The organism is Salinimicrobium terrae DSM 17865, from assembly GCF_000424665.1.
GTDB classification, from domain to species: domain Bacteria; phylum Bacteroidota; class Bacteroidia; order Flavobacteriales; family Flavobacteriaceae; genus Salinimicrobium; species Salinimicrobium terrae.
In genome coordinates this window covers 576,716-632,056 of record NZ_AUKI01000011.1, presented here as the reverse complement: position 1 = coordinate 632,056, position 55,341 = coordinate 576,716, and the positions used below count along the sequence as shown (strand labels likewise).

The 55,341-nt window shown below is 40.0% G+C and carries 50 protein-coding genes and 1 pseudogene (1 of these 51 running past the window's edge); 20 read left to right on the top strand and 31 right to left on the bottom strand.

Annotation, left to right across the window (positions count from 1 at the left end; genetic code table 11):
• The 4 genes from H148_RS0105350 to H148_RS0105330 all read right to left on the bottom strand — a co-directional run.
• Nucleotides 1–209 (bottom strand): ISAon1 family transposase N-terminal region protein (locus H148_RS0105350; protein ID WP_029033138.1); only part of this gene is annotated, 209 nt, incomplete at its 3' end.
• Between the two features lie 295 nt (nt 210–504).
• Nucleotides 505–1,299, bottom strand: coding sequence for a DUF4249 domain-containing protein (locus H148_RS0105340; RefSeq protein WP_029033885.1), 795 nt, complete (start codon nt 1,297–1,299; stop codon nt 505–507).
• A 2-nt stretch (nt 1,300–1,301) separates the two neighbouring features.
• Entirely contained in the window at nt 1,302–3,665 is a 2,364-nt protein-coding gene (locus H148_RS0105335; RefSeq protein WP_029033884.1) for a TonB-dependent receptor, read from the bottom strand.
• Nucleotides 3,666–3,699: 34 nt separating this feature from the next.
• Nucleotides 3,700–3,921 (bottom strand): DUF6095 family protein, encoded by a 222-nt coding sequence (locus H148_RS0105330; RefSeq protein ID WP_029033883.1) that lies wholly within the window; start codon nt 3,919–3,921, stop codon nt 3,700–3,702.
• 195 nt (nt 3,922–4,116) lie between these two features.
• On the opposite strand from H148_RS0105330, the gene H148_RS0105325 reads away from it, so the two are divergent.
• The 8 genes from H148_RS0105325 to H148_RS0105290 are packed head-to-tail and all read left to right on the top strand — an operon-like array spanning nt 4,117 to nt 11,117.
• Nucleotides 4,117–5,013 carry a MerR family transcriptional regulator gene (locus H148_RS0105325; protein ID WP_029033882.1) on the top strand — a complete coding sequence of 299 codons (897 nt, stop codon included), beginning with the start codon at nt 4,117–4,119 and terminating at the stop codon, nt 5,011–5,013.
• Between the two features lies 1 nt (nt 5,014).
• Nucleotides 5,015–6,511: a phytoene desaturase family protein gene (locus tag H148_RS0105320; protein ID WP_029033881.1), complete on the top strand. Its 1,497-nt coding sequence runs from the start codon at nt 5,015–5,017 to the stop codon at nt 6,509–6,511.
• Nucleotides 6,495–7,331, top strand: coding sequence for a phytoene/squalene synthase family protein (locus H148_RS0105315; protein ID WP_029033880.1), 837 nt, complete (start codon nt 6,495–6,497; stop codon nt 7,329–7,331). Before H148_RS0105320 ends, H148_RS0105315 begins: the two co-directional genes overlap by 17 nt.
• The gene (locus H148_RS0105310) at nt 7,331–7,822 is read left to right on the top strand and encodes a hypothetical protein (RefSeq protein WP_029033879.1); all 492 of its coding nucleotides are present in this window, start codon (nt 7,331–7,333) and stop codon (nt 7,820–7,822) included. Before H148_RS0105315 ends, H148_RS0105310 begins: the two co-directional genes overlap by 1 nt.
• Before the next feature lie 46 nt (nt 7,823–7,868).
• On the top strand, nt 7,869–8,336 hold the full coding sequence (locus H148_RS0105305) for a sterol desaturase family protein (protein ID WP_029033878.1): 468 nt from the start codon (nt 7,869–7,871) through the stop codon (nt 8,334–8,336).
• Nucleotides 8,336–9,058, top strand: coding sequence for a lycopene cyclase domain-containing protein (locus H148_RS0105300; protein ID WP_029033877.1), 723 nt, complete (start codon nt 8,336–8,338; stop codon nt 9,056–9,058). Before H148_RS0105305 ends, H148_RS0105300 begins: the two co-directional genes overlap by 1 nt.
• Nucleotides 9,055–9,822 carry a tryptophan-rich sensory protein gene (locus tag H148_RS0105295; protein ID WP_029033876.1) on the top strand — a complete coding sequence of 256 codons (768 nt, stop codon included), beginning with the start codon at nt 9,055–9,057 and terminating at the stop codon, nt 9,820–9,822. Before H148_RS0105300 ends, H148_RS0105295 begins: the two co-directional genes overlap by 4 nt.
• Nucleotides 9,807–11,117 (top strand): cryptochrome/photolyase family protein, encoded by a 1,311-nt coding sequence (locus tag H148_RS0105290; RefSeq protein WP_342663237.1) that lies wholly within the window; start codon nt 9,807–9,809, stop codon nt 11,115–11,117. The genes H148_RS0105295 and H148_RS0105290 overlap by 16 nt, the downstream gene beginning before the upstream one ends.
• Nucleotides 11,118–11,312: 195 nt before the next feature.
• Here H148_RS0105290 and H148_RS0105285 read toward each other — a convergent pair whose 3' ends face one another.
• From H148_RS0105285 to H148_RS0105260, 6 genes are read right to left on the bottom strand one after another with little or no spacing between them, the layout of a single operon-like run.
• Nucleotides 11,313–12,641 carry a DUF58 domain-containing protein gene (locus tag H148_RS0105285; RefSeq protein WP_029033874.1) on the bottom strand — a complete coding sequence of 443 codons (1,329 nt, stop codon included), beginning with the start codon at nt 12,639–12,641 and terminating at the stop codon, nt 11,313–11,315.
• Between the two features lie 3 nt (nt 12,642–12,644).
• Entirely contained in the window at nt 12,645–13,643 is a 999-nt protein-coding gene (locus tag H148_RS0105280; protein WP_029033873.1) for an AAA family ATPase, read from the bottom strand.
• Entirely contained in the window at nt 13,644–14,843 is a 1,200-nt protein-coding gene (locus H148_RS0105275) for a DUF4350 domain-containing protein (protein ID WP_029033872.1), read from the bottom strand.
• Nucleotides 14,827–15,573, bottom strand: coding sequence for a DUF4129 domain-containing protein (locus H148_RS0105270; protein ID WP_037324619.1), 747 nt, complete (start codon nt 15,571–15,573; stop codon nt 14,827–14,829). The genes H148_RS0105275 and H148_RS0105270 overlap by 17 nt, the downstream gene beginning before the upstream one ends.
• 2 nt (nt 15,574–15,575) lie before the next feature.
• Nucleotides 15,576–16,439 (bottom strand): hypothetical protein, encoded by an 864-nt coding sequence (locus tag H148_RS0105265; RefSeq protein ID WP_029033870.1) that lies wholly within the window; start codon nt 16,437–16,439, stop codon nt 15,576–15,578.
• Complete coding sequence (locus tag H148_RS0105260; RefSeq protein ID WP_029033869.1) at nt 16,405–17,394, bottom strand: stage II sporulation protein M; 990 nt, start codon at nt 17,392–17,394, stop codon at nt 16,405–16,407. Before H148_RS0105260 ends, H148_RS0105265 begins: the two co-directional genes overlap by 35 nt.
• A 33-nt stretch (nt 17,395–17,427) precedes the next feature.
• Here H148_RS0105260 and H148_RS0105255 point away from each other — a divergent pair, with 33 nt between their 5' ends.
• Nucleotides 17,428–18,141 carry an RDD family protein gene (locus H148_RS0105255; protein WP_029033868.1) on the top strand — a complete coding sequence of 238 codons (714 nt, stop codon included), beginning with the start codon at nt 17,428–17,430 and terminating at the stop codon, nt 18,139–18,141.
• On the opposite strand, the gene H148_RS0105250 is transcribed toward H148_RS0105255, so the two are convergent.
• On the bottom strand, nt 18,142–18,885 hold the full coding sequence (locus H148_RS0105250; protein ID WP_029033867.1) for a peptidylprolyl isomerase: 744 nt from the start codon (nt 18,883–18,885) through the stop codon (nt 18,142–18,144). It abuts the gene before it with no gap.
• Nucleotides 18,886–18,970: 85 nt separating this feature from the next.
• Between H148_RS0105250 and H148_RS0105245 the strand changes: the two genes are divergently transcribed.
• Together H148_RS0105245 and H148_RS0105240 are read left to right on the top strand one after the other, a co-directional pair.
• Entirely contained in the window at nt 18,971–19,525 is a 555-nt protein-coding gene (locus H148_RS0105245) for an NUDIX hydrolase (protein WP_342663236.1), read from the top strand.
• A gap of 47 nt (nt 19,526–19,572) precedes the next feature.
• Nucleotides 19,573–20,376: a lysophospholipid acyltransferase family protein gene (locus H148_RS0105240; protein ID WP_029033865.1), complete on the top strand. Its 804-nt coding sequence runs from the start codon at nt 19,573–19,575 to the stop codon at nt 20,374–20,376.
• Between the two features lie 159 nt (nt 20,377–20,535).
• On the opposite strand, the gene H148_RS0105235 is transcribed toward H148_RS0105240, so the two are convergent.
• From H148_RS0105235 to H148_RS0105225, 3 genes are read right to left on the bottom strand one after another with little or no spacing between them, the layout of a single operon-like run.
• A complete protein-coding gene (locus H148_RS0105235) occupies nt 20,536–20,982 on the bottom strand; it encodes a hypothetical protein (RefSeq protein ID WP_029033864.1) in 447 nt (148 codons plus the stop codon).
• 3 nt (nt 20,983–20,985) lie between these two features.
• Nucleotides 20,986–21,624: a membrane protein gene (locus tag H148_RS0105230; RefSeq protein WP_029033863.1), complete on the bottom strand. Its 639-nt coding sequence runs from the start codon at nt 21,622–21,624 to the stop codon at nt 20,986–20,988.
• A gap of 10 nt (nt 21,625–21,634) precedes the next feature.
• Nucleotides 21,635–22,129, bottom strand: coding sequence for an RNA polymerase sigma factor (locus H148_RS0105225; protein WP_029033862.1), 495 nt, complete (start codon nt 22,127–22,129; stop codon nt 21,635–21,637).
• Between the two features lie 119 nt (nt 22,130–22,248).
• On the opposite strand from H148_RS0105225, the gene H148_RS0105220 reads away from it, so the two are divergent.
• Nucleotides 22,249–23,559 carry an NAD(P)/FAD-dependent oxidoreductase gene (locus H148_RS0105220; RefSeq protein WP_029033861.1) on the top strand — a complete coding sequence of 437 codons (1,311 nt, stop codon included), beginning with the start codon at nt 22,249–22,251 and terminating at the stop codon, nt 23,557–23,559.
• A gap of 63 nt (nt 23,560–23,622) precedes the next feature.
• On the opposite strand, the gene H148_RS0105215 is transcribed toward H148_RS0105220, so the two are convergent.
• Nucleotides 23,623–24,393 carry a carbonic anhydrase family protein gene (locus H148_RS0105215; RefSeq protein ID WP_029033860.1) on the bottom strand — a complete coding sequence of 257 codons (771 nt, stop codon included), beginning with the start codon at nt 24,391–24,393 and terminating at the stop codon, nt 23,623–23,625.
• 142 nt (nt 24,394–24,535) lie between these two features.
• The gene (locus H148_RS0105210) at nt 24,536–25,141 is read right to left on the bottom strand and encodes a superoxide dismutase family protein (protein ID WP_029033859.1); all 606 of its coding nucleotides are present in this window, start codon (nt 25,139–25,141) and stop codon (nt 24,536–24,538) included.
• A gap of 173 nt (nt 25,142–25,314) precedes the next feature.
• On the opposite strand from H148_RS0105210, the gene H148_RS0105205 reads away from it, so the two are divergent.
• On the top strand, nt 25,315–26,409 hold the full coding sequence (locus H148_RS0105205; protein WP_029033858.1) for an AI-2E family transporter: 1,095 nt from the start codon (nt 25,315–25,317) through the stop codon (nt 26,407–26,409).
• Nucleotides 26,410–26,418: 9 nt separating this feature from the next.
• Here the strand turns inward: H148_RS0105205 and H148_RS0105200 are convergent, their stop codons facing one another.
• From H148_RS0105200 to H148_RS0105185, 4 genes are all read right to left on the bottom strand, one after another.
• Nucleotides 26,419–27,645 (bottom strand): bifunctional alpha/beta hydrolase/OsmC family protein, encoded by a 1,227-nt coding sequence (locus H148_RS0105200; protein ID WP_029033857.1) that lies wholly within the window; start codon nt 27,643–27,645, stop codon nt 26,419–26,421.
• A 149-nt stretch (nt 27,646–27,794) separates the two neighbouring features.
• On the bottom strand, nt 27,795–28,481 hold the full coding sequence (locus H148_RS17285; protein ID WP_211222975.1) for a photosystem reaction center subunit H: 687 nt from the start codon (nt 28,479–28,481) through the stop codon (nt 27,795–27,797).
• A 16-nt stretch (nt 28,482–28,497) separates the two neighbouring features.
• Nucleotides 28,498–29,115 carry a hypothetical protein gene (locus H148_RS0105190; protein ID WP_029033856.1) on the bottom strand — a complete coding sequence of 206 codons (618 nt, stop codon included), beginning with the start codon at nt 29,113–29,115 and terminating at the stop codon, nt 28,498–28,500.
• Nucleotides 29,116–29,267: 152 nt separating this feature from the next.
• On the bottom strand, nt 29,268–30,143 hold the full coding sequence (locus H148_RS0105185; protein WP_029033855.1) for a diacylglycerol/lipid kinase family protein: 876 nt from the start codon (nt 30,141–30,143) through the stop codon (nt 29,268–29,270).
• A gap of 64 nt (nt 30,144–30,207) precedes the next feature.
• Here H148_RS0105185 and H148_RS0105180 point away from each other — a divergent pair, with 64 nt between their 5' ends.
• Entirely contained in the window at nt 30,208–31,170 is a 963-nt protein-coding gene (locus H148_RS0105180) for an App1 family protein phosphatidate phosphatase (protein WP_029033854.1), read from the top strand.
• Nucleotides 31,171–31,200: 30 nt separating this feature from the next.
• Here the strand turns inward: H148_RS0105180 and H148_RS0105175 are convergent, their stop codons facing one another.
• The 3 genes from H148_RS0105175 to H148_RS0105165 all read right to left on the bottom strand — a co-directional run bounded on the left by H148_RS0105175 (nt 31,201) and on the right by H148_RS0105165 (nt 35,286).
• On the bottom strand, nt 31,201–32,562 hold the full coding sequence (locus tag H148_RS0105175) for a M28 family peptidase (protein WP_037324617.1): 1,362 nt from the start codon (nt 32,560–32,562) through the stop codon (nt 31,201–31,203).
• Between the two features lie 94 nt (nt 32,563–32,656).
• Nucleotides 32,657–32,923, bottom strand: coding sequence for a YtxH domain-containing protein (locus H148_RS17280; RefSeq protein ID WP_051286199.1), 267 nt, complete (start codon nt 32,921–32,923; stop codon nt 32,657–32,659).
• Between the two features lie 146 nt (nt 32,924–33,069).
• Nucleotides 33,070–35,286 carry a bifunctional alpha,alpha-trehalose-phosphate synthase (UDP-forming)/trehalose-phosphatase gene (locus H148_RS0105165; RefSeq protein ID WP_029033852.1) on the bottom strand — a complete coding sequence of 739 codons (2,217 nt, stop codon included), beginning with the start codon at nt 35,284–35,286 and terminating at the stop codon, nt 33,070–33,072.
• Between the two features lie 95 nt (nt 35,287–35,381).
• Between H148_RS0105165 and H148_RS0105160 the strand changes: the two genes are divergently transcribed.
• A complete protein-coding gene (locus H148_RS0105160) occupies nt 35,382–37,199 on the top strand; it encodes a glycoside hydrolase family 15 protein (RefSeq protein ID WP_029033851.1) in 1,818 nt (605 codons plus the stop codon).
• On the opposite strand, the gene H148_RS0105155 is transcribed toward H148_RS0105160, so the two are convergent.
• The 8 genes and pseudogenes from H148_RS0105155 to H148_RS0105120 form a co-directional block, all read right to left on the bottom strand.
• Nucleotides 37,147–38,214 (bottom strand): mechanosensitive ion channel family protein, encoded by a 1,068-nt coding sequence (locus tag H148_RS0105155; protein WP_029033850.1) that lies wholly within the window; start codon nt 38,212–38,214, stop codon nt 37,147–37,149. The genes H148_RS0105160 and H148_RS0105155 overlap by 53 nt on opposite strands.
• A gap of 116 nt (nt 38,215–38,330) precedes the next feature.
• Nucleotides 38,331–40,151, bottom strand: a complete 1,821-nt coding sequence (locus H148_RS0105150) for an acyl-CoA dehydrogenase family protein (protein ID WP_029033849.1) — start codon at nt 40,149–40,151, stop codon at nt 38,331–38,333.
• Between the two features lie 107 nt (nt 40,152–40,258).
• Nucleotides 40,259–41,449, bottom strand: coding sequence for an acetyl-CoA C-acyltransferase (locus tag H148_RS0105145; RefSeq protein ID WP_029033848.1), 1,191 nt, complete (start codon nt 41,447–41,449; stop codon nt 40,259–40,261).
• 41 nt (nt 41,450–41,490) lie between these two features.
• Nucleotides 41,491–41,844 (bottom strand): annotated as a pseudogene (locus H148_RS17275) (four helix bundle protein).
• A gap of 50 nt (nt 41,845–41,894) precedes the next feature.
• On the bottom strand, nt 41,895–44,300 hold the full coding sequence (locus H148_RS0105135; protein WP_029033847.1) for a 3-hydroxyacyl-CoA dehydrogenase/enoyl-CoA hydratase family protein: 2,406 nt from the start codon (nt 44,298–44,300) through the stop codon (nt 41,895–41,897).
• 38 nt (nt 44,301–44,338) lie between these two features.
• Nucleotides 44,339–44,776 (bottom strand): MarR family winged helix-turn-helix transcriptional regulator, encoded by a 438-nt coding sequence (locus H148_RS0105130; RefSeq protein ID WP_029033846.1) that lies wholly within the window; start codon nt 44,774–44,776, stop codon nt 44,339–44,341.
• Between the two features lie 158 nt (nt 44,777–44,934).
• The gene (locus H148_RS17270; RefSeq protein ID WP_169578545.1) at nt 44,935–45,687 is read right to left on the bottom strand and encodes a carboxypeptidase-like regulatory domain-containing protein; all 753 of its coding nucleotides are present in this window, start codon (nt 45,685–45,687) and stop codon (nt 44,935–44,937) included.
• Between the two features lie 82 nt (nt 45,688–45,769).
• On the bottom strand, nt 45,770–46,459 hold the full coding sequence (locus H148_RS0105120) for an NUDIX hydrolase (protein WP_029033845.1): 690 nt from the start codon (nt 46,457–46,459) through the stop codon (nt 45,770–45,772).
• A 350-nt stretch (nt 46,460–46,809) separates the two neighbouring features.
• Here H148_RS0105120 and H148_RS0105115 point away from each other — a divergent pair, with 350 nt between their 5' ends.
• The 5 genes in view from H148_RS0105115 to H148_RS0105095 are tightly spaced (at most 27 nt apart) and all read left to right on the top strand, a layout consistent with a single transcriptional unit that may run on beyond the window.
• Nucleotides 46,810–48,744, top strand: a complete 1,935-nt coding sequence (locus H148_RS0105115) for a glycoside hydrolase family 97 protein (RefSeq protein ID WP_029033844.1) — start codon at nt 46,810–46,812, stop codon at nt 48,742–48,744.
• A gap of 27 nt (nt 48,745–48,771) precedes the next feature.
• Nucleotides 48,772–50,319 carry a glycoside hydrolase family 43 protein gene (locus tag H148_RS0105110; RefSeq protein WP_029033843.1) on the top strand — a complete coding sequence of 516 codons (1,548 nt, stop codon included), beginning with the start codon at nt 48,772–48,774 and terminating at the stop codon, nt 50,317–50,319.
• Nucleotides 50,320–50,331: 12 nt separating this feature from the next.
• Nucleotides 50,332–51,702 (top strand): family 43 glycosylhydrolase, encoded by a 1,371-nt coding sequence (locus H148_RS0105105; protein WP_083961576.1) that lies wholly within the window; start codon nt 50,332–50,334, stop codon nt 51,700–51,702.
• A 6-nt stretch (nt 51,703–51,708) separates the two neighbouring features.
• Nucleotides 51,709–54,225 carry a glycoside hydrolase family 95 protein gene (locus H148_RS17265; RefSeq protein ID WP_083961575.1) on the top strand — a complete coding sequence of 839 codons (2,517 nt, stop codon included), beginning with the start codon at nt 51,709–51,711 and terminating at the stop codon, nt 54,223–54,225.
• A gap of 22 nt (nt 54,226–54,247) precedes the next feature.
• On the top strand, nt 54,248–55,341 hold the 5' end (the start) of the coding sequence (locus H148_RS0105095; RefSeq protein ID WP_029033841.1) for an alpha/beta hydrolase-fold protein. It continues 1,594 nt past the right edge of the window; the window shows 1,094 of its 2,688 coding nt (coding positions 1–1,094); it begins with the start codon at nt 54,248–54,250; its stop codon lies beyond the right edge, outside the window.

Sequence of the window (55,341 nt, the reverse complement as noted above, 5' to 3'; positions counted from 1 at the left end):
TTACCTCGCAAGGGAAAATCCTGAATAGTAACTTCTTTATGGAATCCTTTAGACACTAAAAGTTTTGAGGAATGTTCCTGAGGAGGAGTATTGCGTTCCTCAAAGTAAAGGTGAAGTACTTCTTTTTCTTTTCTACTTCTTATCAAATCAAAATGCTCTACAAGGAATTGCGGCAATACAAGCTTAAGTAAATCCAGGTAATTATCCACCTCTAGTTTTTCTGCAAATATCTAGCTTTACTTCAATTCCTCCACAACTTTTGAGATTGATCCCCTCCTTGTAAAGGAGGGGAACTTCTAAACTGAGAAATAAAAATTGGAAACGACTGCCAGCTTCCCTCCCTGCAAGGGAGGGGAAGTCCGCCAAATGGCGGACGGGGAGGGTCTTCTTTCTAACAAATTTTCTTCAGTAACCTGGACATTAGGGTCTTCTAACAACAACACTTACTGCTACAACTTATATAGTAACTTTTTTAACCCCTGTAATACCCAATTAGTTCAGAAACTACTCCACCTCATATGCCAAAACATCTACTTCAGAAAGCCTGAAATACCCAAATGGAAAATTATCCGGATTGGTTTGATTTACAATGTTTCCCCTTACAATACTGGGTTGTGTTTGAAATGGGCCGCCGTTGGCGTTTCCGGCTTGTGAACGTAAGATGAACATATATTCATAAAACTGCTGAGAAATCCCCTGAACTTCAAATATTACAAGGTCTCCCGGGGTTGCATCTTCATCGCTGAAGAAAGCAAATGTTTGGTTACCATTGGTAAATTCATCATTATAAATCTGGAGGTAGTAACGTTCGTTGAGATATCTAAAAAGGTAAAAATTCGCTCTTTCTGCGGGATCTTCATAATACACTTTGAACTCATATTCATCATCTGAAAACCCTCCAAGCTCCTGTTCTACAAATTGAAGCGTCGGGGTGAGCACGAATTGTTCTGTAGCAGTATAAAGCTCGTTCTGGTATACTATTTCCAAATGGTAATCAATATCCTGCACGGCCACTATCTCATCATTCTGGTATAATCCATCACTTACCTCTCTAAACAAGTACTCTTCCCCGGTTTCTGTTATAATTTTAACCGAGGCTCCGGTAGCCGGTGATATTTCCTCATTAAAGTAAGGAGCTGTCGAAGAAAGTTTAATAAACTGTAAGTTCTCTTCTCTTTCTTCATCCCATAGCAAAGAAGCTTCTATTACAAGTCTTGGTTCAGACTCTTTTAATTCCACATCTACTACCTCTTCGCAAGAGATGAAAACAATAATAAATATCAAAAATATCTTCTTCATCCTTAAAAACTAAAGTTGTAAGTCACAGAGGGTACGATCCCAAAAAGAGACAGTCGTACCGCCTCATTTCTTGAAGTTTCCTCATTCTCTCTAAAGCTTAAAGAGACTGCATTTTTGCGTGCATAAACATTATAGATTCCAAAATTCCAGGAGGAACTGTAACTTCTTCCCAGTTTTATTTTTGGGGTATATGTAGCCGAAAGGTCGAGCCTGTGATAATCTGGCAGCCGATTACTGTTACGCGGACCGTAAACCGGAATAGTCATGTTCTCAAAAGTATACTGGCCTGTTGGATAGGTCGTGGGTAATCCTGTTTGATAAACAAAATTGGCGTTGAAATCCCATTTTTGGCTTATTTCGTAAGTAGCAGTTATTGACAGGTCTTGAGGTTTGTCGTAGGCTGTGGCATACCATTTTGAATTGTTGATCCCCGGCTCTGCGTCAGTTCTTCCGGGTGTACGTTGCTCCGATTTGGAAAGTGTATAGGCAAACCAGCCGGTGAATTTTCCTTTATTTTTTTTCAGCAACAATTCTACACCATAGGCCCTTGCTTCCCCTGGCAAAATTACCTGTTCAATAGCATCATTGGCAATAAGGTTAGCACCGTCAATATAATCAATCCGGTTTCTAAGGGTTTTATAATAACTCTCAACCTCAAGGGAAAATTCTTCATTTGAAAAATTCCGGTAATATCCTGCAGCTACCTGGTCCAGAGACTGGGGCTCAATGTACTTACCGCTGGGGGCCCACACATCGAGTGGGGTGGGAGAGCTGGTATTAGTAATAAGGTGCAGGTACTGGGTCATTCGATTATAACTAAGCTTGAAACTTTGATCTTCTGTAAATGCATAGGCAAGAGCCAGGCGCGGTTCAAAATTTCCGAAGGATCGCTCGACTTTATTATTATCCAATTTCTTGATATCTACCGGGTCTCCCGTTTCATAGATTCCAAATCTCTCATTATAGACCACAGGTTCACCCGAATATAGATTTAATTCTTCCTGTCCCATTCTTAAGAAACTACTATACCTGACGCCGTATTCTGCTGAAAGCTTTTCTGAAATTGTATGCTCTACTGATAAATAAAGAGCCGTCTCCAAAGCATATTTCTTTATAAGTTCCCTTGCAATAATACCGGAAGAAGAAGAGCTGGGTTCTATTTCCCCCGGATTGAATTCGTACCAGGTGGAATGAAGACCGTAATCCAGATTTAAATCTCTATTGAGATAATGATCAAGGTCGTACTTAAAATTCAAATTTTTGATTCCGCTATTCCAGTTAAATCCTACAAAATCAAGAGTTAGACCATAGTAATAATCACTATAAATGAGCGAAAGGTTACTGAAGATATTTTCCCTTAGAACGTGATTCCATCGCAGGTTAAAAACAGAATTTCCGTAGATATTATTAAAACTTTCACTAATGTTAAACACATCTCTTCCAAAATAACCGGAGAACAAAATGGTGTTTTTAGGATCAAGCCGGAAGGTCAATTTCGTATTTAGGTCGTAGAAATAAGCTGAATTTTCATTATCTGTTAGTTTTAAAAAAAGGTGAGCATACGAACTTCGACCGCCTATTAAAAAAGAACTTTTTTCTTTTTGTATAGGCCCCTGGGCCAGGAGTCGGCTGGAGATCAAACCAATTCCGCCATTAGCCTCAAATTTACGGCTATTTCCATCCTTTTGGTAAATATCAAGTACAGAGGACACCCTTCCGCCGTAATTTGCAGGTATACCACCTTTATAGAGCTTCAGGTTCTTTATAGCATCGGGGTTGAACACAGAGAATAGACCAAAAAGATGGCTGGCATTATAGATAGTTGCTTCATCCAGGAGGATAAGATTTTGATCGGCTGCACCGCCGCGTACATTAAAACCCGAAGAAGCTTCCCCGGCATTGGAAACCCCCGGGAGCAGGAGCAGGGATTTAATGACATCTACTTCTCCAAAAACTACGGGCAGCTTTTGTATTGTAGATATTTCCAGTTTATTTACACTCATTTCGGGCTTACTGATATACAGTCGTTCACTGTCATCGGTAATAACAACTTCGGCTAAATCCTGGGCTGCAGTATTGAGCTGAAAATTCAGGTTCAGATCCTTACTTACATCTACCATTTTAGATATAGATTCATATCCTAAATAGGAGACTGCCATCCTGTGATTGCCCGCCGGAACTTTTAATGAATAGAAGCCATATTCATTAGTGACCGCACCTGTTTGAAGTTCAGGGAAAGTTATGTTGACACCAGAGAGGGTTTCATTATTTTCGGCATCTTTTACTATCCCGTTAATTACAAAGCTTTCCTGCGCACAAAATGAAAGAGAGGACAGGAGTAAGCAAAAGAGAATTATGTTTTTCAAAAAGGATATGTTTTAAAAATGCCATTTTTGACATCTAATCAAATATGGATTTCATTATGGTATTAATTCCTTTAAACATAAGGTAGATCGCTGCGGCCATAGCCGTCAAAGCGAAAAGGAGGACCGGAATGAACCATGCGTTTTCCTGATTCTTAAAAGCACTAAAAAGTACAACAGGTCCAATAAAAGAAAGAGGCATTGCGCCGGCGAGAAATTTAAGCCCTTTTAACAGTAGCTCTTTATTCGTGTGTTTCATACCTTTCAAAGATAAATATTCCTTTGCAAAATAACTCTTGATCTATTGCCTCTTTTAAAGCCCTTATTTTCATATATTTAGAACAATAAATTTATTTGGGAAAACAGGAGATATTATTAATTCCGGTAAAATTAAACCAGAATTAACACTTATCAAAGCTTTTTATGTTTAATTTTGGATTTAATAATTTAAACAATGGACCAATTCTCCATCAGTCAGCTTTCTCAGTTTTCCGGTGTTAAACCTCATACGATACGAATTTGGGAAAAGCGTTACAATGCTCTTAAACCTAATCGATCTGAAGGGAATACGCGGTATTATGATGGAACGCAACTCCGTCGTCTGCTCAACATTGTAGGATTGTCGGAAACAGGAATTAAGATCTCCAGACTTTGCGCCATGAGCGATGAAGAGCTGTTTAAAATGAAACTGGACTATGAAAATGATGCTGGTTTAAAGAACGATTACCAGTACTTCATCAATCAGTTAATTGCTGCCGGAATGAACTACGACGAAGCTAATTTTGAAAAAGCTTTTTCCCATTGTCTCTTGAGATTTGGTCTTGAAAAAACTTATGTCGAAATTATTTATCCGTTGCTGGATAGAATAGGGCTTATGTGGTCTGTCGATAATTTTCCTCCTTCACAGGAACACTATATTTCCAATCTTGTGAGACAAAAAATGTTTACAGCCATTGATTCTATGCCACCAGTTACCAAAACTGATGAAAACTGGTTGCTTTTTTTACCCGAAGATGAATTTCATGAATTGGGACTTTTGTTCACAAATTATTATTTAAGGAGCAGGGGTAAAAATGTAATTTACTTAGGTCCTAATGTACCACTTTCTGCAGTGAAGCATACCCTTGATCAAATCGAAATAGAAAATGTATTGCTTTTTATGGTTCACCATGACCTGCCGGAGAAGATTGAATTATATTTAAAGGATCTTCGGGAATTAACGGAGGAACGAAAGGTCTTAATTGCCGGCGGAGGGGTAGATACCCAAAGTATAAAAGAAGATAAAAATTTAGTAATACTTTCGACGGTTGAAGACCTGGAGCGGGAGGTAAAACAAAATAAAGTAGCCTAAAATGTCAAAAATAGCAGTAATAGGAGCAGGTTTTTCTGGTTTGAGTGCGGCTGCATATCTTGGAGCTGCAGGTCATGAAGTGCATGTTTTTGAGAAGAACAGCAGTGCGGGTGGAAGAGCCAGACAATTTAAGACTTCTGGCGGTTACATATTTGACATGGGACCAAGTTGGTACTGGATGCCCAACGTTTTTGAAAAGTTCTTCGGAGATTTTGGCTACGGGGTAGCAGACCTTTATCAGCTTGATCTTTTAGATCCCTCATTTGAGGTTGTCTTTCCGCATAGTGAAAAAATGAGCATTCCCGATAATTATGAAAAGTTAAGAGAACTTTTTGAAAGCATTGAAAAAGGTGGTGCTGAGAAGCTGGATAATTTCATGGAAGAAGCACAATATAAATATGAGGAGGGTATGGAGAGACTGGTTTACATGCCCGGCATTTCCCTCACCGAATTTATAGACCTTGATCTCATTAAAGGAGCTATGCGCCTGCAGGTGTTTTCTTCCTTTAGCAAGCATGTGCGTAAATACTTTAAAGATCCAAAATTGATCTCCTTAATGGAATTCCCTGTCTTGTTCCTGGGAGCCATGCCGCAGGATACGCCTGCACTTTACAGTCTTATGAATTACGCCGGACTCAAACTTGGCACCTGGTATCCACAAGGTGGCTTCGGAAGTGTAATAGATGCCATGGTAAAAGTAGCCAAAGCCCAGGGTATTCAGATGTATTATGATTCGCCCGTTGAGCAGATCATTTCAGCTGAAAGCCATGTAACAGGTTTAAGGGTTCATGGAGAAGAAATGCAGTTTGATGCTGTTGTAGCAGCGGCCGATTATCAACATGTGGAAGAAAAACTGCTTCCGAAGAAATTCCAGAATTACAGTGAAAAATATTGGAGAAATAAAACATTTGCACCTTCCTGTCTAATCTACTACCTGGGAATTTCGGAAAGAATTCCCGAATTAGAGCATCACACTTTGTTCTTTGATGAAGATCTTTTTGAACATTCCGTAGAGATATATAAAGATCCTAAATGGCCCACTAAGCCTTTATTTTATGTTTGCTGTCCTTCAAAAACAGATAATTCTGTAGCGCCTGAAGGTCACGAAAACTTATTTCTCCTTATGCCTTTAGCTCCGGGGTTAAAAGATGAAGAAGCTATACGGGAAAAGTTTTTCCAGATCATGATCAAAAGGCTTGAAAAGCAAATTGGGCGAAGCATTTGCGGTAAAATTGATTATAAAAAGAGCTACTGTGTTTCAGATTTTATCACAGATTATAATTCTTACAAGGGCAATGCTTATGGATTAGCCAATACACTTCAACAAACGGCAGTTCTGAAACCCAAAATAAGAAACAAAAAACTATCTAACCTGTTCTACGCTGGGCAGCTCACAGTTCCCGGGCCGGGAGTACCGCCCTCCCTCATTTCTGGAAAGATCGCTGCAGAACAAGTTATAAAAGAATTAAAAAAAGACAAATATGAAGTCATTGTTTGATGATCTGTCGGTTCAGGTAAGCCGGCTCACTACGCGCTCTTATAGCACGAGTTTTTCGCTGGGGATCTATTTCCTGCACGACCGGTTAAGAGATCCTATTTATTCCATTTATGGATTTGTGAGGGTTGCCGATGAGATCGTGGACAGCTTTGAAGGATTCGATCAGGAATACCTGCTAAAGAAATTCAGGGAAGATACTTATGAAGCTCTGGAACAGAAGATATCTGCAAATCCTATTTTAAATTCTTTCCAGGAAGTGGTACATGAATTTGACATTGACAGGGAACTTATAAATACTTTTTTAAAGAGTATGGAAATGGATCTTCAAAAAGTGGATTATACAGATGAAAAATATCAACAGTACATCCTGGGTTCGGCTGAAGTGGTGGGACTTATGTGTCTGCATGTATTTACCGAAGGCGATAAAAAAATGTTCGAAGAGCTAAAGCCGTATGCCATGAAACTTGGAGCTGCCTTTCAGAAGGTGAATTTCCTGAGAGACCTTAAAGATGATTATCACGTGTTGGGCAGAACTTATTTCCCGGGGGTAGATATGGAAAATTTCTCACCGGAGGCCAAGCAACAAATTGAAAAAGAGATAGAAGAAGATTTTAATATTGCGCTGCAGGGAATTAAAATGTTGCCGGCTTCCTCAAAAGGCGGAGTTTATCTTGCCTATGTTTATTATCAGTCTTTATTTAAAAAGATCAAAAGGTTACCGGCAACACGAATCCTTTCGGGCAGGATAAGGATTAATAATGGGCGGAAAGTTGGTTTAATGATCAATAGTTTATTAGAATGTAAAATGAGGATAATTTGATGAAGTATTTAGTGATTTTCTTTTTTGGATTGGTGGGGATGGTGAATCAACAATCAGATATTTCAGAAGTAAGAAAGCTTTATTATAAAGCGGCCGATAATGAAAATGCGGCGAGAAGTTTATTAGAACTATCAGAAAAAAGAGATATTAAAGATCCTGTGGTGCTGGGCTATAAAGGTGCCGGACATATGATTATGGCTAAGCACGTGGGAAATCCATTTAAAAAGATGTCTCATTTTAATAAAGGGAAGGATATTTTTAGCACTGCGATAGCATCCGATAACCAAAGCCTGGAATTAAGATTTTTAAGATTTGCCGTGCAGGCCGAAGCTCCTGCTTTTCTTGGTTACCGGGATAATCTGGAAGAAGATAAAGCTTTACTCATTGGAGGAGTTGATACCCTGCAGGATAAAGAGCTTCAAAAAATGATTCTGAATTATCTCAAAACATCCAAAGGTTTGACTGCGGCGGAAAAAGAAAAATTAAATTAAAAAATTGAAATTCAGTATATTATACTGAAAATTAAAAAACAATAGAATGGAAACGATTGCAATAAATTTTCTCATAGTGCTGGCATCTTTTCTTGCCATGGAAGGCGTTGCGTGGTTCACCCATAAATATATTATGCATGGGTTGTTGTGGACTTTACATAAAGACCACCACAAGAAAGAATCCAAAGGATTTTTTGAACATAATGATTTTTTCTTCTTAATCTTCGCAATACCCGGAATCATCTCTCTTTATTTTGGAATGGAAGCCGGGTATAATTTTCTTTTTTGGATAGGCTTGGGAATCACTCTTTACGGAATGGCTTATTTCTTTGTGCATGATATCTTTATTCATCAGCGGTTTAAGGTGCTGCGCAAAGCAGATAATTCATATTTTAAAGCTATACGTCGCGCCCATAAAATGCATCATAAGCACATAGGTAAGGAAGAGGGAGAGTGCTTCGGAATGCTTTGGGTTCCAATGAAATATTTTAGAGAACAAAGAAAAACTGCCTGATGGAGTACACCTATCTTCTGGTTAACTTCTTTACCATTATCATTCCCTTCTTGTTTTCCTTTCATCCTAAATTGGAATTCCATAAGACCTGGAGTGCCTTCTTTCCTGCTGTTTTTCTCACGGGACTAATTTTTGTCCTTTGGGATATGTTATTTACTAAAATGGGTGTGTGGGGTTTCAATGAACGTTACCTCACTGGAATAGAAATAGGGAATCTCCCTATGGAAGAAGTGCTGTTTTTCTTTTGCATTCCTTATGCCTGTGTCTTCACATTTCACTGTTTAGATCTTTTTATTGGTCAAATTGGAGGACCAAAAATGCAAAAATTCCTCACTCTTTTTCTGGTGGCTTTTTTGTTGATCTTCGGAACAATTCATTTCACTAAAGTCTATACTGCGACTACTTTTATAAGTTTTGCGCTTCTGCTTCTATATGCACAATTTATTCTGAAGGTAAACTGGCTTACCCGCTTTTACGCAATTTATGCGGTGCTGCTGATTCCTTTTTTCATAGTAAACGGAATTCTCACCGGAAGCTGGATTGAAGAGCAGGTGGTATGGTACAATGCTGAAGAGTTCATGAATTTCAGGGTTGGGACAATTCCAGTTGAAGATGCTTTTTATGGAGCCGAATTAATTCTAATGAACCTGCTTATCTATAAATATCTTTTAAACCGGAAGAAAACTGACGTAGCGGCAAGAATAAAAACCAGTGCATTATGAAAAAGAGCTTGAGAATTTCAAATATTATAGCTTTTCTTTTAATGGTAACCGTTAATTATTTCTCGAACACTGGTGCTATTAACGGCGAGACTATGGCTTCAGTTTCTGCGGAATATGAGAACCTGTTTACTCCGGCGGGATATGCTTTTTCAATCTGGGGACTTATTTATCTTGGTCTTGCAGGCTTTATGATCTTTCAGGCGGCCAGTTCCCGCGGCAAGAAAACAGCTGAAAGGGTTGGCTGGTGGTTTGTGATCACGTGTGCTCTTAATATTAGTTGGATCTTTGCGTGGCTTAATTATCTTACAGGTCTTTCTGTAATTCTAATGGTTTTGCTGCTGCTTTCCCTTATCATGATAATTTTCAAGACCCGGATGGAACTTGATGACGAGCCACTAAAGGTAATAGCCTTTGTGTGGTGGCCTTTTTCTTTTTACTCAGGTTGGATAAATGTTGCTTTAATTGCCAATACTGCTGCTTATCTCACTTCCATCGGCTGGGACGGCTTCGGAATGTCTGAAGTTACCTGGACTATAATTTTGATCATTATAGCTGCTCTAATAAATCTTATTATTACCTGGACACGCAACATGAGGGAATTTGCTTTGGTAGGAGCCTGGGGATTGGTTGCTGTCGGGATTGCCAATAGAGGTGAGAATGAAGTAATCTTTTTAACAGCTTTGATCGCTGCAGGAATTTTAGTAATCAGCAGCGGAATCCATGGCTATAAGAACAGGGAATATTCTCCATGGAAAAAAGTATAGAACAGAGAATTGCTATTTTTTGGCTCCGAAGGGATCTCCGGCTGTTCGACAATACCGGTCTTTACTACGCTCTCAACAGCGGACTTCCGGTACAGGTCATCTTTATCTTTGATCCTGAAATTTTAAACACTCTTCCTAACAAAGAGGATCGGCGGGTGGCTTTTATTCATCAGGAGCTAGAGAAGATAAACTTGAAGCTCAAAGAATTTGATGCCTCTCTTTTAGTTCTGCATGAGGTTCCAAAAAAGGCTTTTGAAAAGCTCATTTTTGAGTATCCTGTGCGGGAAGTTTTCCTTAACCATGATTATGAACCGTATGCCCGCAAGAGGGATAAAGAGGTGAAGGATCTTCTGAATAAGAATAATGTTGGGTTCAGTAGTTACAAGGATCAGGTGATATTTGAGAAGTTGGAAGTTATGAAACCTGATGGTACTCCATATACAGTTTTCACGCCCTATTCCAAAAAATGGAAGCATGAAATACACCGGCAATCTGTTCCTGAATTTCCTTCTGAAACTCTTCTATCTAACTTGCTGAAAAAGGCAAATAAACCAATACTTTCTCTTGAAGAAATTGGTTTTAAAAATGTGGATCCCGATGTTCCTGAAGCAGACCTTTCTGAAGGATTAATAAAGGATTACGATAAAAAACGAGATCTTCCATACGTGGAAGGGACCAGCAGGGCCGGTATTCATTTGCGGTTCGGAACTGTGAGCGTGCGCCAGCTTGTAAAGCAGGCATTGCAGCAGAATGAAACCTGGCTGAATGAACTCATTTGGCGGGAGTTTTTCATGATGATCTTATATCATTTTCCACATGTGGAGCATCAAAACTTTAGGAGAAAGTATGATCGTATCCCGTGGCGCAACAATGAACGGGAGTTTGAATTATGGTGCAGGGGAGAAACCGGTTATCCTTTGGTTGATGCAGGCATGCGACAGCTTAATGAAACAGGATGGATGCATAACCGAGTCCGGATGGTGGTTGCAGGTTTCCTGTGTAAACATTTACTAATCGACTGGCGCTGGGGAGAGGCTTACTTTGCTGAAAAACTCTTGGATTATGAACTTGCTTCGAACAACGGGAACTGGCAATGGGCCGCGGGTACAGGATGTGACTCGGCGCCATACTTCAGGATCTTTAATCCTGAATCCCAGTTAAAGAAATTCGATTCCGAATTGGAATACGTTAAAACCTGGATCAAGGATTTCAGGGCGGGCTATATTGAGCCTATAGTCGAGCACAAATTTGGACGGGCGAGGGCATTAGAAACGTATAAAAAAGCTCTGAATTAAAAATTGAGCACCAAAAAATCAGGAATTACTACTTTTCTGAAAAATAGGAGACATATGTCATTCAGAGCGCAGCTTTTGTGGAGCGAAGAATCTCTTGCGTTCTGAAAAGATTCCTCCCTCGTCGGAATGACAATTATAAAGTATAGAATTTTTTGGAATTAGTCCTGACTCTTGAAGCTTGTAAATTTTCAATTGCTATAATATCCCTCTCTTTTTGATCTCCAGGTATTTATTGATCGTTTTCACCGTAAGGTCTTCGGGTCGCGTCAGGATGGTTTGTATTCCGTGTTTTTGGAGTTCCTTTGCCATTAATCGCTTGTCGTAACTAAATTGTTCAGCAATGGTTTGGTTGAAGATTTCCGGAACTTTTTCAGCTTTTGTATGAATGAAACTTTCTAATTCGGTGTTTTCAAAAAAGATGACTACAAGCAGATGTTTTTTCGCCAGAGCCAGTAAATAAGGCATTTGCCGGTGAAGTGCACCCAGATGTTCAAAGTTGGTGTACAACAACAGCAGGCTCCGTTGTGGTAAGCTGCGATTTATATGCGTATATAAAAGTCCAAAATCTGAATCTCTAAAACGTGTACCCACATTGTAAAGCGATTCCAAAAGCAGGTTCAAATGAGCTTTTTTGGAACTTGCAGGGAGCATCTTTTCCATCTTATTTGAAAAAGTGATCAATCCTGCTTTGTCTTTTTTCTTCAGTGCAATATTGGAAAATGCCAGAGTACTATTTACAGCGTAATCCAGTAACTTAAGGTGGTTGAACGGCATTTTCATGGTTCGCCCCGTATCAATTACAGAATAGACGGGCTGAGATCGTTCATCCTGGAATTGGTTCACCATGAGAGCTCCCTGTTTGGCAGTGGCTTTCCAGTTTATGCTGCGCACATCATCTCCTGCTACATAATCTTTGATCTGCTCGAATTCCATGGTGTGACCAATCTTCCTGATCTTCTTTAGCCCCGGCTGTGAGATCTTGCGATCTATGGCCATAAAATCGTACTGCTTCATTTGTATAAAGGAAGGATAGACCTTTACCATTTGTTCCTTTCCAAATTTCTTCCGTCGTTTTGCCAGCTTCAGGGGAGTGGAGGCGAAGACATTCAGGTTTCCGAAGAAATATTCTCCGCGTTCAACCGGCCGCAAAGAATAACTAAAAGATGACGAAACCCCGGCAGGAACTTTTAACAGGTGCGAAAAATCTCTTTTTTGGAACTGCACCGGGATCTCATCTATAATCTCAAGCCGGGTTTTAAAACCGTAGCTGTTCCGCAGTAAAACTTCGACCGGATTCTCATCACTGTTCGAAAATTTATCGGGTAGGATCCTTTCCGCAGTTATTCCGCCGCTTTTGTATAGAGCAACCACGTCTGCAAGAAATATTAACAGGAAAACCACTGTAAGGATCCACAGAACGGGGTAGAGCCACTCAAGCCAATAGGAGAACAGGAAGCCTGCCGCCAGGACGAAGACGGTCACAAAGAAACGTTGGTGCAGGTATAATGACTTGAAGAAGTGTATCAATTATCGCGGGATTTCTACAGAATGGGTGATCATATCAATTACACTCGCCGTGCTACTGCCTTCCATTTCACGTTCGGGAGACAAAATTATGCGGTGGCCCAGCACCGGCTCCAGTACTTTTTTAATATCCTCGGGAATTACAAAATCCCGGCCATCTACAGCCGCAACTGCTTTTGAAGCATTCATCACCGCAATCGAGGCACGGGGAGAGGCACCCAAATACAAATGCGGGTGATTCCTGGTTTTACTTACTATTTGGGCAATGTAGGTGAGCAGTTTATTTTCAATTCGTACGCCCTGAATTTGAGAACGCAGCACCTGAAGTCTTTCAGGATCCAATACCGCTTCCACCTGATTTTGAGGTGCAGATCCCTGCCGTTCGTGGTGAGTTTGAAGAATTCTCACTTCCTCCTCCATTGCTGGATAATCAACATTGATCTTGAAGAGGAACCTGTCCAGCTGTGCTTCCGGAAGGGCGTAAGTTCCTTCCTGCTCGATAGGGTTCTGGGTGGCAATTACCATAAAAGGAGGGGGCATACTGTGCTCCTTTCCGTCAATGGTAATCTGTCGTTCTTCCATCACCTCAAAAAGAGCAGCCTGTGTCTTTGCCGGTGCCCTGTTGATCTCATCGATAAGTACGATATTTGAAAAAATAGGCCCCGGTTTGAATTCAAAGTCGGAAGTTTTCGCGTTAAGTACCGAGGTTCCCAAAACGTCACTCGGCATAAGATCCGGAGTGAACTGGATTCTGCTAAAATTCGTTTTTAAAGTTTTGGCAAACAATTTCGCAGTAATTGTTTTTGCTACACCGGGAACTCCTTCAATAAGTACATGACCGTCGGCCAGCAGGCCAATGATCAAGAGTTCGATAAACTTTTCCTGTCCAATGATGATATTTGAAAGCTGAGCTTTTAGATTTTCTACGGCCGACTTTAATTCCTCCAGCGGAATGCGGTTCTCAAAGGTGATCTCGTCGTTCTTGACTTCTTCGTTTTCCATTTATTTATTTTTAAAAGCCTCTATGGCTTTGTTAAGCTGTAGCAACTCCTGTTTTGATACAGATTTTTGATTTTCTAGTTTCGTTATGAGCTGCCATAGACTTTTTACTTCGGTTGTGCTGTTCTCACTTACTGTAGCCAGCCGATCATAGAAATTTTCATTTACATTTTCGGTCGAAATGCGATAATGCGAACGAACATATTCCAAAAATAAAGTAATCTTTTTTGATGCAATACTACTATAGTCTTCACGGTCCAGGTATAAACCTGCAATTGTTCGGGTGAAATCGAGAGTTTGGTTGCGTAGCGGCCTGATAACGGGAATGCTGCGTTGCTTGCGTTTCCCTTCAAAAATGATAAATACTACGCTGCCAATGATCAGGAAATAATAGGCCCAGCGCAAAGATTTACTGTTAAGGATAATGAATAGCGGGGAGGTATAAAAGGTTTTTCCGGTTTTATAATAGTGATCCCAGTAAATTGTTTCTTCAGCAGGAAGATATGCCAGAACCTTTTCAACATACTTTGCATTTTCGTTCTGCAGCATAAAATAATTGCTGAAAGCTTTAGGAGTAGAATGTAAATATACCATTCCTTTCCCCACAGTATCTCTCAAAAAATTGATTTTTGGAGCAGTAATTTCAGCTGAATCTTTCTGAAGCTGAGTAATTCCAAGAATGTCCTTAGGCAAAGAATCCGGTACTATAAAAATATCCTGGTAAGTTTCTTTGTCAAAAAGAAAAGGTTGAGGACTTTTTAGAGCGGGATCTTTTAGGTTCAGTAATGGTTTTGAGGAAATACCTTCGCGGGGAATAAGAGTTTCCATCTTCAGGTTTAATGTGTCCAGAAGATTCTGACTAAAATCTTCAGCTATAAAAAAGGCATTATTTCCCTCTGCAACCCAGCTAAAAATCTTTTTTAGTTCATGCTGATCGAATCCAAGACCGTTGTTCAGAAAGAAATAAGTGCCTGCGACCGTGGTGTCTTCAAGAAATTCAAAAGGCGGAACATTTACTTCCCGTAGGTCGAGGTTTTGTTCTTTCAGATTTTCAAACAGAACTTTTGTCCCCAGCGGGATTTTATCCAATGCTGCATAACTGGGGCTCCAGTTTATTTCCTGCGGTTCATTCGCTTCAAGCCAGGTAAGGAAGACCAGCAGCAAAACGAGCAGGGCAAGAGTTATTTTATAAGCTTTGCTCATGTTGCGGCTGAATTAATTCTTCGGTTTTGACGAATTCATTTTTGATCTTTTCATAATCTGAAGCCGTTGTGGTGAAATTCCCATACCACACAAAATCATAAATACGGTTTAATCTTTTAAAACGGTTTTGAAGTTCGGGATCTTTTATTTCCTGCACGTATTCCTCATCGGTCTTGGCCGCATCATAGATTACGAGCTCCTGCCGCGATAATTGCTGAAGGATATAAAGGAAATGATACCGAACAGCCAGGCGATAATCTTCGGCCGCTACAGCCTTCTCTATAAGCTTCTTGATATCACTTGTCTTTATGATCTTTTCTTCCTCATTAAAATGAAGTTCTGCCCTGGATGGGGTGCCAAAAAGGTGATTTCCGGGGTTCATTTTTCCGAAGAGATAAAGAATGAGAGCGAGTAACAATCCAATTAAAAGGTAAGGCAGGATATCAAGAAAAATAGCCAACAGTAACGGAGCTTCATAATCCCCGAACATCCAGTTAAGGGATCGCTGCCATTGAAGTCTTAAGTAGCGTTTGAATTTGGTCCACCAGCTGTCATCGACCGTTGCTTCAGAATAATCATAATCTGGATCTTGTTTAAACTCTTCAATGGTTTCTTCAGAGAAATCCAAAGGCACCAATTCTTCTTCCGCAGTTTGTATTGGCATCACCAGGACCCTGGCAGAATCCGAAAGACCGAATGCAAAGTAAAAAAAGAAGAAGAATTTTGCCATTTTTAAGATCCCAGGTTTGAGATACGTTCATAAGTACCTGTGGCATTTTTCTTTTCGTCCAGGTGGTAATATATAAAAGCCGAAGCCACTACTCCAATAACCGAAAGCAGGTACTGGAAAAGAGAGGAGAGTACATTAAAAAATACATAAACCCAATCCACCATATCGGCAAGATTTGCCACGCTGCCCTCTTGAGACATAGTTAATCCTTTAATGAACATATAGATCATAAGCGGAAATTGAAAGATGAAGCTTATGACATAAATTAGCAGGGTAATTACAAAAAGTGTAAAAAATGTGTTCCACCAGTTGTCTTTAATGAGGCTGAAAGAATAGCTTATGGAATCCAGGACTGAGGTACGGGCAAAGATGAGCATAGCGGGAGCAAGAGAAAGCGGCACCCAAACATATATTGCCGGGAGAACACATAAAAAGAAAGCAAAAATGGTAATTAACCCTACCAGAAGAACAAGACCCAGCATCTTTCCAAAGTCATTTTTTACTCCCCGGGAAACTTCGGTATGATCTACCTCTCCCAAATTTTCAATGTAACTTTTAATGTAATGCAGCACAGTGTTATAAAGCAGTACATAAAATGCCACAAGGGAAGAAAAGAGAATAAAAACAGAAATGATAAACATTTCAATGTTAATTTCAGAATTATCATTTAAAAATGGATTAGAGAAAATATCCATTCCCAAATATGAATAATACCCTATAGCAAGGGTAAGGATTACGAAAACAGGTCCGGTGATCTTGAAAATATTTTTAAATAATGGTTTGAAATTTTGTCGGAGAAACTTAAAGGTATCGGTGATGATATCTCCCAGCTCACGTTGTTTTCGGAATTCGATTGATTGAGACATTGTTGGTTTTTCTATGTAAATAAATAGGATAAAAAACGTAGTAAAATAAAACAAGTGCCAGGGAGGAGGCTATGATTAGAATTGCCAGCCAGTCGGGCATTTGAGTTTGCCGTGTTACAAAGCCTTCAAAAAAACCTGCAACTACAAAAAAAGGAATGGTGCTAATTACTATTTTTAGCCCTGATTTTATTCCGTTCACGAAGGATGTGAGTCGGGAATAGGTGCCGGGAAAAAGAATTCCTTTTCCCACAACAAGACCTGCACAAGCAGCAACAATGATCACAAAAATCTCAATGGTGCCGTGAATCCAGATCGTCCTTACCGATTCCCAAAGAAGACCTTTTTCATAGAAGAAGTACTGGAAAGAGCCGAGCATAATGGCATTCTGCATAATTATGTAAAGAGTTCCCACTCCCGCAAAAATGCCAAAAACAAAAGCCATTAAAGCCACCCTCACGTTATTGATGGTGATCCCGAGAAACATTTCCATCTCCCCCATTTTTTTATAAACGGCCATAGGATCATTATTTGCAATGTTATCTAGCGTCATATTCACATAAGCATCTCCCAGGATGGAGCGAACAAATGCGCCATCACTTGCGGCAGAGAAACTTCCCGCTGCCACAAAAAGAGCAAATACCAGAAACGCCAATAACAATTGCTTCTGATATTGGTAAAATTCCCGCGGAAATTCTTCGGTGAAAAAGGTGATGAACCTGTTTTTTGATTCCTTTTTGTTGCGGTAAATTTTTTGATGAGCTCTTGAGGCCAGGCTATTGAGGTAATGAAGGGTATTGCTACCGGGATAGAAAGTCTGCGCGTAACTCAGGTGATCTGTCACCTCAAGATACAGGTTTGATAATTCACCGGGAGACTCGAGCGCATTATTTTGTAGTGCACTTTCAAATCTTTGCCAATTATCCTTATTTTGCTTCACGAAAGTGGCCTCGCGCATTCTTTGCTAATTTGTCTCAAAGAAACATATTAAATGGATAATTTTCAAATTGAAACTGCCCAAAATATAAGCATCACTCAGAATGTTGCCGGGGTAGGGGAACGAATACTCGCATACCTTATAGACGGGCTCATCATGCTGGCTTATATTATAGTCGCAGTTATGCTCATGGGAGGTCTTGATGCCAACCAGGGACAGGAATGGCTTTTCATGAGTGTGGTAATGTTGCCATTGCTGCTGTATTTTCTTTTATGGGAGAGTTTGTGGAACGGGCAATCGCCGGGTAAAGCGGCTTTAGACCTTAGAGTTGTGAATTTAGATGGCTCAAGACCGGCATTTTCTAATTTTCTTGTGCGCTGGCTTTTAAGAATTGTAGATATAACCTTAACAAGCGGGAGTGTAGCTGTCGTCACAATTTTAATGAATGGAAAAGGTCAGCGACTGGGGGATTTAGCGGCAGGTACAACTGTAATTTCAGAAAGAGTGAGGACCGGATTGGACAAAACCCTACTGGTAAATGTTCCTGAAGATTACCGGCCGGTTTATCCGCAGGTGACCATGCTTTCAGATCGGGATTTGCAGGAGATAAAGGAGATCTATAAAAATTCCCTTCAGAACTCTAATTATAGAGTAATTGGCAGACTCTCAAAAAAAGTATCAGATTTGCTTCAGGTAACACCCGAAGAAAAACCGGTACAGTTCATAAAAACCGTGCTTAAAGATTACACTTATTATACGCAGCAGTAACTAATCAAGTACTTCCATTTCGATGTGGATGTTCCGCAACGGCCATTCGCTATCATCTGTAGGGAGTTTGTTGATTTCATCTACAACGTCCATTCCCGAAACAACCCTGCCAAAAACCGTATGGTCATTATTAAGATGTGGTGCGCCGCCGGGATCCTGCACTATGTAGAATTCATAGGGAGAGGAGGCTTTACTTACGTTTTGTTCAGAGTATTTTGCTGCTGCAAGAGCTCCCCTCACATGCCGGTGACCCGCATCGAATTCACTGGGGATCAGGAAATCGCCAATCCGATGACGTTTTCGATTGGTGTCGGGATTATCTGAGTTTCCTCCCTGAATCACAAAACCCTCTGAAACACGGTGAAAGAAAGTACCATCATAATAATCATTCTTAACCATGTAAAGGAAGTTGGCACGGTGAAGAGGCGTATCCTCGAATAATTCCACATCAATATCACCAAACCGTGTTTTAATACGCACTCTGTTTTCATCATGTTTTTTGCCGTACTCCATGAGGAATGGGATCAATTCTTCCTGTACAAGAAGCGGGCCCTCCCTCTTTTCACGCTTTACTTCGGCTTCAACAACCTCTTCTACCTTAGTATTGTCTAATCTGGTACTATCTGGTTGAATAGGTTCTTCGAGCATATTTTCCACCTCGTTTTGTGTTGAAGATTTTTTATCTTCACAGCTTGCAGAAACTGCAATAGCCAAAATCAATATCAGGAAAAATTTCGATCTCATGGATTTTCAGAATTTTCTAAGTCTAAGCCCGAATTTAAGGAAAATTACACTTCCAGGCGAGGAGGCGCACTTTAAATTGGCACCCATGCTGAGAATGAGGGAACTGGAAAATTTGGATATCAATTCACAAAAACCTAAACAGGCGGCAGTTCTTTCAGTTTTTTATCCCGGAAAGAGCGGTGAGACTCGCTTTGTATTAATTCTCAGAAAAACATACAGAGGCGTTCATTCCAATCAGGTTGGATTTCCTGGAGGTAGAGTGGAGTTAGATGACCGGGACCTGGCGCATACGGCCCTTCGGGAAACAGAAGAAGAAGTTGGTATTCCCCAGCATGAAGTTGAAATTATGAGGGAGATGACACGCTTGTATATTCCTCCCAGCAATTTCTGGGTTCATCCTTTTATGGGTGTTATGAAGAAGACGCCAAGGTTGATACCGCAAGAGGAGGAGGTGGAGTCTGTGCTGGAAATAACACTGGAGGAGTTTATGAGCGAATCCTGTTTAGTCAAAGAAACTCTTAGTACATCTTATGCTAAAGAAATAGAGGTGCCTGCTTTTTTGTTAAATGGCCATGTGGTGTGGGGAGCTACTGCTATGATGTTGAGTGAAATGAAGGAAATTTTGAAGCAGCTCCTGTAAGTTAGAATTAAGTATATTTGTGTTTCTTTAAAAATGTAGAGGATCAAATGGGGATATTGAAAAAGAATCCTTTTGGACATTATCTTTTCTTCAAAAAATGGTTGATCCGCATCTTCGGATTGCTTTCGCACAGACGATACCGTGGATTTAATGAACTTAAGATCGAAGGATCTGAAATTATTAAAAATCTGCCCGACAACAACGTTCTTTTCGTCTCCAATCATCAAACTTATTTTGCTGATGTTACGGCCATGTTTCATGTGTTTAACGCGGCTTTAAGCGGGAGAGTTGATTCTATTAAAAATGTAGGTTATTTGTGGCAGCCAAAGCTCAATATATATTACGTGGCTGCCAAAGAAACGATGAACGCCGGGTTTCTTACAAGGATGATGGCTTTTGCCGGAGCAGTTTCAGTCGAGAGAACGTGGCGGGAAAAGGGCAAAGAAGTGCAGCGGGAGGTAAACCCCGAAGATCACAAAAATATAGGGACCGCACTTGAAGATGGATGGGTAATCACTTTCCCACAGGGAACAACGAAGCCTTTTAAACCAATTAGAAAAGGTACGGCTCATATTATCAAACAGTACAAACCAATTGTTATTCCAATTGTCATTGACGGTTTTAGACGTTCTTTTGATAAAAAAGGCCTAAGAGTAAGGAAAAAAGGAATCCTTCAAAGTTTCCAAATTAAAGAGCCACTTGTGATAGATTATGAAAATGAAACCGTAGAGGAGATTGTGGAAAAATTAGAATATGCAATTGAACAACATCCTTCTTTCTTAAAGGTGATTCCGAGAGAGGAACTTGAAGCCATGGAAGATTTGAACAAAACAAGACAATGGGAGTATTGATTTAGTGGTCAGTGCTCAGTCATCAGTGTGCAGAAAAATTATAATTTTTCTTCGGAATTGCTTCACCTTAAAAAGTAAATAATTGTAATAACAGGGGCTTCAAAAATGGCATTTTTGGAAGATATTTTCCTGGACTCAACAGTACAGTGGAACTTTCAGTCACTTCCGAGTATAGTTCAAAACCCGACCTTCTCTTTCTGCTTTTTTATCCAGGCTTGCTCCGTAGAAGCTTCCAATTCCAATTCCAATAGGTAAACCAACCCCTATAAAAGCTACATTCCCGGTGATAATCGATATAAGAGCACCAATGGGTAAACCAAAAGCGCTCATACCAAGGGGAAGCCATAAGGTGGCGTAGTGGTTTCTTGATACAAGGCCATGCTTTTTTTCAAGATGGTTTAGAATACAGCTTCTGGCAGCATTTATTTGTTTGCGAGATTTTCCTGTATCCAGGGATGAATTATTTATTTCCCCGATTTTTTTGTTTACCAGAGTAACAGTATCTTCAGACAGTTCCCGGTCGCAAAGTTCTTTCAGGAGAAGTTCCAGCTCTACAGCCGCCCCTTCTTTTTTAATGACTTCAGAATTTAATTGCAAAAGTTCCATCTTCTACATTTCCAGTTTTTTCAGTTCCCGGTAATTTCTTTTCAGTCTGCGCAGAAATATACCGTAGATCAACCTGTAAAACATCCATAGGGCCAGGAGAAAAATAGCGAGAATAATACAACCAGCTACAGTGAATTTTATCCAATCCATAGCGTCAAATGTATATTTTGAAGTATCCTCCACCTGCTGTACCAGCTGGTGATTCTGTATAGTGAAATATGCTACTACTACAGAGTATATTCCTGTGGATATTAAGACATATGCAATATAAGTTCGTACGGTTCTACGTGTTTTCAGGATGTTGTGCATAAGGGTGGCAGCATCATCTGTGCTGGAAATCCTCCTGTAGTTTCTATAGAAACAATAAATAAAGTAGAAGGTAATAAGATAGCTTATTATATATACAAAAATCGTCGCCTGTTTAAGATGGATTTCTTCCATTTGATCCCAGTAATTGGCATCGGCCATAAAAACTGTGAGTAGTGTAGAAAGCAGCAACTCTATTATACTAATGACAAAAATCCACTTCACAATGGAAGATGATTTCTTCCAGATCATTTTGTAAATTTCATCATAGGAAAGACTGGGAAGATTCTCCTCCTGCTTTTTCCAGTTTTGTTTTAAAAATTCTAATTCATCCATATGGTAGGTACTACGGATTTAAAATATTTTTTAATGTTTTTTTGATCCTGTTCATTTTCACGCGTGCATTCACTTCAGATATTCCCAACATTTCCGAAATTTCTCTATAGGATTGGTCTTCGAGGTATAAAAAAACCAGTGCCTTATCGATGTCATTTAATTCTTTGACGGCTTTGTACATTAATTGTAGCTGCTTCTCAATCTCGTCGTTATATGCCTCTGATTTTATCTTGAAGCTTACCTCATCATAATTCTGGGTGCGCAGTTCTTTTTTTGATTTTCTATATAAGGTAATAGCAGTATTAAGTGCCACCCTGTACATCCAGGTACTAAATTTAGAGTCACCTCTAAATTTGGGGTAAGCATTCCAAAGCTGAATAGTAATTTCCTGGAACAGGTCGTTATGAGATTCCTGGTCATTCGTGTACATGCGACATATCTTGTGCACAATATTCTGGTGCTTTTCAAGATTGCTTACAAATTCATGTTCCAGTTTTTTCTTCACAAGGCTGTTTAGACTCTTATTAGTAGCGAAAGTAGGATTCTTGTTACAATTCCCTTAAGGTTTATTTATCTTCTTTTTTCTATATGAAAGCTCTAACTTTGGCAGAAAGGCTTTAAAGGATGAATATTCCAATTTCTGAATTCCCTCGTGTCGTCATTGTTGGTGGTGGTTTTGCAGGAATTTCTATTGCAAAACATTTATTAAAAGAGAAAATACAGGTGGTCCTGCTGGATCGTCACAATTACCATACTTTTCAACCTTTATTGTACCAGGTATCAACTTCAGGTCTTGAGCCAGATTCCATTGCTTATCCCCTTCGGAAGATAACACGTCACAGCACCGACGGGTATTTTAGACTTACTGAGGTGCAACGGATTATTCCTGAAGAAAACAAGATCAAAACTTCTATTGGGGAACTGGCATACGATTATCTTGTACTGGCTACGGGTTCACGCACTAATTCTTTCGGAAATAAAAGTATACAGGAGAATGCTATGTGGATGAAGACAATTCCGCAGGCTTTAAATATTCGCAGTTTGATCCTTGAAAATCTGGAACAGGCAGTAATCACCGAAGATTCCGCAAAACGAAAGGCACTCCTTAATTTCGTAGTGGCGGGGGCAGGGCCAACCGGCGTTGAGCTTTGTGGTGCCATAGCCGAGGTGCGCAACCACATCGTGCCACGGGACTTTAGAGACCTTGATCCCGCCGAGATGAAGATTCATCTCATTGAAGGCCTGGATAGGGTGCTGCCTCCCATGAGTGCGCAAGCTTCTAAGAAGGCTGAAAAATTTCTCAAAGAACTCGGGGTTGAAATACATCTTAATGTAATGGTGCAGGAGTATGATGGTCAAAAAGTGAGTACCAATAAAGAAAATCTTTCATTTCATACTTCAACCTTTATTTGGGCGGCAGGAGTATCGGGTGCTCCGGTAGAAGGTCTCAATGCATCTGCTCTGGTTGAAAAAGCCGATCGCTATGAAGTTAATGTATTTAATCAGATTAAAGGTTATGAGAATATTTTTGCCATTGGAGATATAGCCCTGATGAGCAATGAAGATTATCCAAGAGGTCATCCTATGGTTGCACAGCCCGCAATTCAACAGGGAAAAAATTTGGCAAAAAATTTAAAGCATATTTTAAGAGGGGAAAAAATGCAGCCATTTGAATATTACGATAAAGGGACAATGGCTACCGTGGGAAGAAATAAGGCTGTAGTAGATCTAGGGAAACTCAAATTTGGCGGCTTTTTTGCCTGGTTCATCTGGATGTTCATACACCTTTATTTTCTTGTAGGTTTTAGGAACAGGCTTATCACGTTTTTTAACTGGGTATATAACTATGTGAATTTTGATAAAGCTGCCCGATTGATCATCAGGCCTTTTAAGAGCAACAAAGACAATCTTGAGGTTGACCAAAAGAAGGTATAAAAAAACCGGCTCAAAAATGTCATTTTTTTGAGCCGGTCTGGGCTTTTTAGCTTGTAGAATTGATTATTCCAACCACTCTACAGCTCCGGTATCAACATCATAATATGCCCCTACAATTTTTATTTCTTCGTCTTCTACCATTTCAGCAAGTATAGGACTATCTTCCTTGATCTCGTCAATGGTATGAAGAACATTATTTTTAATAACGGCTAATACATATTCTTCATTATCTACAGATCTGAGATCTTCAGAAAAATTCTCATCTGTCATTTCAATTGCCGGTTCTATGTGATCCAACATGCCAGTAATGTTACCTAATTCTACTCCTGCAATTGCAGATTTTACGGCACCACAACTTTCATGTCCCATTACCACAAGAACTTTAGATCCTGCCACTTTCATTGCGAATTCCATACTACCAAGCATTCCTTCATCTGCGAAATTACCTGCAATACGACCAACAAATATGTCCCCAAGACCCTGGTCAAAAATTTCTTCTACTGGTACCCTGCTGTCAATACAGGAAAGTACCATTCCTGTAGGATATTGGGCAGAACCTGTTGCTTCTCGTCTCGCCTGGCGGTTTCTGGGAGTTAGACTGTCATTTATAAAGCGAAGGTTTCCGCCTTGAAATTCTGCGACAACATCAGCCGGCATGAGAGCATCACGTTCGGCCTGGGTTAAGGTAACATCGTCATCCCATTCAGCCTGTTGGTCAGTCATTTCCGTATCTTCTGTGATATCTATGGTTTCATTTTTTTCTTCGGCTTCTCCGCAAGAGATAAAAAGGAGAGTGGTTAAAAAAAGAAAACTCAAATAATTCAACTTTTTCATTGTTGTGTTTTTATAGTTTAACAATGGAGCGAATATACTAAATACTAAAGGTGAACTCTGTTTAATCTGTGTGAAAACCCCCTTAAACATCAATAAAAAAAGCGGCTTTAAGCCGCTTTTTGTTAATTTTTCTTATAAAAAGTTATTCTGTGATCTCAGCGCAACCTATTCGGGTTCCTGCGGCACCACTGGGTTGAGAAGTGTAGTCATCAACCCCCTCGTGAACAATAACAGATTTACCTATGATGTTTTTTGTTTCGTCTTCACAACCTATACACCATTGATCTGTTGTAAAGGTAATGCTTCCTTCCCCGTTTGAATTTACATCAAAATTACCTATATCTCCTTTATGATATCCATCTACATCTCCCCATTCTCCATGATCTTCAAAAGTAGGGTTCCAGTGGCCTCCCGCTGAAGTTCCATCCTCGGCAGAACAGTCGGCATTTTCATGAATGTGAATAGCATGCATTCCTTCAGACAAACCAGAAAGATCTGCTGTCATGGTAACTTCCCCGTTCACTTCGGTAAAAGTAACTGTGCCAGACACATCGCTTCCGCTTCTGGGCTCCATATCAAGAATGAGCTCCTGGTCTTCAATATAAGTATCACCGGGTCCTGCTTCTTCTAATCCTTTAGTAAGATTAGTATGCTCGTCTACCCTTTCCTCTGCCGTTGTATTTTCATTCTTGCAGCTTGTTATAACAAGGGTGACAGAAAAAATTAATGACAATCCTATTCTTTTCATATTCTGGTTAGTTTTAATATTAACAATTAACTAAAATAGAGCATCCTGTTTCTTTAGCCAAAAATTTAAGGAGAGCTTAACAATGAGCAGAAGCCTTATCATCTAAAAAATTATAAGATATTACCGGGAATTCCTTAACTTTTCCATTATTCTACAACCAACCAACCAAGTAAATGCAATTTGAAAAAATAAAAAAGACTAATCAAATTTTCATTTTTGCAGCCTTGTTATTTGCCGGTTTATATTACGGTGCTTCTTTACTTGTACCTTTCACCTTTGCTGTATTTTTTGCTGCTCTAATTTTACCTGTGGTGCAATGGCTCGAACGTAATACGAGATCAGCAAAGCTTTTGTCCTCTTTTGTAGGAACCTTTTTAATATTTTTAGGGGTCGGAATTCTTATTTTCTTCTTCATTCAACAATTGGGTGTATTTTTACAGGACATTATTGAAAGTCAGGAACAGATTCTTACCTACCTCCGCTCTGCTCAGGTAAAAGCTGCCGAAATAACCGGATTTTCTCTAAAACAGCAGGATAAGCTGCTTGAGGAGAGCGTCATGCAGATCCTGAATGTGACACAATCATATGTTTCTGGATTCCTGACCGGTGTTACCGGACTCTTGCTAAATTTTCTTCTGGTATTGATCCTGATGTTTTTGGTATTGCTGAATAGAACTAAATTCGAGAAATTCCTCATGATGTATGTGAAGCCTGAAAGGCAGGAAGAAACTCAGAATATCATCACAGAAGCGGGGAAAGTAGCTTATAAATATCTTTGGGGAAGACTGCAGGTCATGACCATTCTTTCCATTATGTACCTCATCCTGTTTTTAGCCTACGATCTAAAACATACAGGTCTTCTAATTCTTTTTGGAGCCCTTATCACTATAATACCCTATATAGGACCTTTCATTAGTGGAACTCTTCCAATCCTGTTCCTGATTATTTTTGGAGGGAGTTCCGGAGAGATCATTTCCTTTACCATCATAATTGCCATTATTCAATTAATAGAAAGTTATGTTCTAGAGCCGGTCATTATTGGTTCTGAAGTGGAGCAGAGCCCTTTATTTATTATTCTGGCCATTATTTTGGGGGGAATTCTTTGGGGTCCCGCGGGTTTCATCCTTTTTGTACCTATTTTTTCAATTATTAAAATCCTTTTTGATCATACAAAAGGACTGGAGCCCGTAGGTTATCTTTTAGGAAATGAACGACCTAATTCTAAAAGGAACATATTTACAAAGCTTCAAAAGAAGTTCAGAAAATAAGTGGTATTACTATTTTGAACCTTCAATTTTTTTTAGATGTGTAGTAATTTTGACTTTGTTCGACAGGGTTCGGTGAACAGGACACTTATCGGCTATTTCCAATAACTTCTGTTGTTGTTGTTCATCCAAATTTCCTTCAAGGACTATTTCCCTCTCAAAAATGTCAATTTTAGCAGTGTTTCTTTCGCAGTTTTCACAGTCCTCAGCATGACTTTTTTTATGATCCACATGAGTTTCTACATTTTGAAGAGGCCATTTTTTTCTACGGGAGTACATTTGGATTGTCATTGAAGTGCAGGCCGCGAGTCCTGCCGAGAGAAGTTCGTAGGGGGAAGGACCAAAATCGTCGCCACCAAAAGATTTAGGTTCATCGGCTGTGAAGTAGTGCCTCCCGGCTCTCATATGGGTAGTAAAGCCGTTTTTCCCCAAATTGGCCACCACCTGGTGTTCGGTAAGCAACTCTTTTTCTTCAGGGATCTGTAGATACCGCGAAGCCCAGGAGGCGATCACGCTACCTGCATATTCCGAGTCTCTGTTGTTGGTTAATAAATGATCTGCACCATCAAGTGACACAAAACTCTTAGGATGCCTCACGCTTTTATATAAAGCCTCTGCATTGCTAATCTCCACTACCTTATCTTGTGGGGAGTGCATAATTAAAAAGGCCTTATTCAGATCTTTGGCAAATTGATTTAGGTCGTGAATGGTGATGTCATCAAGAAAATTCTTTTTAATAGTGAAGTTCCTGCCGCCCACATTTACTTCAGCCACACCTTTCTGCACAATCTCTTCAAGATTTGATTTAAGCAAGTGTTTTACATGTACGGGAGAAGATGGAGCAGCAATAGTTACTACACTCTTTACAGAAGGTAATTTATCTGCAGCAAATATAACTGCTGCCCCTCCTAGGGAATGGCCTATCAACATTTCCGGTGCTTTATACTCCGACTTCAGGAATTCTGCAGCCGCCAGTAAATCTTCTACATTACCTGAAAAAGTTGTATCTGCGAATTCCCCATCGCTTTCTCCCAGTCCCGAAAAATCAAATCGCAGGACGCCATAACCTTTTGCTGAAAGGGCGCGGGCAATGTTTTTTACTGCAAAATAATTTTTGTTACAGGTAAAGCAGTGAGCAAAAAGTACAAAACTGTGTGGGTGCCTGTTCAAAGGAAGTTCAAGATAGCCGGAAAGTTCAAGTCCTTCTGAATTAGTGAATTTTATCTTTTTATAGTTCATAAGCCATGATTAAATTATAAAAAAGGCCTTTAAAAAGTACCTTTAATCCCATTTCTACATCGAAGATACGCGGTATGGTCTCTTCAGTGATTTCCAGAATGGAAAAAAAATACTCTTTAAAAGCCTTGGTCTATACAGGTAAAAACCTGTTATCTTCGATACTTTGTTTGGTCGAATTCTCCTCTATCATAGAAAGAGTCATCTTCCGGAATAGTTCCGCTGTTGCGACGATCGGAATATTTCCCGGATTCGTTTCCGGTGAGAGGATCACGGTCGCGATCTACAGCTCCACGATCTCTATCTGTTAAAGTCCGGTCGCGGTCAGAAGTACTTCTTTCCTTGTCGGTATCTTTTACTACCCTTCTTTCCTCATCGCGGTCCTGGCGATCGTCCCTGTTGTAGGATTCTAAAACAACCACTTCATATTCGCGATCTACGTCATAGCCTTTTTCTACTCTTTTAGTTTCGGCAAAGGTGCGGTGGTCAATTTTGTCTGTATAAACAAACTTGTCGTCTACATTTAATCTCGCCAATCCTACTGGAAGAATTAGATGATTCTCTCCTTCCTTATTTATAAATTCGTGTACATCGCCCGATGCCGGTTTACCGTAAGGATCATGATTTGCATCAATTATAGATTTGTCTACTTCTATATCGAGATATACAACTCTCTTTTTTTCTTTACTTACCAACAGGTTGTCTACCTTTCCAACAACTTTATTGTCGACATCTTTAACCGACCATCCTCTTACATCGGGATCATCGCTATCTACTTTAAAGTCGGAAAGCTCATGCAGGTAAAACAAATGTTTTCTATTTTCTTTTCTATCTGACATATTTTTCTTTTTAAGTTTAGCTCATTTTTCTCAGGACCTCACCAGCCTCATCAAAAAATTCTTTAATCTGATCTTTTTGGTCCAGGGTTGGGGTAGAAGCATCGATGTTTTGTGCTGCAGTTTTAACTTCCTCTACATCACTGGCAAGATTGGGAAACTCTTCCTGTTGCATCCTTTCCAAAATATTGGCCAGCTTTGTTCCTGCATCTTTAATCGTGTTTGCATGATTCAGGGACATAGGATCTGTTTCAATTTGTTGTGCATCCTGACGTACAGATTGCATATCGGCACTAATGTCATAATTCATTTCATCGGCTTTTGCCTGAACAGCATTTATAAGCTCGAGTATAGCATTATTAGTGTATTCATGGTCAATACCCATTTTCTCATTATCTGAGATGTAGGTTAAATAACCTTCAACTCCCTCACCGGTGTCCCATTCCTCATCGTCCCAGTTAGTGGTTTCGACTTCATCCTCCTCCCAGACTTCTTCTACCTGTTCAGTTTCTATCTCATCAAGAACCTCCTCGTCATCGTCGGCAAATACTAAAAAGTATAATATTGCCAGAATTACCAGAACCAGGATGATCCATGGCCAAATTGGTTTTTTCTTTTCGATTTTGATCTCTGCCATAATTGTTTTATTTATTAGTTAGTTTTGAATCTAAATTACTCAATTCAATGCCTAAATTGATTAATGGCAGCCTAAAATATTGTTAATTAAGCATTAAAAAGCCTAATTATTTGAGGGAATGCTAGCATAGTCAAAGATGTAGAGAATTTTTTTTAAGGAACTGCAATTTTAATTTTCACAGGGGAAATTCGGGCGGTGACATCATGAATGTCTCCACGATATTCACCGTCTATTTGAAATGGAATATTTTTTTCGCTGCAGATACGCGCTTCTTTGGCAGAAATGATTTCAATAAAATCCTCGTCCAGTTCCACATTTTCCCGAAAAGTCTTAAGGATCTGGGGAATATTAAACTCTTTGAAGATGAGGATTTCAAATTTGCCGTCATCATACCTGCCATTGGGATTGATATTGGCTCCTGTACCATATTTCTTCGCGTTTGCAATAGCTAGAAGTACTGCACTACGCGAAATTTTTTTTCCATCCACTTCAATGTCGAACTGAAAAGGAAAATCACTCTTAATAAGAGTAGGAATAGAATTTAAAATGTATCCTAGTTTTCCGCGGATGTTCCCGTCCTGGTAATTTTTAATTAATTCAGCATTTAACCCTATATCGCTAATGTGGAGACATAGCTCATTATTTATTAAAATAGAATCCAGTTTTTTAAAATTACCTCCCAAAGCTATACCTGTTAGATAATCGTCACTTCCATGGAGGTTCAGATTTTCAGCGAGGCCATTTGCTGAACCGGCCGGAAAAATACCGATCGGCACAGAATCATCCTTAAGAAGTTCAGCTATTAATTTTATAGTTCCATCTCCACCTACAGAAAGAATACGGTGAGGAGCATAAGACTCTATTTGAGAAAAGAGGGCTTCTTTATCATCTTTTCCGTTGGTATAATAAATTTCCAGGTCGAGATCCTTTTCCTTTACCTGTTTCTTTACTTCTTCAATGATGTCTGATTTATCTATTCCACCAGAAATAGGGTTGACTACCATTAAAACCCTGCTAAAATCGGCCATATTGTTGAGCTTCTGCCCAAAATTAACTATTTTGGAAGGGATAGGCAGTTAAAAAAAAATAAATATGCGGTTAGACATTAAACTCTATAGAGGTTATGTAAATGATCTGGAATTAGTCGTTTTTGGACATGTATTTAAATCCTGGGCACCAGATAAATATGAGATTGACCGAAGGGGTTACCGACATGCAAAATCGGTTTATAAGATGTTTACTATTAGCCCCATTAACAATGCCACCGTAAAACTCCGGTTTAAAGACCTGGAAGTGGTAACCAAAACTACTAAAGATGGTTATTTTCGTTTCAATCTGCCTTATAATAAATTTCTTGAAAGTGGATGGCACGAGTACAAAGTGATTTGTGAAATAGGAGACAAAGGCATTGTAGAAATAGGAGAGCTGCTGAAGCCATTTAAAGGTAAACTCGGAATTATCTCCGATATTGATGATACATTCTTAATATCACATACCGAGAATTTTTTTAAAAAACTCTATGTGATTCTTACGCAAAATATTGATAATCGTAAGGTATTTGATGATGTAGTGCCCCACTACCGGGCTCTAAGCAGAGCGGGACAGGAGGAGGGACAGTTTAATTCTTTCTTTTATGTATCGAGCAGTGAATGGAATCTCTACGAGTTTATTCTGCAATTTGCCCGTAAGCATAAATTGCCCAAGGCTGTCATCAAACTTAAAGATATTAAAACAGGTCTTGGTGATTTTCTGTTGACCGGCAGGGGAGGCCATGACCATAAATTTATCAAGATTAAAGATATTATTTCTTTCTATCCACAACTTCAATATGTGCTCATGGGGGATGATTCTCAACATGATCCATATTTATATGAGCGAATTGTAAAAATGTTTCCCATGAACATCAGGGCAATTTATATTCGTCAGACTTCCAGGAAACAGAAGGAGAAAGTTAAAAAAGTTTTGGAAAATATCGAAGATCTTGGAGTGGCAACCTGCTACTTTCAGGATAGCGGAAAAGCCATTGGTCACTCTAAAAAAATAGGGATCGTTTGATCCCTATTTTTAACTTTAAATTTATTTTTTTTAGTCTCTGAACGTGGTAGAAGGAAAAACCACTACACTTTCATTTCCGTTTTTTCCGACAGTTGATACTCCAAAAAAGAAATTATCAATTACTATGCCTTCAAGAGTGAAATTATCTACATCACCAACATATCTGGAATGTTCCCATTGCGGTGCCGTGGTTTCTCTCCAATAGACCTTATAACCGGCCACGTTGTCCCCGGAAACTTTTTCCCACTTTAATTTAGCTGAAGGTTCTACTATCCCTCCAATAGCAACTTCTTTAGGGGCAGGAGGCGCCCAGGCAAGACTGGCCATTGTTATTGCATTCACAGCAGTAAGTTTTGCGGCATAGTCAAAATTCACATGTTCGACCACATCTCCATATTCAATCCCGTCTTCTGTGCGTATGTCCTGGTGCTGCTGAGTGTAATTTTCATGGGCTTCCATTATTCTTATTCCGGCAAAACCAAGATCGTTAAAAGGCCGGTGATGTCCACCACGTCCAAATCTGTCGAGCCTGTAGATCATCATCGGGTTCATTTCGGGCATGTAGGTTTCAGTAGTACGATGAACATAGCGGGCTAACTGCCGTGAAATGCCATCTACTTCCCCGCCATAATATCTCCTCATGTTTCTTTCATTTTCTGTTTCGGTAGGAGGAACGGGTTCAGAAAAGATTCTGAAGGCCCGGTTATCAATAACTCCATCAACTCCCTCAATATTGCCAATCATATCGTTATTAAGAACTCCAATAATTTCCCAGCCCTCATCCTTGGCCATTTGCGCAAAACCTTGGCCGCCAAAAAGTCCCTGTTCTTCTCCGGAGAGACCGAGATAAACTATGCTGTTCTCAAATTCGTAGTTTGACAGAACCCGTGCTGCTTCCATTACGCCGGCCATTCCGCTCGCATTGTCATTAGCTCCGGGAGCATCTGTAGTAAAATCCATAGTGTTACTAGCACGAGAATCGATGTCCCCGCTCATAATAATATAACGATTTGGATATTTCGTACCTTTTTGAACGGCTACAACATTTACAACCCACGCATCTTTTGGTACGCGATTGTTACCTTCCTTGGTAACAAAGTCTTTTTGATAGAAAACATCCAAACAGCCATTACAGTCATTGGAAATTTTTTCCAGGTCGGCTTTTATGAATCTTCGGGCAGCTCCAATTCCGCGAGTGTCGGAGACAGTATCGCTAAAAGTGTTTCGGGTACCAAACCCTGCGAGGCGACGAATATCGGCTTCAATTTCGTCGGCAGAGACGGCTTCAATGATATCATATATTCGAAGGTCTACCTGTGGTGGTGCTACCTCTTGTGAATAATTATTAAGACCGAACAATAAAAGGGTGGCAAAAATGGCATTTTTAAGCATAATTATTTTTTGATTTCTTTGTGGGCAAAATAATAAAAAAAGACATAAAAAAAGCTGCATTTCCATGCAGCTTTGCTTTATACTTCAGGAAGTCTTAGTAAATGATCTTGTCATCTCCGTCCATTTCTGTTTGAAGTTTTTTAGACTTTCCCTTAATCTTTGATCTTACAGAGTCATACCTGTGAGAAAGATTATCACTAAGATCATTGTACTTGCTTTTGGCACCGTACATATATTCGTTGCCTTTATCAGCAATATTTTTACGTGTTTCAGATCCTCTTTTTGGTGCAAATAATAAGCCTGCTATAGCACCAACAGCGGCTCCTGAAAGTATTCCTGCTAAAATTTTACCTGTTTTCATATTCTTTCGTTTCTAAAAATTGATTATGGTTAAAATCGAAATGCTAATTTACTTTATTCCAATGATTCGTAGGGAAATACGTAGTTAAGGTTGCATTAAAATATTTGTTTGTTTTTGCTCCTTTTTAACAGTTTTTGGACTCCGAATTATCTGGTTAAACTAACAAACTGCCACAATAACTCACGTACTTCATCTACATCATCAATACAGTACTTAGCTTCAGTCTTGTTTCTTCCCACTTTCACAGTTACGGTTTGATCTGGTAATTCTGTGAACAGGTATTCATCTGTCCAGTCATCTCCTACGGCAAAAATAAAATCGTATTTCTCTACCAGCAATTTATTGGCTGCTTTACCCTTATTAACTCCGCTATTCTTAATTTCCAGAACCTTATTTCCCTGTAATACAGTGAGCCCATGGTTGGAAATCATGTCTTTGAGAACTGCCGAAAGTTCATTTGCCCTTACTTCTCCTAGTTCAGGGTTAGCTTTCCTATAATGCCAGGCAAGGGAGAAGTTTTTTTCCTCAATAAAAGTTCCGGGAGTGCGATCTACATAGGTTTCTAATACAGGACGAACGGAAGCCATCCAGTTATTGTTAAGGTTCTCTGTTAATTGCCAGTTTTCATTCACGGGTCTGTTCCAAACTCCGTGTTCAGAAATTAATTCTATAGGGATGTTTTTCCACCAGGTTCCCAGGGTCTCTTTATCTCTTCCACTTATTAATACAACACGGGTATTCTTTTGTTCTCCCAGCCTGGTAACCAATTGCAAAAGGTCGGGATCTGGCATGGCTTCATCAGGTTTATCGACAAATTTCCGAAGAGTGCCGTCATAATCAAGGAACAAAATGCGCCGCTGTGCTGCACTATACTTATCAAAAAGGTCCTTTTTGACATTCTCTGAAAGCTGAATCGCTCTAAAAGCTTTTCGGGATTCCCTGGTTTCCCGCAGGCTTTTCATAAAATCTTTGGCCCATTTTTCTACGTTGTATCGTTTAAGTCGTTTTTGGAGGATTTTATTGCGGCGTACCTGCTCTTCCTCGGGCATTTCCAGAGCCAATTTTATGGTGTCAACTATTTGTTCAAAATTGTTCGGGTTAATGATAAGCGCCTCATTTAACTCGTGTGCCGCCCCGGCCATTTCACTTAGTATAAGCACGCCGGTTTGATCTGTCCTCGTGGCTACGTATTCCTTTGCGACCAGGTTCATGCCATCACGAGTAGGAGTAATGAGGGCAACATCACTAGAGGTGTAAAGGTCAATAAGGTTCTCAAAAGGCATGGAACGGTAAAAATACCATATAGGCGTCCAGTTTATAGTGGCAAATTGACCATTGATTCTTCCAACCAGCTCATCTATTTCCTTTTTCAATAACTGGTATTGCGGAACGTTTGTCCGGGAAGGTACGGCCAGCATAATAAGTCTTACTTTCTCCTGATACTCCGGATACTTTTCCAGAAAATAACCAAACGCCCTTATCCTGTTGGCAATTCCCTTTGTATAGTCCAGGCGGTCTATGGAAAGTATTAATTTGGTATTACGAGTGACATATTTGTGGTAATCCAGCTTTTTTTGAATGTCTGAATTTTCACTTCTGGGTTGATCGAAATGTTCTTTTGCAGCATTGTGAAACTTCTTGTAATCAATTCCCATTGGAAAAGAATCTGATCTCACAATACGGCTGCCAATATTTACGCTGTTAAAGTTTATATCATACCGTAAAATGCGGTTCACAGATCGTAGAAAATGTCTTTCATAGTCATAGGTATGAAAACCAATTAGATCTGCTCCTAACATACCCTTTAGTACTTCTTCTCTCCATGGAAGGGTTCTGAAAACTTCTGAAGACGGGAAAGGTATGTGGTTGAAAAATCCAATTGTTACTTTCGAATTTTTCTTTCGGATGTATTCGGGTAACAATAATAATTGGTAATCATGTACCCAAACTACATCGTCATCATCAAGACGTTCTACAACTGCCTGTGCATATTTTTCATTAACCTGTTTATATGCTTCCCAATGATCTGGTTGAAATTCTGTGTATTCCATAAAATAATGGAACAGGGGCCAAATGGTTCGATTACTAAAACCGTAATAGAATTTTTCTATTTCCTCAGTTGTTAGAGACACCGGCACACATCCTTGTTTTTTGGCTTCAGATCTTACTTCGTCTTCCATACCGTCGGGAATATCTTCAGAAGCAAGACCGGTCCATCCAATCCATATACTATCCCCTTCCTGATGAAAACTCTTAAGTCCTGTGGCGAGTCCTCCAACACTGGGTGTAACTTCTAATTTTTCATCTTCGGTAATGTTTATCTGTAAGGGTAGGCGATTGGAAATAATTATTGTTTTGCCCATAGTTAAATTTATGCGGGTTGTATCTTATTCATTTTGCTTAAATTTCCGAAAATTAAAATAAGCACCCTACCATTTTAAAAGAACTTTAAGACCAAATGAATACATTAGATTACGGATTAATTGGCAATTGCAAAAGTGCTGCTCTAATTGACAAATCTGGCTCTCTGGATTGGTGTTGTTTGCCTAATTTTAATTCAGCTTCAGTCTTTGCGAAGTTGCTTGACAAGAATAAAGGTGGACATTTTTCTTTTGAAGTGTCGCCAGATTATAATATTTCACAAAAATATCTTCAAAAAACTAATATTCTGTGCACCACCTTTGCTTCGGAAGAAGCAGCTTTCCAGGTGATTGATTTCATGCCTCGATATAGAGAGGATGACGGGGATTTTTATACCCCGCCCGATGTAGTGCGATATGTTCATCTTCTAAAAGGTTCTCCTAAGTTTAAAGTAAGTTATCAACCCAAATTAAACTATGCCCGGGAAGAAACTTTCACCGAGAATCACCGCTATTATCTTAAGAGCTTTACTAAAGAAGGCACATATGATTCCCTTTATCTCTACACTGGCCTGGATCTCGACCAGGTATTGAACGGGGAGGAGATAACTCTGGAGGGAAATACATATTTTTTAATGGGTTATCATGAAAAATTAAGAGAACAGAATCTGGAAAGGGCATATCTAAAGTTTCAGCGAACCAAAACATATTGGATGAACTGGAGTGAATCTACCACCAAATTCCCCCATTATGATGAGGCTATAAACCGAAGTGCGCTGGTTTTAAAGGCTATGAGTTACCAAAAAACGGGAGCAGTCCTTGCCGCTGTAACCACCTCCCTTCCAGAAACCATCGGTGAAGTGCGGAATTGGGATTACCGTTTTTGCTGGATTCGAGATGCCTCAATGGTAATAAAAGTAATGACCAGTTTAGGACACCGCGAATCGGCAGAAAGCTTCCTGCAGTTCATTATTGATCTTATTCCCAATAAAGATGAAAAGTTGCAGATTATGTACGGGATCAATGGTGAAAAAGAATTGACCGAAAATATCCTCACTCACCTGGAGGGTTATGAGGGATCGAAACCCGTTCGCGTTGGTAATGCAGCATATATTCAAAAGCAAAATGACATCTATGGGATTCTCATGGAAGTTATTTATCAGCAATTTTTAAGGTTTGAGACCACTCTGGAAAACAGCGAAGAGCTCTGGACAATTGTGCGGGGTATCGTGCGCATCGTTGAAGAACATTGGAAACAGCCAGACAAAGGGATTTGGGAATTCAGGACCGAGGAGCGGCATTTCACTTTTTCAAAGTTGTTGTGCTGGGTAGCAATAGACAGAGCTGTAAAGATAGGCGAAATCTTAAGGAACGGGATCAATGACAAGAAGTGGAAAAACCTGCGACAGGAGATCTACGATGATATTTATCATCGCGGTTGGAATGAAGAGGTCCAGGCTTATACCCAGTCCTATGGTTCCAGTGATCTTGATGCATCAACATTGTTGATGGAAAATTATGGATTTATAAAGGCTAAGGATCCACGTTATGTTAGTACAGTGAAGGCTACAGAAAGGGAACTTTGTTATAACGGACTTTTATTCAGGTATAAAAACAAAGATGATTTTGGTACACCTTCTTCATCATTCACTATTTGTACCTTTTGGTTTATCAACAGCTTATATAAAATAGGAGAGAAGAAGAAAGCAATGAAGATGTTTGATAAATTGCTTTCCTACAGTAACCACCTGGGCTTGTTTAGTGAAGATCTGGATTTCGAGACGAAGCGCCTATTGGGAAATTTCCCACAGGCGTATTCACACCTCGCATTGATTGAAACTGCAATGAATTTTTCACAAAATATTACTTCTGAAGCCCGGTTGAAGATTCTTCTTGGCGAGGAAGACCTTCTTTAATTTCAAGACGTGTACGTGGTAAACTGCCGGGGTAATTGTCTTTAATGAACTTAAGAAGATTTTCCCTGGCATAAACCCGTAGATCCCATGCTGTAGGTGCATCCTTAGCACTCATTAGAGCCCGGAGTTCCATAGTTTTTTCAGTGAGGTCGGTGACCTGGATAACATTTACTTTCCGGTCCCACAAATCTGTGGCATTGAGCAGCCGGGTAAGCTCCTCTCTTAGCTTGTCAATAGGCACATCAAAATCGGTATAAATGTAGACGGTACCCAGAATATCGGAAGAATTTCTCGTCCAGTTCTGGAAAGGCTCCTCAATAAAGTAGGTGGTTGGCAGAACTAATCGTCGCTGGTCCCAAATCTTAACAACCACATAAGTCAATTTTATTTCTTCAATTCGACCCCATTCCCCTTCAACAATAACCACATCATCTATGCGTATAGGTTGTGCAATTGCAATTTGTATCCCGGCGAAAATAGTCCCAAAAACTTTTTGAGCCGAAAGCCCCAGAACTATCCCTGCTATTCCGGCAGAGGTGAGGATACTTACCCCAATTTCCTCCACCCCGTCAAAGGTGAGGAGGGCAATTCCTAATCCAAAAATCACTACCACGAAAATCGCTATCCTTTCAATAATGTTGAACTGAGTGTAAAATTTACGGGCACGCAAATTATTTGCAGTAGTGACATCAAACCGCTTTAAAAATTGATTTTTAGCAATTCTTATTGCAATTATTATAAACCAGGTAAAACTAAAAATTAGAAAAATGGAACGAATTTGCTGAAAGAAATTAACCTGGTCTTCATCGGTTATAATTTCCCGGTTGATAAGCCCTGCCTGTATAGCAACTGCAATGAAAAGAATAATTAGGGGGAATTTTAGTCGGCTGGCAATATTATGGGGAAGTATGTTCCGGGGATCCCTCCCAAGTTTTTTTAATAAAAAATGTAATATAAAATACAGTACCAGTAAGGCTGCTAAGAAAATTAAAATGTATCTGGTAGTATCTCCCATAATATGATTTTCCCCAAACTAAAAAACGCAATCCACATAGGCTGTTAAAAAAATAACAAAAGAAAAAGGCCGCCAGTGGCGACCTTAATCAGGATTTAATTGATGCAAATTATAAATTAAAATGGATAATGGTTTTCAGAAATCACTTTTTCGGCAATTGTATTTCTTAGTTGAACTACATTTGGATGGTTCTCATATTTCGTAAATCTTTTCAAGCCCATTAACATCATTCTTTGTTCATCTCCTTCAGCGAAAGAGATTATGCCTTCCCTGGCTTTGCTGTTTATGATATCAACAGCATGGTACAGGTACAATTTTGCCATGGCTATTTGCTCTTTTTGAGTATCGGCGCCGTAGCGGTTTACATTTTTTTCGGTTCTTAGTATAGCAGATTCTGCCATGTAGATCTCGATAAGAATATCGGCTGACGCGAGCAACAGTTGTTGATGATCTTCAAGTTGCGGTCCAAATTTTTGAACTGCACTACCGGAAACCATCAAGAATACTTTTTTCAACTTTTTGACCATTTCCTTTTCTTCAGCGAAGAGTTCAGAAAAATCGGGCTTTTCAAATGAAGGAATTCCGGTAAGTTCTTCTCCTACTCTTGTGGCAGGACCTAACAAGTCAACATGCCCTTTCATGGCTTTCTTTACGAGCATTCCCACGCAAAGCATACGGTTAATTTCATTCGTGCCTTCATATATTCTGGTAATTCTCGCATCCCTCCAGGCAGATTCCATTGGAGCATCGGCCGAGAAGCCCATTCCACCAAAGATTTGGATACCTTCGTCGGTACAATTCTGAAGATCTTCAGAAGCTGCCACTTTTAAGATGGAACATTCAATGGCGTATTCTTCTACACCTTTTAACTCAGCTTCCTGATGAGAGTTCCCTTCTTCCTGACGAATGCTAATTCTGTCTTCAATATCTTTTGCAGCACGATATGAAGCCGATTCTCCTGCATAAGCCGAAGTAGCCATCTCTGCAATTTTAGACTGTATAGCACCGAATTGAGAAATAGGTGTTTTGAACTGCACCCGGTCATTAGCATATTTTACTGCCGCATCTATTGTTCTTCGTTGTGCATCTAAACAAGCTCCTGCCAATTTAATACGGCCCACATTCAAAGCATTCATTGCGATCTTGAAGCCGTTCCCTCTTTCTGAAAGCATGTTCTCCACAGGCACTTTAGTATCATTGAAGAATACCTGACGGGTAGAGGAGGAGTGGATTCCCAATTTCTTTTCCTCTTCCCCCAAAGAGATTCCATTAGGATTCTCCGAATCATACTCCACAATAAAACCGGTAATGTTTTTGTCATCTTCGATTCGGGCGAAAACGATCATCATATTACAGAAACCTGCATTGGATATCCACATTTTTTGTCCGGTGATGTTGTAATATTTGCCGTCTTCAGAAAGGACTGCTTTCGTCTTTCCTGAATTGGCATCACTACCTGCTCCGGGTTCTGTTAAAGCATAGGCACCAAACCATTCTCCTGTGGCAAGCTTAGGAAGGTATTTTTTCTTCTGTTCTTCATTTCCATAAAGCGTGATAGGTAAAGTACCTATTCCTGAATGTGCTCCAAAAGCCGTTGAGAAAGATCCTGTAGCTCCCGATATATAATCTACCACCAGCATAGTCGTGACAAATCCCATTCCAAGTCCGTCATATTCCTCCGGAACAGAGACGCCTAAAAAGCCCATTTCCCCGGCTTTTCTCATTAGTTCTTCGGTGAGCTCATAATTCTTCTTTTCGAATTCTTCCCTTTTGGGCATGATCTCACGATTCACAAATTCCTGAACCGACTCCCGCATCATTTTTTGCTCATCGGAGAAATCTTCCGGTGTGAAAACATCCTCTGCATTGGTTTCCTTTACCAGAAACTGCCCTCCGCGAAGAAGGTCTTTTTTGTTGCTATCTGTTTGTGTGCTCATTTATTTATAGATATTAGACTTGAGATATTAGATTTTAGAATCTTCCCAAGCTCATTATTTTTATTTCTTTTTTTATCTGAAATCTCAGATCTCATATCTCGAATCTTTTAAGAAAGGAACTCAAAAACTCCCGCTGCTCCCTGTCCTGTTCCCACACACATGGTGACCATGCCGTATTTGTTCTGGAGGTTGCGTTTTCTCATTTCATCAAGTAGTTGAACAGTTAATTTTCCTCCTGTACATCCCAGAGGGTGACCCATAGAAATTGCTCCACCGTTTGGGTTCATCCTGTCCATATCCAGCCCCAGTTCGTTAATTACTGCTATGGATTGGGAAGCAAAAGCTTCGTTCAATTCGATTAGCTCCAAATCATTTATTGCAATTCCGGCTTGTTTTGCAGCTTTCGGAATCGCATAAACAGGTCCTATTCCCATGATCCTGGGCTCTACACCAACTGCGGCATAGCTCACCAATCGGGCAACAGGCTCCAGGTTCAATTCCTTCACCATTTCTTCGCTCATTACCATCACAAAAGCAGCTCCGTCACTCATTTGAGAAGAATTTCCTGCAGTTACACTACCACCTTCTTCAAATACCGGACGCAGTTTTGCCAATACTTCTTTTGAAGTATCTGCCCGGGGACCTTCATCTTTATTGACTGTATAAGATTTTGTTTGTTTCTTTCCGTTCTCATCTACGTAAGTTTGATCTACCTTAATAGGTACGATCTGGTCCTGAAAGCGATCCTCTTTTTGGGCTTTTAAAGACTTCTGGTGAGAGTTATATGCAAACTCATCCTGAGCTTCTCTTGAAACCTTGTATTTTTTTGCAACTGCTTCCGCGGTTAATCCCATTCCCCAGTAATAATCTTCCCGGCCTGCTTTGGCGAGTTCGTAATTAGGTACAGGTTTATAACCTCCCATGGGAATATAACTCATGCTTTCTGCTCCCCCTGCAATAATACAGTTAGCCATCCCACTCTGGATCTTGGCTGTTGCGATGGAAATAGTTTCTAGTCCCGACGCACAATAACGGTTAACAGTCATTCCCGGAACATCCTCAGTGTTCAGTCCCATCAGCGATATGAAACGTCCCACGTTAAGTCCTTGTTCTGCTTCGGGCATTGCGTTCCCGACAATCACGTCATCAATTCGTTTTTTATCGAATTCGGGCAGCTTATCCATCATGAATTTGATAGTTTCTGCCGCCAATTCATCTGGTCTTTTAAATCTGAATACCCCCCGCGGTGCTTTTCCCACTGCAGTTCGGTATCCTTTTACGATGTAAGCTGTTTTCATTTTTCTAGATATTAGATATTAGATTTGAGATATGAGATTCTTCATTTCGTGAATTTCTTTATGAAAGTGTAATTCATTTTTTGAACCTCGATCAAATCCATTATTAGATGTTTTATTTTATCTTCAGAAATTAGGTTTAGACGGTGAGAAAGTATGAGTTGAGTGAATAATTCGTTGGAAGAACCATTGGCAATTCCTCAAAAATTGCAAAACTCTCCATCGGTATTTCTACCTGCTCCTTCTGCAATGTTCGATGGAATTGAAACTGCACTTCTTCTGATCTGACTCGTCAGTCCATACTTCTCTTCCTTCGGAAATTCAGAAGAAATTAAATATGTCTCTTCTGCAACGTCCATTGCTTTTTGCCAGATCTTTAAATTTTGAAAATTGTGCATATTCTTACTTATTTAAAGTTATCTCAAATCTCACGTCTCAAATCTCAAGTCTAATTTCTTAAAGGTTTCCCTTTCTGCAACATATGCTGCAACCTTTCCAAGGTCTTTCTTTCTCCGGTAAGAGATAAAAATGCTTCTCTTTCTAAGTCAAGTAAGTATTGTTCGCTCACATAAGAGTTTTCGGAAAGATCTCCTCCAGCCATAACGTAGGCTAATTTGTTGGCGATCTTCTTGTCGTGTTCGCTTATATATTTTCCAGCGAACATTTGATCTGTTCCTACATAGAAAGCACCAAGAGCTTGTTTTCCCAGCACTTTAATGTCGGTTCGCATGATAGGTTTAGTGTATCCATTCTGCGCCATTAGCAGAGCGTGTTGTTTTGCAATCGCTAATTGACGGTCCGGATTTACAACCACAATATCTTTTCCTTTTTGAAGGATATTCAAATCATAAGCTTCATATGCTGAAGTTGACACTTTTGCCATACCTATGGTAAGGAAATGTTCGCGGAGACGGTTTAATTCCACATCATCTTTCTGGAAGGTATCGGCTGCTCTAACTGTCATCTCTTTAGATCCACCCCCGCCGGGGATCACTCCAACTCCGAACTCTACAAGTCCAATATAAGTTTCGGCTGCGGCGACAACTTTATCTGCGTGCAGGGAAAGCTCACACCCACCTCCAAGGGTCATTGCATGTGGCGCAGCAACTGTGGGAATAGAGGAGTAGCGCATTCTCATCATGGTGTCCTGGAAATATTTAATGGCCATGTTCAGCTCGTCATATTCCTGTTCTACCGCCATCATAAAGATCATCCCGATATTGGCTCCAACTGAAAAATTCTTTCCGGTGTTTGCAACGACGAGCCCCTGATATTCTTTTTCAGCAAGATCAATAGCTTTGTTAAGTCCGTCGAGAACATCACCGCCAATGGAGTTCATCTTACTGCGGAATTCCACATTCAATATTCCATCGCCGAGATCTTCTACTACCACTCCGCTGTTGCTGAATACTTTTTTGGATTCCCTGATGTTGTCGAGGATTATAAAAGAATCCTGTCCCGGTATCTTCTTGTATTCCCTGGATGGAATATCATAATACCAGGTATTACCCTCTTTTACCGTGTAGAAACTTTTGTTTTCTTTTTCCAGCATCTCCTTCACCCAGGCTGCAGGCTCTTTGCCTTCAGCTTTCATGATCTCAATCCCTTTTTCGACACCAATGGCGTCCCAAATATCAAACGGGCCATGTTCCCAGCCGTATCCGGCTTTCATAGCATCATCGATCTTGTAAAGCTCATCTGTAATTTCCGGAATTCGCTTAGAGGCATAAGTGAAAATAGCTGCAAAATTCTTCCTGTAGAATTCCCCGGCCTTATCTTTTCCATTCACGAGGATCTTAAAACGATCTTCTACTTTATCGACAGTTTTTGTTTGCTCAAGAGTAGCGAAACTTGCTTTTTTCTGCTTCCTGTATTCTAAGGTGTTGAGATCAAGGGATTGGATTTCACTGGAACCGTCGTCATTCTTTATTTTCTTATAGAAACCCTGGCCGCTTTTGCTTCCAAACCATTCATTTTCTACCATGGTATTGATATAGTCGGGCATGGCAAATAGGTCATGTTCTTCATCTGTAGGAACTCCTTTGTGAAGACCTTCAGCAACATGTTTTAGAGTGTCAAGCCCTACAAGGTCTACGGTGCGAAAAGTGGCAGATTTTTGTCTTCCTATAACTGGTCCTGTAAGTTTATCAACCTCCTCAATAGTAAGATCCAGTTCCTTCACCATATGAAAAAGACTCATAATACTATAAGTACCAATCCTGTTTCCAATGAATGCCGGAGTATCTTTTGCTACTACAGATTTCTTTCCAAGGAATTTTTCTCCGTATTCATTCAAGAATTCCAAAACTTCTTCGGAAGTGTCAGGCCCTGGAATGATCTCAAAAAGCCTTAAATAACGCGGCGGATTAAAGAAATGTGTTCCGCAGAAATGTTTTTGAAAATCTTCGCTGCGGCCTTCATTCATTTGCTGAATTGGAATCCCTGAAGTATTAGAGGTGATTAAAGTTCCCGGTTTGCGGTATTTTTCAAGATTATCGAAAACCTTCTTCTTGATCTCCAGTCGCTCCACAACCACCTCCATGATCCAGTCAACTTCCGATACTTTAGAAATATCATCTTCCAGGTTTCCCGTTTCAATACGATTTGCAAAGTCTTTATGATAAATAGGAGAGGGCTTGGATTTTAGAGCGTCCTGTAAAGAGGTATTCACAATCCTGTTTCTTACCTGCTCGTCTTCCAGAGTTAGTCCCTGTTTCTTTTCCTTTTCTGTTAGTTCTCTCGGCACGATATCCAGCAGCAAAACCTCTACCCCAATATTGGCAAAGTGACATGCAATCCCGCTGCCCATAATACCCGAGCCTATTATTGCAACCTTGTTAATTCGTCTTTTCATGTTAATATAAATTTTGACGATCACCGTGGTGACCTTTATTATTCATTATAAATTTTTCTGGACGCAATAAGGTCCATAATCCTGGAGGCGACTTCAAGAAACTTATCCAGATCCTCCTGCGGAATTTCCCTTCTTACAGCTTCATCAAAGGTTAAAACCACCTTTTTAGAATAGTCTCTCATCTCCTTTCCAAAGTCGGTAAGACAGATAAGTACACTTCGGCCATCAACCGGATTTTTCTTCCGGGTTATAAGGCCTTTATCTTCCATAGTTTTAAGGGTGCGCGACAAACTGGTCGCTTCCATTCCCATTTTTGGACCCAATGAAGTGGAGGGGGTGCCATTTTCCGGATCAATACTTAAAAGGGCGAAGCCCGTAGCCATTGTACTTCCTTCTTTACCTGCCTCCTCATTATACATCTTCGAAATAGATATCCAGGTAGCGCGCAGGACATAATCAATGGTTTTTTCTTTCATAGAATCTCAAAGTTAAGAAAATTATATTATGCACGCATAGTAAATAAAAAATAAATTTCTTTCTATTGAGCAGCTCTCCCAAAATAATTGGAAAAGCACAAAAAAACTCTTCAGAAATGAAGAGTTCTACAGTATATTTAAGAATTGGCTGAAAGGTCCTATGGGGAAGAACCCGTGATCTTCTCGTTCAGTTTAAACCAGGAATCATGAAGAAAAAGCTTGATTTGAGCATCATTGTTCACTTCCAGAATGCGTAGTAATTCTTTTCTCTCCAGCATGAAATCAATGAGTAAGGCTGACTCCTGCTGAGTCAATTCCATTGTTTCTTCCATATAGGTTTGGTAATGTATCTGGAAAAAAGCCACCCTTTTACGTTCTTCTTCAATCTTGATGTTTCGTTTCAATTTTTTAGTTCTTCCATTGATTGCGTTCAATATGGGATCAATTTCGAGCGATCCTCCCAGGATGCCCAATAGATGGATAGGTTTAAAATCCCCGGCAGTTCTCAGCCGTCTTTCATTCATGGATAGCTTTTCAATTTTCTTCGGAATGATTCCAAGACTAACTGCATTAATTTCTGAAGTTTCATTTACTACCACTTCTTTAAGTTCCATTGAACTTTCAGTCATTTCAAAAAGAATAGGAAATTCCTTTAGATCTTCTGTTTTAAGGAATGTGATAAGATCTTCCATCCCCACATGGGATAAAACTAATGTGTCACCTGGTTTAATGTTTAGCTGAAAAGCTCCGTTTTCACCTGAAACAGAATATTTTCCTGAAGAAACATTTTTAATGTGAACATTTTTCAGCAGAGTCTTCTGGCTTTTCACAATGCCCTGCACCAAAGATCTTTCCTGTGCCTGAAGATTAATAAATAAAAATGAAAAAAAGAATAGAAAGAAGTACTTCACGATGCCTCTGTTAATCAAAGGCAAAATAGGATTTTAAATATAATACCGGGCAAAAAATGCCATTTTTGAAGAACTATATTTCCTACAGTTTAAAGGAAAATCCCTGCTCGAGCTTGTTCGAATATTTTTCTTCATCAAACATATATAGAAAAGAACCTTTTCGTGAAGAGCTTTTATCTTTTTCATCGAGCTTGATAAGAATATCCAGTCCATTGATCTTATTAATAAAATTTCTTTTGTCTAATTTTTCATCCAGGATTGCTTCGTATAGCTTCTGTAGTTGCCTCATGGTGAACTTCTTGGGGAGTAATTCAAAACCTATTGGTTCTGTGGAAGCTCTGTATCTCAATCTGTTTATGGCTCGGCTCACCATAATATTGTGGTCGAAAATCAAAGAAGGAGCTTCTGAAACAGAAAACCATTCGGCTGCATATTGTTGGTTTAGTTCTTCGTTGTGATCTTCAATTTTGATCAAAGCGTAATAGGCCACTGATAGTGTTCTCTGTCCCGGATCCCGATCTATTTTACTAAATGAATATAACTGCTCCATATACACATTATTGATTCCTGTGAGGTGAAGCAGGATTCGATTGGCAGCATCATCCAGAGCTTCGTGGTTTTTAAGGAATCCTCCCATTAAGGACCATTTTCCCTTTTCGGGTTCAAAATCCCGCTTGATGAGGAGGATTTTTAATTCTTCAGCATCAAAGCCGAAAATTATACAATCTACAGCCAATAGAACTTTGTCTTCAGATTCGTAGTTATAGATCATTAAATAAGGCTGTATTAAAGATTAATAAATTAAAAATTCAAGAAAACAAACAAATCTGGTTAAGAATTTGTGAAAATTTATTTGCAAATCTAATTAAACTTTTATTATTTTGGAAATGTATTTTTGACACTTATTATTTATAGCCTTTGAGATAAAGCCAGGATTTTTAAAGACGAAATCGTTTGCGCCTTAAAAGTGTTGGGTTATGTCTCTGGGAGACAATCAGCACGTGACGGGGAAGAACAGATGGTCCTAAATTAATTGGCGTGAAAGTGCAGGCAGAGCGGTGGTACGGGAGCTTAAAGAATTAGCTCCATCAAATTAGAGCTATATGAAAATTTAAATGTGTAATGAAAGCTATCGTTTTACTTATTGGTTTAATGGCTGTATGTAATTTCTCTGTTGCACAAGAAGCGACGATAAGCAGTCCCAATGAAGCTGTAAAGGTGAAGATTCACCTGGAAGAAGGAAGACCAGCTTATTCAGTGCTATATAACAACGAAGTTGTGTTGGAAAAATCCAGCTTAGGACTGAAAACAAATATTTCAGATTATTCCGAAGCTTTAAACTTTGAAGGAAGTAGAACCACTTCCGTAGAAAAGAGTTATGAATCGAAAAAGCTGAAAGATTCAGAAATAAATTATAAAGCCCGGGAATTAAGTGCCACTTTTACCAATCAAAAAGGGCAAAAAATAGATATAATTTTCTGGGTAAGTAATAATGATATTGCTTTTAGGTACCATCTTCATAAATACAGCGACACCATAGCTCACGTGGTTACGAAAGAATTTACAGGATTTAAGTTTCCGGAAACTGCAAAAAGCTTTTTAACACCTCAGTCCAAGTCTATGGTAGGTTTTCAGCGGACTAAGCCGAGTTATGAGGAGGGCTATTATTTAGACCAGGATATTAACAAAGCTTCAGCTCATAATATGGGCTTTACCTTTCCGGGCCTGTTTAAAACTGAAGATCACTGGGTCCTGCTTTCCGAAACAGGAGTGGACGGAACTTACGTCGCGTCCCATTTAAGTGATCCTGATGAAGAGGGGGAATACACGATCGCCTTTCCCGATAGTACCGAAAATAACGATTTTGGAAGTACAGGAGCGGCCATTTCCCTTCCGTTTAGTACACCCTGGCGAACTATCACCCTGGGAGAGACCTTAAAACCAATTGTAGAAACTACTATTCCTTTTGATGTTGTGGAGCCACTTTATGAAGCTTCTCAGGATTATGACTTTGGCCGCGGCGTTTGGAGCTGGATTATGTGGCAGGATGCAAGTATGAATTATGACGACCAGGTGACGTACATAGATTTCGCTGCAGAAATGGGTTATGAATACATTCTTATAGATGCGCTTTGGGATCAGAATATCGGGTACGACAGAATGGAAGAGCTAATTGATTACGCAAAAAGTAAAAACGTTGATGTGTTTTTGTGGTATAACTCCAATGGAGTAGCCAATGATGCGCCAATGACGCCCAGGCATAAAATGCACAGGGCTATTACCCGCAAAAAAGAAATGAAGTGGTTGCAGGAGAACGGGGTAAAGGGCTTAAAAGTTGACTTTATGGGTGGTGATAAACAGGAGACCATTCAGCTTTACGAGGATATTATGTCCGATGCCAATGACCACGGATTGATGATGATCTTTCACGGTGCTACTTTACCAAGAGGCTGGGAAATTATGTATCCGAATTTTATAAGCACTGAAGCAGTTCTTGCTTCAGAAAACCTGATGTTTAGTCAGCATGCAAACGATCAGGAAGCCCGAAGCGCTGCAATTCATTCTTTTATTAGAAACACAGTTGGAAGTATGGATTATGGAGGTACCGTTCTAAACGAAAGGTACAATAGAAACAATGACGGCGGAAATGTTAGAAGAACATCTGATGCCTTTCAACTGGCAACGGCAGTCTTATTTCAGACGCCGGTGCAATTCTTTGCTCTAACGCCTAATAACCTTGAAGACGCCCCTGAATTTGCCATAGATTTTATGAAAAATGTCCCTACCACCTGGGATGAAACAATATTTATTGATGGCTATCCGGGAGAGTACAGCGTAATAGCGAGAAGACACAAGAAGCAATGGTATATCGCCGGAATCAATGCATCGGAAGAACCGCGTAAGTTAAGTTTTTCCCTGCCACAGATGGAAGGCACCGATTTTAGAATAATCAATGATACCCGAAAAGGAAAATCTGATAAAAAAGAAATTAATCGAAAAAACGGAAAGTTTGAAGTAACTATTCAGCCTCAGGGTGGATTTGTAATTACGAATTAGGACAAAGTATTTTTTATACGCGCTTTTATGAAAGGAGATTTACTTTTTATAATGTTAAGCCTGATTTTAGGGGAGGTCGCTTCAGCGCAAGAGAAGGCACGTAATCCTATAATTCACGCCGATGTTCCCGATGCTTCCATGATTAGGGTTGATGACACCTATTATATGAGCAGCACCACGATGCATATGAGTCCCGGGGTTCCTATTATGAAATCTAAAGATCTGGTGAACTGGGAAATAGTGAATTATGCTTACGATACTCTGGGGGATGTTGATGCGCTAAATTTAGAAAATGGAAAAAACGCATATGGTGCCGGATCCTGGGCGAGTAGTCTCCGTTATCATAATGATACTTTTTACGTTTCGACCTTTGCAAGCACAACAGGAAAAACATATATTTTTAAGACTAAAGATATTGAAAACGGCTCCTGGGAAGAGATTTCTTTTTCACCCTCTCTTCACGATAATACCTTGTTTTTCGATGACGACGGAAAGACTTACCTCATTTGGGGTGGAGGTAAATTAAATTTGGTAGAGCTTAAAGATGATCTTTCGGGTGTAAAGGAGGGTACAGAACGAGTTTTGATAAAAAATGCGACCGATCCAATTGGCTCTGATTTTATCTTACCTGCGGAAGGATCACAAATATTCAAAGCTAAAGGCAAATATTATCTTTTCAATATTGCCTGGCCTCGGGATGGGATGAGAACTGTCATTATTCATCGGGCCGATAAAATCACCGGACCTTACGAAGGAAAGCTCGCTTTTCAGGATAAAGGGGTAGCCCAGGGTGGTTTAATCGATACGCCGGAAGGGGATTGGTACGCATACCTTTTTCGGGATTATGGCGCAGTAGGGCGAATTCCATATCTGGTTCCTGTAAAATGGCAAGATGGATGGCCGATTTTGGGTGAAAATGGCAAGGTGCCTGAGACTCTCGATCTACCACCGAGTGAAGGATTATTTCCTGGAATTGTTGCGTCAGACGATTTTAGTAGAAAATCAGGTGACAGGGATTTGCCTTTGGTCTGGCAGTGGAACCACAATCCGCAGAATGAATATTGGTCTGTGAAGGACCGCAAAGGCTATCTGAGATTGACTACTGACAGAGTAGATACTTCATTTTTAGATACCAGAAACACGCTTACCCAAAGAACTATTGGTCCGGAGAGTTCGGGGATTACTAAAATAGACCTTTCAGGCATGAAGGAAGGGGACTATGCCGGGCTTGGATTGCTTCAGAAGAATTACGGATTTGTAGGGGCTAAAATGACAAATAATAAGAAACATATTATCATGGTCAATGGAACTTCCGAAGCACCCGTAGAGGTGGAAAGCATCCCTCTGGATCAAGAGGAGCTTTATCTTAAGGCAGTCGGGGATTTTAAAGACAGAAAAGATACTGGAAGATTCTATTACAGCCTTGATGGTGAAAACTGGAAGGCAATAGGCAATGCGCTTAAGATGTCATACACGCTGCCGCACTTTATGGGATACAGGTTTGCGCTGTTCAATTTTGCTACAAAAGAAGCGGGTGGTTATGTAGATTTCGATTATTTCAAGATAGAAGATTAAAAAGATAAATAGATGAAAACTAAGAATTCAAATTTCAAAATGTGGAAGACGATATACTTTAACCTGTTCCTCCTTTTACTTACGTTTAGCGCTTTTGCACAGAATCCGCTGATTATGGATCAATTTACGGCAGATCCTACAGCAAGGGTTTTTAATGGTAAGCTATATGTATTTCCTTCCCACGATATTGTGCCGCCAGAAGGGGAAGGCCGTGCCGAATGGTTCAATATGGCCGATTACCACGTGTTTTCTTCGGACAATCTTACCGATTGGACAGACCATGGAAAAATTTTAGATCAGAAAAATGTGCCCTGGGCAGATCCTAAAGCTTATAGTATGTGGGCGCCTGATGCAGTATCTAAAAATGGCAAATATTACTTCTATTTTCCCACTAGACTTAAAGAAGGCGGAGACGGGGAACAAGGGTTTTCCATCGGAGTGGCGGTTGCCGATAAACCTGAAGGGCCTTATAGACCACAGCCGAATCATATTCAGGGTGTGGAAGGTATAGATCCGAATGTTTTCATAGACAAAGACGGGCAGTCTTATTTATACTGGTCCCGTGGTGAGATTTATGGAGCAAAACTGAAGGATAACATGCTGGAACTGGATTCCGAAATAAAGACTTTCGATGAGATCCCACAAAAAGGGCATATTGAAGGGCCTTTTGTTTTTGAAAGAAACGGGATTTACTATATGACCTATCCGCACGTGGCCAATAATACCGAAAGGCTCGAATATGGAATCTCAGATAATCCAATGGGGCCTTTTGACCACCAGGGAGTGATTATGGATGAATCGGCTTCGGGTACCTGGACCAATCATCATTCAATTGTGAATTATAAGGATCAGTGGTACTTATTCTATCACGATAATGACCTTTCGCCCGATTTTGATAAAAACCGCTCCATTCGTGCCGATAGTTTATTCTTTGAAGAGAATGGAAACATTCAAAAAGTGATTCCTACCAAACGTGGAGTTGGAATTACAGAAAGCACTTCTGAAATTCAGGTAGACCGCTATAGCTCGAAAAGCAACTATGGAGCTGCTTCGGTTTTTTTAGACAGGCTTGATCCTTTCCGGGGATGGAAAGTGGTGTTAAATAAACCTGATGCCTGGATTAAATATAATAAGGTGGATTTTGGTGCTAAGAGTCCCCAAAATGTCAAAATAAGAGCCAGATCTCTAACAGGGGGAACTGTAGCTGTAAAACTGGCAGGTGAGAACGATGAGGAGGTTGCCGAAGTGACTATTGAAAAAGGCGGAGAATGGGATGTTTTCTCCGCTCCTGTAAAATCTGAAGTAACAGCTGTTCAGGATCTGATCGTGCAACTTAAAAGTGGTGCCGGAGTTGAGGTAGACTGGATTCAGTTTGAAAAATAGAATGGGATGATAATTGGCGAGATCAACATAATGATAAAAAGAAATTCCGGTTTGGGGTTTTCCGTATTCCTGGGAATGCTGTTTTTGATCTCACCCTTTAAATCCTGGAGTCAGGGAGATTCCAAATTTAAACTCTGGTATGACAAACCTGCTGAAAATTGGGTAGAGGCACTTCCTGTTGGAAACGGCCGATTGGGTGCAATGGTTTATGGAGATCCACGGGAAGAGGTTATTCAGTTAAACGAAAATACCGTCTGGGCCGGTGGACCTAACCGAAATTATAATCCGGAAGCCAAAGAATATTTACCCGAAGTCCAAGAACTTCTGTTTGAAGGAAAAAGCGCAGAAGCCCAGGAGCTGGTCAATGAACATTTTATAAGTAAAAAATCCCACGGAATGCCTTATCAAACCGTTGGAAACTTAAAATTATCTTTTCCCAATCACGATAATTATACTGATTATTACCGGGAACTCGACCTGGAAACTGCGGTTACAACCACTCGCTACAAAGCTGGAGGAGTAGGATATGAAACCAGAGTTTTTGCTTCCCATCCCGACCAGGTTATTGTAGTAGAAATTAAGGCAGACAAACCCGGAGCTTTAAATTTCACCGCCACGATGGATCGACCGGGAGGCGCCGAAGTTTCAGCTGAAATTGGAACATTAAAATTAAATGGAAAAACCAGCGATTTTGAAGGAGTAGAAGGGAAGGTTGAATTTCAGGCCATCACTAAAATTCAGACTGAAGGTGGAGAATTGATTTCAGAAAATAATACCCTTAAAATTCAGAATGCGAATAGCGCTACGATGTATATTTCCATCGCGTCTAACTTTAAAAATTACAAGGATCTAAGCATTGATGAAGAAGCAAAAGCAGAGAAATATCTTTCAGCACTAGAAAAAAAGAGATCAGAAGAGATCTACCAAACCCACCTGGAAGATTATCAAACCTATTTTAACCGGGTGTCCCTGGATTTAGGTGAAACCGAAGCGGCGAAGTTACCAACAAATGAAAGGATCATAAAATTCAAAACCGGAGATGATCCTGGCCTGGTTTCCCTGTATTTCCAGTTTGGCCGTTATCTTTTAATTACCTCCTCCAGGGCCGGAACTCAACCCGCCAACCTGCAGGGAATCTGGAATGACCAATTAACTCCTGCCTGGGATAGTAAATACACCGTAAATATCAATGCCGAAATGAATTACTGGCCGGCGGAGATCACAAATCTGCCCGAATTTCACGAGCCACTGATACAAATGGTGAAGGAGCTTTCAGAAGTCGGAAGAAAAACCGCAAAAGATATGTATGGCGCAGAAGGTTGGGTGATGCATCATAATACAGACATTTGGCGAATGACCGGAGCGATAGATGGCTCTTACTGGGGAATGTGGCCAATGGGAGGAGTCTGGCTTTCCCAGCATTTATTCGACAAATACGATTTTTCCGGAGATAAAGAATTCTTGAGATTTGCTTATCCCATAGTAAAAGAAGCTTCAAGATTCTACCTGGATTTTATGATCAAAGAACCAGAGAATAACTGGCTGGTAGTATCGCCGTCCATTTCCCCGGAACACGCTCCCACTGCACATCCGAAATCTTCCTTGATTTACGGAGCGACTATGGATAATCAACTTATTTTCGACTTGTTTTCAAGAACAGCAAAGGCGGCAGAAATACTGGGAGAGGATGAAGCTTTTATAGCTGAGTTAAATGAAAAACTTCAGCAATTGCCTCCAATGCAAATTGGAAGTTGGGGCCAGTTACAGGAATGGATAAAAGATTGGGATGATCCCAATAGCGATCACAGGCACGTTTCACATTTATACGGACTTTACCCGTCCAACCAGATTTCACCATACCGAAATCCGGAATTATTTGAGGCTGCGAAGACTTCCCTGGGGGCGCGGGGAGATGAATCCACCGGCTGGTCTATGGGCTGGAAGGTGAACCTGTGGGCGAGATTACTGGACGGGGATCACGCCCTGAAATTAATTAAAGATCAGTTAACCCCTTCAATGCAGGAAGGGCATAGCGAAAAAGGCGGCACGTACCCCAATCTTTTTGATGCCCATCCTCCTTTTCAAATTGATGGAAATTTTGGCTGCACTGCTGGGATTGCCGAGATGCTTGTACAAAGTCATGATGGTGCCATTCATTTACTACCTGCCTTGCCTGAAGCCTGGAGCGAAGGAATAGTTTCCGGAATTAGAGCTCGTGGAGGTTTTGAAGTGGATCTTGAATGGGAGAATAACAAGCCTGCAAATATTCTTATAAAATCTGAATTAGGTGGTGTTGCAAGGATTCGATCTTATCATCCATTAGCTGGGAAAGGTTTGAAAGAGGCAACGGGTGATAATGATAATCCGTACTATGAGCTGTCCGAAATAAAAGAACCAATAATTCCTGACGGATTGGAGGTGCAGAAACCAACCTTAAGTAAGGTTTATGAATACGATCTTGAAACCTCGAAAGAGAAAGAATATGTTATTAAAATTCATAACCATAATCAATCTGATAATTAATAAGGATAATAATTTTTAAAACATGAAAATAAAGATTCTTCTCTTTATAGGATCCTTACTTGCAATATGGCAAACCTCTGCCCAGGATTCTAATTTTCATATTTATCAGGCTTTTGGTCAGTCCAATATGGAAGGGCATGCGAAATTTGAACCTCAGGATACGGTTGCTTTAAGCGAAAGGTTTAAGGTGCTTCAGGCGGTTGATTGTCCCGATCTGGATCGAAAAAAGGGAAATTGGTATACCGCTAAACCGCCACTTTCTCGATGTAATACAGGATTAACGCCAACCGATTACTTTGGAAGGGAAATGATCAACAATTTACCGGAGAATATTAAAGTAGGAGTGGTAAATGTTTCTGTAGGAGGCACAAAAATTGAACTTTTTGACAAGGGGAATTTTGAATCGTATGTTGAATCTGCTCCGGACTGGCTAAAAAATACTGTGAAGCAATATGACGGTAATCCTTATGGCCGGCTGGTTGAATTGGCTAAAATAGCACAAAGGGATGGGGTGATAAAGGGAATATTACTGCATCAGGGGGAGTCAAATACAGGGGATACTTTATGGCCTCAAAAAGTCAAGGACGTTTATGACGATCTTATTGCAGACCTGAACCTTGATCCTGCTAAAGTTCCTTTGCTTGCAGGGGAAATGGTTAGTAAAGAGGAGGGAGGCGTCTGTGCCAGCATGAATGAGATCATCGCAAAATTGCCGGAAGTGATTCCCAATAGTTACGTAGTTTCTTCAGAAGGTTGCACCGCCATGAAGGATAATCTTCATTTTACGCCGGAAGGTTACCGGAAACTAGGAAGACGTTATGGGAAAAAAATGTTAGAAGCACAAGGATATAAAGGTCTGGAAAGGAAAGCCCCTGAAGGTTTTGATGTAAGAAGAGAAAACATTGCGCGCGGAAAGATTGATAGCATAAATTATAAATCCCAAACTGTAGGCACTACCCGGAAAGCTTTGGTCTACACCCCACCACAATATTCTAAAAACAAAAAATATCCTGTCCTGTATCTTTTACATGGTATTGGAGGTGATGAGAAGGAATGGCTGCGAGGTGGCAACCCACATGTGATCTTGGATAATTTATATGCCGATGGTAAGGCAGA

Excerpts from the sequence above, each read along its gene's own strand:
- H148_RS0105160 (WP_029033851.1), top strand. The coding sequence starts at position 35,382 with ATGAATACATTAGATTACGGATTAATTGGCAATTGCAAAAGTGCTGCT.
- H148_RS0105310 (WP_029033879.1), top strand. The coding sequence starts at position 7,331 with ATGAAGTATTTAGTGATTTTCTTTTTTGGATTGGTGGGGATGGTGAAT.
- H148_RS0105110 (WP_029033843.1), top strand. The coding sequence starts at position 48,772 with ATGAAAGGAGATTTACTTTTTATAATGTTAAGCCTGATTTTAGGGGAG.
- H148_RS0105120 (WP_029033845.1), bottom strand. The coding sequence starts at position 46,459 with ATGATCTATAACTACGAATCTGAAGACAAAGTTCTATTGGCTGTAGAT.
- H148_RS0105290 (WP_342663237.1), top strand. The coding sequence starts at position 9,807 with ATGGAAAAAAGTATAGAACAGAGAATTGCTATTTTTTGGCTCCGAAGG.
- H148_RS0105190 (WP_029033856.1), bottom strand. The coding sequence starts at position 29,115 with ATGGCAGAGATCAAAATCGAAAAGAAAAAACCAATTTGGCCATGGATC.
- H148_RS0105330 (WP_029033883.1), bottom strand. The coding sequence starts at position 3,921 with ATGAAACACACGAATAAAGAGCTACTGTTAAAAGGGCTTAAATTTCTC.
- H148_RS0105230 (WP_029033863.1), bottom strand. The coding sequence starts at position 21,624 with ATGGATGAATTAGAATTTTTAAAACAAAACTGGAAAAAGCAGGAGGAG.
- H148_RS0105105 (WP_083961576.1), top strand. The coding sequence starts at position 50,332 with ATGAAAACTAAGAATTCAAATTTCAAAATGTGGAAGACGATATACTTT.
- H148_RS0105210 (WP_029033859.1), bottom strand. The coding sequence starts at position 25,141 with ATGAAAAGAATAGGATTGTCATTAATTTTTTCTGTCACCCTTGTTATA.
- H148_RS0105130 (WP_029033846.1), bottom strand. The coding sequence starts at position 44,776 with ATGAAAGAAAAAACCATTGATTATGTCCTGCGCGCTACCTGGATATCT.
- H148_RS0105255 (WP_029033868.1), top strand. The coding sequence starts at position 17,428 with ATGGATAATTTTCAAATTGAAACTGCCCAAAATATAAGCATCACTCAG.
- H148_RS0105245 (WP_342663236.1), top strand. The coding sequence starts at position 18,971 with ATGCTGAGAATGAGGGAACTGGAAAATTTGGATATCAATTCACAAAAA.
- H148_RS0105135 (WP_029033847.1), bottom strand. The coding sequence starts at position 44,300 with ATGAAAAGACGAATTAACAAGGTTGCAATAATAGGCTCGGGTATTATG.
- H148_RS0105250 (WP_029033867.1), bottom strand. The coding sequence starts at position 18,885 with ATGAGATCGAAATTTTTCCTGATATTGATTTTGGCTATTGCAGTTTCT.
- H148_RS0105265 (WP_029033870.1), bottom strand. The coding sequence starts at position 16,439 with ATGTCTCAATCAATCGAATTCCGAAAACAACGTGAGCTGGGAGATATC.
- H148_RS0105320 (WP_029033881.1), top strand. The coding sequence starts at position 5,015 with ATGTCAAAAATAGCAGTAATAGGAGCAGGTTTTTCTGGTTTGAGTGCG.
- H148_RS0105295 (WP_029033876.1), top strand. The coding sequence starts at position 9,055 with ATGAAAAAGAGCTTGAGAATTTCAAATATTATAGCTTTTCTTTTAATG.
- H148_RS0105175 (WP_037324617.1), bottom strand. The coding sequence starts at position 32,562 with ATGCTTAAAAATGCCATTTTTGCCACCCTTTTATTGTTCGGTCTTAAT.
- H148_RS0105205 (WP_029033858.1), top strand. The coding sequence starts at position 25,315 with ATGCAATTTGAAAAAATAAAAAAGACTAATCAAATTTTCATTTTTGCA.
- H148_RS0105340 (WP_029033885.1), bottom strand. The coding sequence starts at position 1,299 with ATGAAGAAGATATTTTTGATATTTATTATTGTTTTCATCTCTTGCGAA.
- H148_RS17285 (WP_211222975.1), bottom strand. The coding sequence starts at position 28,481 with ATGTCAGATAGAAAAGAAAATAGAAAACATTTGTTTTACCTGCATGAG.
- H148_RS0105275 (WP_029033872.1), bottom strand. The coding sequence starts at position 14,843 with ATGAGCAAAGCTTATAAAATAACTCTTGCCCTGCTCGTTTTGCTGCTG.
- H148_RS0105165 (WP_029033852.1), bottom strand. The coding sequence starts at position 35,286 with ATGGGCAAAACAATAATTATTTCCAATCGCCTACCCTTACAGATAAAC.
- H148_RS17280 (WP_051286199.1), bottom strand. The coding sequence starts at position 32,923 with ATGAAAACAGGTAAAATTTTAGCAGGAATACTTTCAGGAGCCGCTGTT.
- H148_RS0105305 (WP_029033878.1), top strand. The coding sequence starts at position 7,869 with ATGGAAACGATTGCAATAAATTTTCTCATAGTGCTGGCATCTTTTCTT.
- H148_RS17265 (WP_083961575.1), top strand. The coding sequence starts at position 51,709 with ATGATAATTGGCGAGATCAACATAATGATAAAAAGAAATTCCGGTTTG.
- H148_RS0105280 (WP_029033873.1), bottom strand. The coding sequence starts at position 13,643 with ATGGAAAACGAAGAAGTCAAGAACGACGAGATCACCTTTGAGAACCGC.
- H148_RS0105180 (WP_029033854.1), top strand. The coding sequence starts at position 30,208 with ATGCGGTTAGACATTAAACTCTATAGAGGTTATGTAAATGATCTGGAA.
- H148_RS0105325 (WP_029033882.1), top strand. The coding sequence starts at position 4,117 with ATGGACCAATTCTCCATCAGTCAGCTTTCTCAGTTTTCCGGTGTTAAA.
- H148_RS0105185 (WP_029033855.1), bottom strand. The coding sequence starts at position 30,143 with ATGGCCGATTTTAGCAGGGTTTTAATGGTAGTCAACCCTATTTCTGGT.
- H148_RS0105260 (WP_029033869.1), bottom strand. The coding sequence starts at position 17,394 with ATGCGCGAGGCCACTTTCGTGAAGCAAAATAAGGATAATTGGCAAAGA.
- H148_RS0105220 (WP_029033861.1), top strand. The coding sequence starts at position 22,249 with ATGAATATTCCAATTTCTGAATTCCCTCGTGTCGTCATTGTTGGTGGT.
- H148_RS0105300 (WP_029033877.1), top strand. The coding sequence starts at position 8,336 with ATGGAGTACACCTATCTTCTGGTTAACTTCTTTACCATTATCATTCCC.
- H148_RS0105240 (WP_029033865.1), top strand. The coding sequence starts at position 19,573 with ATGGGGATATTGAAAAAGAATCCTTTTGGACATTATCTTTTCTTCAAA.
- H148_RS0105200 (WP_029033857.1), bottom strand. The coding sequence starts at position 27,645 with ATGAACTATAAAAAGATAAAATTCACTAATTCAGAAGGACTTGAACTT.
- H148_RS0105270 (WP_037324619.1), bottom strand. The coding sequence starts at position 15,573 with ATGGCAAAATTCTTCTTCTTTTTTTACTTTGCATTCGGTCTTTCGGAT.
- H148_RS0105215 (WP_029033860.1), bottom strand. The coding sequence starts at position 24,393 with ATGAAAAAGTTGAATTATTTGAGTTTTCTTTTTTTAACCACTCTCCTT.
- H148_RS0105235 (WP_029033864.1), bottom strand. The coding sequence starts at position 20,982 with ATGGAACTTTTGCAATTAAATTCTGAAGTCATTAAAAAAGAAGGGGCG.
- H148_RS0105315 (WP_029033880.1), top strand. The coding sequence starts at position 6,495 with ATGAAGTCATTGTTTGATGATCTGTCGGTTCAGGTAAGCCGGCTCACT.
- H148_RS0105150 (WP_029033849.1), bottom strand. The coding sequence starts at position 40,151 with ATGAGCACACAAACAGATAGCAACAAAAAAGACCTTCTTCGCGGAGGG.
- H148_RS0105115 (WP_029033844.1), top strand. The coding sequence starts at position 46,810 with ATGAAAGCTATCGTTTTACTTATTGGTTTAATGGCTGTATGTAATTTC.
- H148_RS0105155 (WP_029033850.1), bottom strand. The coding sequence starts at position 38,214 with ATGGGAGATACTACCAGATACATTTTAATTTTCTTAGCAGCCTTACTG.
- H148_RS0105145 (WP_029033848.1), bottom strand. The coding sequence starts at position 41,449 with ATGAAAACAGCTTACATCGTAAAAGGATACCGAACTGCAGTGGGAAAA.